This window comes from Variovorax sp. Soil_C_12, assembly GCF_057657375.1.
On record NZ_JBDGIO010000006.1, the window covers coordinates 380,790 to 434,904 of the forward strand.

Consider the following 54,115-nt stretch of genomic DNA (forward strand, 5'->3'; position numbering starts at 1 on the left):
GCGTGATCTTGGCGGCGAGTGCGAGCGTGCCCATGATCAGACTCCCCAGTGCGGGATGTGATGCGACCCGAGCGACACCGCCACGTTCTTCGGCTCGCAAAAGACCTCGTAGCTCCAGGTGCCGCCCTCGCGGCCCGTGCCGGAGGCCTTGGTGCCGCCGAAGGGCTGGCGCAGGTCGCGCACGTTCTGGCTGTTGACGAAGCACATGCCGGCCTCGACCGCGGCGGCCACGCGGTGCGCGCGGCCGATGTTCTCGGTCCAGACGTAGCTGGAGAGGCCGTACTGGATGTCGTTGGCCAGGCGGATCGCGTCGGCCTCGTCCTTGAAGGGAATCAGGCAGGCGACGGGACCGAAGATCTCGTCCTGCGCGATCTTCATGCGGTTGTCGACGTCGGCGAAGACCGTGGGCGCGACGTAGTTGCCGCGGCGCACGCGCTCCGGCAGCTGCGGCACCTCGAGCCCGCCGCACAGCAGGGTCGCGCCTTCCTTCGGACCCAGCTCGATGTAGCTGCGCACCTTGGCCAGGTGGGCCTGCGAGATCATCGGCCCGACGATGGTCTTCTCGTCCAGCGGGTCGCCGACCACGATGCGCTTCGCGCGCTCGGCGAACTTCGCCGCGAAGTCGGCGTAGATCGACTGCTGCACCAGGATGCGCGAGCCCGCGGTGCAGCGCTCGCCGTTGTTGCTGAAGATCATGAATATGGCTGCATCGAGCGCACGGTCCAGGTCCGCGTCCTCGAAGATCACGAAGGGGCTCTTGCCGCCCAGCTCCATGCTGAACTTCTTCAGGCCCGCGCTCTTGACGATGCGGTTGCCGGTGGCGGTGGAGCCCGTAAAGGAGATCGCGCGCACGTCCGGATGCGCCACCAGCGGCTCGCCGGCCTCCTTGCCGTAGCCGTGCACCAGGTTCAGCACGCCGGGCGGAATGCCGGCCTCCAGCGCCAGCTCGCCCAGGCGCGCGGCGGTCAGCGGCGACAGCTCGCTCATCTTGAGCACCGCCGTGTTGCCGAAGGCCAGGCAGGGCGCGACCTTCCAGGTGGCGGTCATGAAGGGCACGTTCCACGGCGAGATCAGCGCGCACACGCCGACCGGGTGGAACAGCGTGTAGTTCAGGTGCGTCTCGGTCGGGTAGGTGTGGCCGTCCACCCGCGTGCACATCTCGGCGAAGTAATAGAAGTTGTCGGCCGCGCGCGGCACCAGCTGCTTGCCGGTCTGGGCGATGACCTGGCCGCAGTCATTGGTCTCGGTCTGCGCCAGCCCGGGCACGTGGGCCGCGATCAGGTCGCCGAGCTTGCGGATCAGCTTCGCGCGCTGGGGCGCGGGCAGGCCCGCCCACTTCGGAAAGGCGGCCTTGGCGGCGGCGACCGCTGCGTTGACTTCCGCCTCGCCGCCGGAGGCGACTTCGGCCAGCACGTCCTGCGTGGCGGGGTTGACGGTCTCGAAATAGTCGGCGCCGGCGACCGGCTTGCCGTCGATGAGGTGATCGATCTTCATGGGGCTTTCAATCAATCCAGTTTGATGTCGCGCGCCTTGATGAGGGCGTGCCACTTCTTGCGTTCCGCTTCGGTGTAGCGGGTCATCTCGGCGGCGTCGGCGGGCGTGGGGTCCCAGCCGGCATCCTGCAGCTTCTGCCGCACGCCGGGGTCGTTCATGGTCTTCATCAGATCCGCGCCGAGGCGGGCCTGCACGTCCTTGGGCGTGGCGGCTGGCGCCACCAGGCCCTGCCAGGCATAGGCCTCGACGGCGGGGAAGCCCAGTTCCTTCGCGGTCGTCACGTTGGGCAGCTGCGGCATGCGCTCGCCGGACATCGCGATCAGCGGGATGGCCTTGCCGGCCTTCACGGCGCTCACGCCGCTGGGAAGGTCGAGCACCATCAGCGGCACCTGGCCGCCCATCAGGTCCTGCAGGGCGGGCGCGCCGCCCTTGTAGGGCACGTGCAGCACCGACACGCCCGCCTCGCGCTGGAACAGCTCCAGCGCCAGGTGGTGCGGGCTGCCGAGGCCGGGCGTGGCCACGCTGTACTTGCCGGGCGAGCGCTTGAGCTCGGCCAGCAGCGCCTTCGCGTCGGTGAAGCCGGCATTGGGAGCGGCCGTGATGATGAGCGAGGAGCGGCCCATCATGCCGACGAGGGCGAAGTCCTTCTCGGCGTCGTAGGGCAGCTTCTTGTAGAGCGCCGGGTTGTAGACCAGCACGCCGTTATCGGCCGAGAAGACGGTGTAGCCGTCGCCCGGCGATCGGGCCACGTGCTCGGAGGCGATGATGGCCGCCGCGCCGGGACGGTTGTCGATGACCACGGGCTGGCCCAGCTGCTGCGAGAGCTGCGCGCCCGCCGTGCGCGCGAGGAAGTCGGTGCCGCCGCCGGCCGGATACCCGACCACCCAGCGCACCTGCTTGTTCGGGTAGGGCTGCGCGGGCGCATCGAAAGCGAAGAGCGAAGCGGCCAGCGCGAGCAGCGCCGCAGCGAAGCGGGAAATCCGGGTCATGCCTTGTCTCCTGGTTGGGTTGTCGCTGGCAGGCGCTGCGCGTTCACGCCCTCTCAGGCCGCAGCGATGGTGTTGGTCAGCGCGCCGATGCCTTCGATCTCCGTCACCACCACGTCGCCGGGACGGCAGTCGACGACGCCGTCGGGCGTGCCGGTGAGGATCAGGTCGCCAGGCGCGAGCGTCATGAAGCCTGAGAAGTACTCGATGAGGAAAGGCACGTCGAAGATCATGTCCTTCGTGTTGCCCGACTGCGTGACCTTCCCGTTGACGGTGGTCTGCAGTGCGAGCGCCATCGGGTCGGGCACGTCCTGCGCGTCCACCAGCCAGGGCCCGATGGGCGTGCAGCTGTCGCGGTTCTTCACCCGCAGGTTGGGGCGGTACCAGTTCTCGAGGTAGTCGCGGATCGCGTAGTCGTTGGCCACCGTGTAGCCGGCGATGAAGTCGTAGGCGTCGCCCCGCCGCACGTTGCGTGCCGTCTTGCCGACCACGACCACCAGCTCGCATTCGTAGTGCATGAAGGACACGCCGTCCGGGCGCCGCGTCTTCTGGCGATGGCCGATGAGCGTGCTCTGGCCCTTGACAAAGACCAGCGGCTCCTCGGGCGCCTTGAATTCCAGCTCCTTCGCGTGATCGGCGTAGTTGAGGCCGAGCGCAAGGATGGTGCGCGGGCGCGGCGTGGGCGCCAGCGGCGGCAGCCAGAGGGCGTCGTCGAAGGCAATGCTGCGGCCGTCGGCCAGCAGCAGCCGGCCGTCGCGCTCGGTCGCCGCCTGCTCCACGCCTTCGAAGGCGATGTGTGCGTGCTTCATGCGGCCTCTCCCACCAGCGTGTTGGCCAGCGTCTCGAAGCCCGGCGCGCTGATCTCGATGCGGTCGCCGGGCCGCGCCAGCGGGCGGCCGGCATCGCAGCCCAGCATCAGCACGTCGCCGTGCGCCAGCGTCATGAACTCGCTCACGTCGGCCAGCAGCTGCGAGGCGTTGCGCACCAGTTGCGAGAAGTCGATCGACTGGCGCTGCGCGCCGTTGATGCGCAGCTCGAGCTTGAACTCGGCCGGGTCGGCCACCTCCTGCGCGTCGCGCATCGCGGGGCCGATGCCGAGGAAGCCGTCCACGCACTTGAACTTGACCGGCGGGCGGAAGAAGCTCGCGTGCGGGATCGAGAGGTCGTTCATCGGCACGAAGCCTTCGACGTCGCCGTCGGCACCGATCACCATCGCGATGGTGGCGCCGACCTCGACCTCGTGTACGCGTCCGGGCACCACGATCGCGCTGCCGTGCGGGCTCCAGGTGTTGGCCGTCTTCACGTACAGCACCGGCGCTTTTGGCGGTGCCTTGTAGGGGGGCTGCGTCATCTGCGGCGCCAGCGCCTCGACTTCCGCGCGGAAGTTGAGCAGCACGCCGTAGACGGTGCCGGTAGGGAGGAAGCTCATGGTTGTTCCAGTTCGATCACTTCGTCGAGCAGCACATAGAGCTGCGACAGCTTCTGCTTGCCCAGCGACTTCTCCATCCAGGCGTAGTGCGCCTCGATGCTTTGCGAGAGCTGCTGGACCATGCGCGTGCCCTTGGCCGTGGCCTCGACCACGGTGCGGCGCTGGTCGGCGGGATCGCGCGCGCGGCGGATCAGGCCGTCGCGTTCCATGCGTGCGAGCACGCCGGTCAGGCTGGGGCCGAGGATGAAGGCCTCGCGCGCGACGCGGCCGGTCTCGACCATGCCGTGCTCGCCCAGCACCCGCAGCACGCGCCATTGCTGGTCGCTCAACCCATGCTCGCGCAGGCTGGGCCGGGTGTGCGCCATGACGGCTTCGCGCGCCTGCAGCAGCAGGCGGGGCAGGTTGCGGTGGACGAAGGGGGTGCTCATGAAGGCCTCGATTATTTAACATGTTAAATTTTTTGCAAGACCTCTCCGAGGCTGCTTTTGCCGGGTTTTCCCGTAGCCCGGATGCGGACCGGCGATGGCCCCTCCCTACACTCGGGCGATGGCCAAGGAAAAAACACTCTTCGTCTGCTCCGAATGCGGCGGCACCAGCCCCAAGTGGCTGGGCCGCTGCCCCAACTGCGGCGCCTGGAACACGCTGATCGAGCAGGTGGCGGCCACGGCGGCCGGCGGCGGCAACAACCGCTTCGGCGCACCCTACGCCTCGCTCGCCGGCTCGGCCGAGCTGGCCACGCTGTCCGAGATCGAGGCCACCGACATCGAGCGCACGCCCACCGGGCTCGACGAACTCGACCGCGTGCTGGGCGGCGGCATCGTCGACGGCGGGGTCACGCTGATCGGCGGGGACCCCGGCATCGGCAAGTCCACGCTCCTGCTGCAGGCGGCCGATGCGCTGCAGCGCGCGGGGCAGAACGCGCTCTACGTCACCGGCGAGGAAAGCGGCGCCCAGGTGGCGCTGCGCTCGCGGCGCCTCGGCCTCGAGCTGTCGCAGGTGCAGGTGCTGGCCGAGATCCAGCTGGAGAAGATCCTGGCCACGCTGGACGCCACGCGCCCGGCGATCGCGGTGATCGATTCGATCCAGACCGTGTATTCGGACCAGCTGACCTCGGCCCCCGGCTCGGTGGCGCAGGTGCGCGAATGCGCGGCGCACCTCACGCGCTTCGCCAAGGCCAGCGGCACGGCGGTGGTGCTCGTGGGCCACGTGACCAAGGAAGGCGCGTTGGCCGGCCCGCGCGTGCTGGAGCACATGGTCGACACGGTGCTGTACTTCGAGGGCGACACCCATTCCAGCTTCCGCCTGGTGCGCGCCATCAAGAACCGCTTCGGCGCGGTCAACGAGATCGGCGTCTTCGCGATGACCGAGCGCGGCCTCAAGGGCGTGGCCAACCCCAGCGCGATCTTCCTCAGCCAGCATGCCGAGCCTGTGCCCGGCAGCGTGGTGCTGGTCACGCTGGAGGGCACGCGGCCGATGCTGGTCGAGATCCAGGCCCTGGTCGACAACGGCGGGCCCAGCCCGCGGCGTCTGTCGGTGGGCCTGGACCGCGACCGGCTGGCGATGCTGCTGGCGGTGCTGCACCGCCATGCGGGCGTGGCCTGCATGGACCAGGACGTGTTCGTCAACGCGGTGGGCGGCGTGCGCATCACCGAACCGGCGGCCGACCTGGCGGTGATGCTGGCCATCACCTCCAGCCTGCGCGGCAAGCCGCTGCCCAAGGGCTTCATCGCCTTCGGCGAGGTCGGGCTGGCCGGCGAGGTGCGGCCGGCGCCGCGCGGGCAGGAGCGGCTGCGCGAGGCCGCCAAGCTGGGCTTCAGCGTGGCGGTGGTGCCCAAGGCCAACGCGCCGCGCAAGGGCGCGAAGGAGATCGAGGGGCTGACCATCCATCCGGTGGAGCGCGTCGAGGAAGCGATGAACGTCGTGCGCGGCCTCGATTGAGCCGTTGCCCTCCCGGCCGATGCGCGAACGGGTGAAGTAGCCCCGCTTCGACGGAGGCGACAATCGGCTCATGAATTTCGGCAAAGTTTTCGTGCCTCTCGCAGGCCTGCTGCTGCTCGGCCTGGCCTATCGAGCCTACGGCTGGGCCGGCATCGCCTTCGCCGGCGGCGCCATCGTCATGTTCCTGCTGATGCACTTCAACCGCACCATGCAGGTCCTGAAGCGCGCGGCCGACCGGCCCATCGGCACGGTGGCGAGCGCGGTGATGCTCAATGCCAAGTTGAAGCCCAAGGTGACCCTGCTGCACGTGATCGCGATGACGCGCGCGCTCGGCGAGCAGCGCTCGCCCAAGGACGCGCAGCCCGAGGTCTTTCGCTGGACTGACGGCGGCGGCTCATGGGTCGATGCCACCTTCGTCAATGGCAAGCTGACGGAATGGACGCTGGTGCGGCCGCAGGCGCCCGACGAGGACGCAGCGCAAGCGGCCGATGCGCCGAGCGCCGATGCGGTAAAGCCGGGCGCGGCCGACGCGCTGCGCCCGCCCGTCTAGAAGGGCGCCGACTCGTCGGCCAGCTCTTCGCTGGCGGGCGCCGTGGCCTTCGGTGCTGCTTCGACCGGCGCTGCCCCCAGCTTCATCTCACCCCCGAGCGCCTCGATCAGCTCCGGCACCAGTTGCCCGAGCTCGCCGGTCGCGATTGCGGCGTCGGCGTCGAAGTTGTCTTCCTTCGCCGAACCCGGCGCGTCGTCGAGCGTGCCCTCGAGGAACACGATCTTGCGCAGCTGCATGCCCTCGGTCAGCTCGAAGGACACGCGGTCGTCCCAGGTCATCGCCAGGCGCGTGGGGCGCTTGCCGTCGGCGATGTGCTGCCGCACCTCCTCGATGTCCAGTGGATGCTTGGCATAGCGCACCACGGCTTTCGACTCGTCGGTGGCCTTGAGCTCGCATTCGCGGTCGATGGTGAAGCCCGCCGGCGGCTCCTGCGTCGACAGCCAGTCCGACATGGCGGCGGCCGGCTCCACCTGGGTGTTGATCTGCGCCACCGCGAAGCCTTCCAGCGCCTTCACCAGGCTGGTCACGACCTCGTCAGCGCGCGCCGCGTTGCTGGCGTTCACCACCAGCCGCCGCGCGGCCGGGTCGATCCAGACGGCGATGCGCACATGGCGCGTGAAGGCCAGCGGCAGCAGCTCCTGCGTGATGTCTTCCTTGAGCTCTTTCTTTTCCTTCTTGCCCGGCTTGCGGCCGGTGGTGGCCTCGATCTGTGCGGCCCGCTCCTCGACCTTGCGGCGCACCACCGAGCCGGGCAGGGTCTTGCTCTCGATCATGTATTCGAGCAGCCACTGGCCGCCGACGGATTCGACCAGCGGCCCATGGTCCTCGCCGCGGGGCTCGGCCCAGCCGGCGGCCTTCTCCTGCGAAGGGCTGCAGGGCACGAAGCGAAAGGCATCCAGGCGCTGCTCGACGTCGGTGAGCGTTTGCGACCAAGTGGATTCGATGCGATAGACGATGACGTTCTTGAAGACGGACACGGAAACCCTTTTCCTGGCTGTTTGGCAAAGCCGAGCATTGTCGGCGGGACGAGCCCGGCCCGCGCCGTAAAATCGCAAGCTTTTGCGACTTCCCTCCCCCAAAAGGACAAAGACATGAGCGCGCTGCCCCCCGCACTGGACGACCGTGACGGAAAGATCTGGATGGACGGTGATCTCGTGGACTGGCGCGAAGCCAAGATCCACGTGCTGAGCCACACGCTGCACTACGGCTGCGGCGCTTTCGAGGGGGTCCGGGCCTACAAGACGGTCGACGGCACCGCGATCTTCCGCCTGGCCGAGCACACCGAGCGCCTGTTCAACAGCGCCAAGATCCTGCGCATGAAGATCCCGTTTTCGCCCGAGCAACTCAACGAGGCGCAGAAGCAGGTGGTGCGCACCAACAACCTGGAGAGCTGCTACCTGCGCCCGCTGGTGTGGATCGGCTCCGAGAAGCTGGGCGTGAGCCCCAAGGGCAACCGCATTCACGCGATGGTCGCGGCCTGGGCCTGGGGCGCCTATCTCGGCGACGAGGGCATGAAGCGCGGCATCCGTGTCAAGACGTCGAGCTACACGCGCCACCACGTCAACATCACCATGACGCAGGCCAAGGCGGTGAGCAACTACAGCAACTCGATCCTCGCCAACATGGAGGCGCTGGACGACGGCTACGACGAGGCGCTGCTGCTCGACGCATCGGGTTTCGTGAGCGAAGGCGCGGGCGAGAACATCTTCGTGGTCAAGGGCGGCGTGGTGTACACGCCCGACCTGTCGGCCGGCGCGTTGAACGGCATCACGCGCAACACCATCCTGCACATCTGCAAGGACCTCGGCATCGAGGTGGTGCAGAAGCGCATCACGCGCGACGAGGTTTATATCGCCGAGGAAGCCTTCTTCACCGGCACCGCGGCCGAGGTCACGCCGATCCGCGAGCTCGACCGCATCGAGATCGGCCAGGGCTCGCGCGGCCCCGTCACCGAGAAGATCCAGAGCGCCTTCTTCGACATTGTGAACGGCCGCAATCCCAAGTACGCCCACTGGCTCACCAAGGTCTGAGTTAAAAAATGAGTGCCAACGCCGTGATCGAACTGTCGGGCCAGGACCTGAACCACCAGGGCGGGGTGTTCTGCCCCAATCCCAAGGCCGACATGAAGCTGTGGAGCGCGCATCCCAAGGTCTACCTGGACGTGGCGCGCACCGGCGAGGCCAAGTGCCCCTACTGCGGCACGGTCTACCGGCTCAAGGCCGGCGAGGCTGTGGCGCATCGCCACTGAGGGCGGGCTCTGCCCGGCGGCGCGGCAGCAGCCCGCGCCATGAATCCCCCGGCTCCTGCGCCAGCCGCAGGTAGATCGTCGACATCCACAGCAGGCTGAGCCCGATCTGCGCATCCCGCAGTGCCGAGTTCGCATTCGTCGCGATCAGCGCGATGAGCTGCGCGACGAAGGCATAGCGGCCGTACAGGTCATCGCGCCGCCAGGCCACCCAGACCCCCGTCAGCATGATCGCCAACAGAGTCAGCGCGCCCGGAATGCCGGCCTGGGAGCCCATCCACAGGAAGTCGTTGTGCGGCATGTTGTAGTCGGCCAGCAGCTTGGGCCCGCGCAGATGCCACTGCTCGGTCCAGCCGCCGATGCCCCAGCCGGTGAAGGGCCGGTCGAGAATCATGCGGCCGGTGTCGCGGTACATGTAGTAGCGCACCACCCAGCTGCCTTCCGAGACGGCGCCGGCCTGCGCCTGCTCGAGCTCCTGCACGCCGAGCTCGAACTTCTGCTGCACCGCCGGCGAGTTCCACAGGCCGACGGCCACGATTGCGCCGCCGGCGATCAGCGCCAGCGCCAGCACCTTGAGCCGCCCGCGCCATTGATGGACGCAGGCCGCGGGGATGACCAGCAGCAGCGCCAGCAGCGAGGTGCGCGAGGGCAGGCTGAAAGTGATGATCACGATCACGGCCAGCGTCAGCGCAAAGGCCGGCAGTGCGCGCAGCGGCCGGTGCTCCGACAGCGCCTGCAGGCCGAACACGGCCGCGGTCGCGCCCAGGATGGTGAAGAGCAGCGCGTTGCTGATGGACTTGTTGCCGATCAGGAAGATCACGCCGCGCCAGACCTCCAACACCGGGAAATACATCTTCAGGGCCACCGCCACCCAGAACATCGCGATCAGGACGATGTTGAAGAGCGCCATCAGCAGGAAGCCGCGCAGTGCCCAGATCGCTTCATCGCGCGTGAGGGCCAGGGCCATGAGCACCGTGGCCGCGATGCGCAGCCCGTGTGCCAGGTTCGAGGGGGTCTGCGGATACTGCGGCTCGAGCGCCAGCACCACCAGCGTCCACACCACGTAGGCCACGACCGGCCACCACATCGGATTGCCGCGCAGCCGCTGCACGCGCTCGCGCCAGCCGCCGGCCGCGAGCAGGGCAGCGAGCATCAGCAAGGCCGCGAGGTAGGGAACGCCGACCGGCATGAACACCGTCAGCCCCCAGAACATGGCTGCGAGGCGGACGAGTTGCGATCTCTGCATGGGGGCGGATTCTAGGGGCGCTGCTCCAGCGCTTCCTGACTCGGCCGGTCGGGCGCCGCTGCCGGGTCTAGCGACGCGCGATGCGCTCCCGCTGATGAGCAGCGGCTATTTCGCTCTGCTGCTCGGTCTCTGCTGCGCGTTCTTCGCGGTTACCACCGCACCCGCAGCCCCGCCGAGGCGTTGAGCTGCGACTTCACGCGGGTGTCTCCACCCGAGGCCCACAGCTTGCCTACTTCACCGTAGAGGCTGGTCGATTCGCTCAGTCCCAGCGTGAAGCCCGCGGCCAGCTCGGTGGAGGTGCTGCCGGTGCTGCTGGCGATGGCCGTGCTGGCCGCCGGGTTGACAAAGCGGGTGGTGTCATTGCCGCCCGAGGCGCGGTACAGGTTCACTCGCGCATAGGGCTGCAGCCGGCCTGCACTCGTGGCGATGTCGCCCTTCACGCGCACGCCCACGCGGGCGAGCCAGTTGCCGTCGCGCTCCTGGTGCACGCGCGCGCCGGTGATGTTGACGTCGTCGAGGTCCAGGCGCTGGTGCACCAGCTGTGCCTGCGGCTGGATCTGCCAGCCCTCGCCGAGCGCGAAGGACTGGCCGATCTCCAGCGAGGCGCTCAGGCTGCTGCCCTTGCCCTTGGTGCGCAGGTTGGCCTGGGGCTTGACCTCGTAGCGGTGGCGCCCGGCCTGCAGCACGGCATCGGCGTAGAAGCCGCTGTCGCTGCTGTAGGTGGCGGACGTCGCCCCGGTGGCCCTCGCAGTACGGCTGCTGCCCTTGCCTCGCGCGCGGGCGTTCTCGGGGGCGGCCACCCAGGCGCTCAGCGCGGGGTTCCAAAGACTGCGGTGCATTCTGTTCATGGCGGCTCGTACCCAGGGGCGGCGACCGTCAGATGCTAGAAATGCTCGGTGGCGCAGTCAGGCAAATGCGATAAAAAGCGAGAATCCTCGTCGAGCCGAGGCCGCCTTTTTTGGGCCCTGTCCGCAGGCAAAGTCCGCTGAATCAGCCGCAGCGCACCCGTATCGGGTAGACGGCAACGCCCCGATTTCAGTGCTTCGTTGAATCAGTTCGGCAGCGCGATCACGAAGCTGGCGCCGCCGCCCGGCCGATCCTCGCAGCGCACGCTGCCGCCGTGCCGCTCGGTGATCGATTTCACCAGCGCGAGCCCGAGGCCCACGCCGCCGTTGCGCTCGCTCGCGCCCGGCAGGCGGTAGAAGGGCTCGAAGATGCGATCGCGCAGCGCGGCCGGGACGCCCGGGCCTCGGTCATTGACGCGGATCTCCGCCGCGCCGTGCCGGTTGCCGAGCTCCACGCTGATCTCGCCCGCGCCGTAGCGGCGCGCGTTCTCGAGCAGGTTGCGGATCGCGCGGCGCAGGAGACGCGGCACGCCGCGCACGGTCAAGGCCTCGCTGCAGGCGTTCTCCGCCACGTCCAGTTCGGCATCGACGCGCGCGCATTCCTCGGCCGCCAGGCCGGTGAGGTCCACCGTCTCGATGGTGCCCATGTCGGCTTCCTTGGCGTCCAGCCGGCTGGCCAGCAGGATCTCGTCGATCAGCTGGTCGAGCTCGGCGATGTTGCGGGCGATCTCGTCGCGCGCGGTCGGACTCGGCCGCTCGCTCATCAGCTCCAGGCCCATGCGGATGCGCGCGAGCGGCGAGCGCAGCTCGTGCGAGGCGTTGGCCAGCAGCGACTTGTGCGAGCGCACCAGTTCCTCGATGCGGGCCGCGGCGGCATTGAAGCGGTGGGAGAGGTCGGCCACCTCGTCCTGCCCTTCCTCCATCACGCGCGCCGACAGGTCGCCTTCGCCCCAGCGCTGCACGCCGCGCTGCAGCGCCTCCAGCCGCTTGGTGAGCCGCCGCACGATCGGGTAGACGCCCAGCGCCACCGCCATGCCGACCAGCGCCACCATCCAGCCCAGGCCGAAGGGCGTGCGCCAGGCCGCGAGGCCGCTGCTGCCCATCGGCCGGGCCCGCGGGGCGACGCGCAGCGACATCGAGCGGCCGTCCTCGAGCGTCACGTCGAACTCCAGCCCCTGGCCGGGCACGCGCACCGCGCTGCCGCTGCCGATGGCACGGTCGTTCTTGATGTCGAGCACGACCACCTCGCGCGGCACGGCCGACAGCCGCTCGCGTTCGTTCTCGGCAGCCTCTCGCACGATCCAGTTGGCGCACAGGGTGAGGATGACGACGCCGCCCACCACCGCCAGCCAGATGCGGACGTAGAGATGGCGGCGGTACAGGTTGAGCAGCATGGCGCCCACCTAGTCTTGCTGCTTGGCGAAGACGTAGCCCACGCCGCGCACGGTCAGGATGCGCTTGGGGTTCTTGGCATCGACCTCGATCGCCGCGCGGATGCGGCCCATGTGCACGTCGATCGAGCGGTCGAAGGCCTCCAGCTCGCGGCCGCGCACGGCTTCCATGATCTGGTCGCGCGTCAGCACCCGGCCGGCGCGCTCGGCCATCGCGACCAGCAGGTCGAACTGGTAGGAGGTGAGGTCCGCCAGTTCGCCGCCGACGGTCACGCTGCGCGCGTTGCGGTCGATTTCGAGCGTGCCGAAGCGCATCACCGCGGCGGGCGCCGCCTCGCTGCCGCCTTCGCTGCGCCGCCGCAGCACGGCACGGATGCGCGCCAGCAGCTCGCGTGGCTCGAAGGGCTTGGGCAGGTAGTCGTCGGCGCCGATCTCCAGGCCGATGATGCGGTCCATCGGGTCGCCCTTGGCGGTGAGCATCAGCACCGACACCTTGGCCAGCGCGTGGTTGGGCAGGGCGCGGATGCGGCGGCAGATCTCGAGGCCGTCGGTGTCCGGCAGCATCAGGTCGAGGATCACCAGGTCGGGCGAGCGCTGCTGCAGCATCTCGAGCCCGCTGGCGCCGTCGAGGGCGTGGTGGAAGCCGAAGCCGGACTGCGTGAGGTACTCGCCCACCATCTGGGCCAGGCGGGCATCGTCTTCGATCATCAGGAGTTGGGGTGTGCTCATCAGGGTCCTCGGCCGGCGCTCCCGCCGCTTTGTTCGGCCCGGCAGGAAGCCGGGGGATGCTGAAGCCTAGCGTCGCCGCAGGGCGACAAGCAGGCTTGAAGGGTCCGTAAAGTTGGCGTAAACCTCGCAGCCGGGCGTATCCATGGGAGCGTCACGCCGGGTCGAACAGCATGGGCGTCATGGCCATGACGGGCGGCGCGGCACCGCTGCGTTCGGCCAGGACGGCGCACAGGGCCCTGCTGTCCAGGCCCGGGTGCTCGCCATGGGCGCGTTGCAGGATCTCGGCGGCGAGCACCTGCAAACGCTCGGCCGAGGCCCGCATCCGCGCCTGGAAGGCGGCGTCGTCCAGCCGGTCGCCCAGGCTCCGGTTGAGCTCGGCGAACCACGGCAGCGCGGCCTGGTCCAGCATCACCGCCGGGTTGCGCCTGGCGCTTTGCTTCGACCAGGCGCGCAGGAAGTCCTGCATCGCGAAGTTCAGGCGCTGGCAGTGCTGCAGCTCCTCGCGCAGGCTGCCCAGCAGCGCCAGGTCGGTCAGCCGCTGCTGGAAGAAGATCTGCGAGAGCACGCCCCAGTAGTAGGTGTAGTCCCAGATCACCTTCACCGGCAGCACCTCCGGGTCGCCGAAGAGGGCGTACTGGTCGGTGTAGAGCGCGAGCGTGCTCTCGTAGAAGGAGTGGTAGATCTGGTCGTAGAGCCGGGCGCGCGCCTCCACCGAACGGCCGGCGCGGTCGTGCGCGACCAGGTCGGCGATGTAGCTGTTGCTCATCGCGATGAAGTCGCTGCCCGGCGAATAGAAGGGGTCGAGGAAGAGCCCCGCCTCGCCGGTCAGCGCCCAGCGCTGTCCCGAGAACACCTGCTTGCACCCGTAGGAGAAGTCGCGGAAGAAGGCGAAGTCCTGCAGCAGGTGGCGCTTGCCGTCGAGCTCGTCGAAGAGGCGCGGCTGCCAGGTGCGAAACCACTCCATCGCCTTGTCGAAGCTGTCCATGGTCTCCAGCGGATGCTGCCGCGGGTCGGCCACGATGCCGACCGAATGCGAGCCCGAGGCCAGCGGGATCAGCCAGACCCAGTAGCCGGTGCCGACCAGGTGGTTGGTCGACAGCCAGCGTGCCTGCGGCTCGCAGCGCTCGCGCCACTCGGCGCTGTCGGACCAGTGGTCGATGGTGATGCGATGGCCGATGCGGAACCAGACCGCGTTGCAGAGATGCGCGTTGGGCTGTGCGAGCCCCAGCTTGCGCTTGAGCAGGCCGGCGCGGCCGCAGGCGTCGACCACCCAGCGGGCATGGACGGCGTGTGTCTCGCCCTCCCGGGTCCATTCGAGCCGGTGCGGTGCATGGGCGTGTTCGGCCAGGTCGATGCGGCGCACCAGCGCCCCGTCGATGAAGCGCACGCCGGCGCGGGTGGCCTCCTCGGCCAGGAAGTTCTCGAAGATGCCGCGGTCGATCTGGTAGCTGGGCACCGAGAGGTAGCGGCTGGCGCCGATCTCGGTCACCTGGTCGATGTCGCGCCGGCCCTCGCTGAAGAAGAAGCGAAAGCCGAACTTGCGCAGCTGGGCGCCCTGCATGTGCGCCTTCAGGCCCAGCACCGTGTCGAAGTAGTGCGCGCCGATCTCCACCGAGGATTCACCGACCTTGTGCGCGGCATGCGGCACCGGATGGGCGCGGCGCTCCAGCACCAGCACGTCGATGTCATCGAAGCGCCGCTTGAGCTGCAGCGCGAGCGTGAGCCCCCCGAGCCCTCCGCCCATGATGACGACATCGTGGTGGGAGAGCTTCGTGTTCATGGCCTGATCAGCCTTGCGGCTCCAGCCGCAGCCGCAGCGCCAGGCGGGTGCCCAGCGGCAGGTCCAGCGATTCCGGTTCGGCGCGCGCCAGCGCTTCGTAGAAGGGCAGCGCATCGGCCATCGCGTTGGCCTTCAGCGCCGAAGCCGCCTCCGACAGCGGACGCTGCGGCGCCGGCTCGCCGGCCACCAGCGACCACTCGATGGCCGCCACCGTGCGCTCACTGCGCGCGGGCGCGACCACCAGGGCCACGGCCAGCAGTTCGCGGCTCTTGATCACCGAGCCCAGGGCGCCGACCGATGGGATGTCGAAGCCGGCCAGCAGCACCGCCTGCCGGTCGGCCGCGCATTGCGCCGCCGCTTCCAGCAGGCCGGCCGCGAAGCTGTGCTCGTAGGCCGCCAGCGAATTGCTCGCGGCCGTGCAGCCGGTGCCGATGGTCCAGTAGCCGACCGCGGCGTTATGCACCGAGTTGTGGAACTTGATCGGCGACAGCAGCTTGGGGTCGCTCGCGAGCGTGGCGGACATGTAGTCGTTGATGCCCAGGTCGCCGTGCGCCGAGGCGAACACGCAGGGCAGGTCCTTCGCCGCGCGGCCCGAGGCCTCGACCGCGGCGGCCGCGACCTCCAGCGCGAGCGCGACCGTGTCGGGGGCGCGCCGCCGCTCGGCCGGTGCCAGCATCTGGGGCGAGGGCCGCTTGGCCGGCGGGTCGGCCGGCGCCGCCTCGCCGCGGAACACCGCGCGGGCGCTGTGCCAGCCGGGCAGGGTGGCGGCCCAGAAGGCAGGACCTTCGATAAAAAGGGTAGGCATCCTGGCGCTCATGCCGCCGCCCCCTTGCCGAACACCAGCGCGCAGTTGTTGCCGCCGAAGCCGAAGGAATTGGACAGCGCGTAGCGCACTTCGCCGTGCGCGGGCTGCAGCCGGATTTGCGGGCCGCAGCCTGGGTCGGGCACGGTGGTGTTGACGGTGCCCGGCATCAGCCCGCGCTCGATGGCCAGCAGGCTGATGACCGCCTCCACGATGCCGGCCGCGCCGAGCGTGTGGCCGGTGAAGCCCTTGGTCGAGCTGGCATGGGTGCCCGGCGGGAAGCGGCGCGCCACCAGCGCGCCCTCGACCTCGTCGTTCTTGGCGCTGGCCGTGCCGTGCATGTTGATGTAGTCGATGGCCTCGGCCGCCAGGCCGGCGCGCGCCAGCGCGTCGTCGAGCGCCCGCTCGGCGCCCAGGCCTTCCGGGTGGGGCGTGGACATGTGGTGGGCATCGCTCGCCTCGCCGTAGCCCAGCAGCTCGAGCCGGCCCGGGCCGCGCTCCAGCAGCGCGAAGCCCGCGGCCTCGCCGAGGCTGATGCCGTTGCGCTCGGCATCGAAGGGGCGGCAGGGCTCCGGCGAGACCAGCTCGAGCGAGTTGAAGCCGAACAGCACGCTGCCGCACAGCGTGTCGACCCCGCCCACCACGGCCGCGTCGACCAGGCCCAGGCGGATCAGCCGCTCGGCCGAGGCGAAGACCTTGGCGCTGGAAGAGCAGGCGGTGGAGATGGTTTCGGACGGCCCTTCGAGGCCCAGCGCCTCCTGCACGAACATCGCGAGCGAATGCGGCGTGTGGACGCGCGGGCGGCGTTGATCCTCGGGGAAACTGCCGTCGGCGTCGAGCTGCGTGTAGGCCAGCTCGGTCTCGCCGATGCTCGAGGTGGAGGTGCCCAGGATCAAGGCGATGCGTGCCGGCCCGTAGCGCTTGCGCGCCGCGGCCACCGCCTCGATGAAGCCGTCGGCCTGCAGCCCGAGCCAGGCCAGGCGGTTGTTGCGGCAGTCCCAGGACGCCAGGTCTTCGGGCAGGCTGATTTCTTCGAGGCCGTCGACGCGGCCGATCCAGGTGGGAAGCGGTGTGGCGCCGAAGTCGTTGGCGCGCAGGCTGCTCTTCGATTGCTCGAGCGCGCTGAGCAGGGGTTCCTTGCCGACACCGACGGCCGAGGTTGCGGTGAAGGCGCTGATCTGGAGGGGAGGGATGCGGGAGGGCGGCACGGTAAGGCGGTGATGCAGGACGTGAAAAACGTCACAGCCTACCAGCTACTTCGCCGATCGCGGAGGCGTGAATGTCCTACGGCGCCGTCAGGACAAGGTGTCCAGGTGCGCCTGGGCCGCCTCGGCGAGCCGGCGGTCGAAAGTGGCGAGCGGCGCCCTGAGCTCGGCGGCCAGCCAGAGGTAAGCGGCGTCGTTGGCGCTAAGCCCGTAGCGTGTCGCCAACTCGTACTGCGCGGCCAGGTCGACGGGATGAAGGTCGATGTCGGAAGCGGCGTAGTCGCGCAGCGCCTGCGCGAACGCCTCGGCCGGCCCCTCCTTTCGCCCCTTCTTGAGGGCGACGCTCACGATCTCGTGGTCGAGCAGGTGGGGGGCGTGCAGGCTGCGGCCGACCAGCCGTGCCAGGGCTTCGTCGCGCGCTGGCTCGTCGAAGAGGACGGCGCTCAGCGCGCTGCAATCCACCACGATCGGCGGGCGCACGTTGAAAGCCGCCGGCGGCTCGGCAACGTAGAAGGCAGGCGCCGGAGCGCTCACAAGGCAACCTCCGCGCTACGCGCTGCGGTGCTATTCGCCTTGGGAGCGGCCCGGCGGCTCATCGGGCGTCGCGCTCGGCGCGAATGATGTCCACCGCGTCGGGGCCGCCGCGGATGGGTTCAGGGAAGCGCGCCCGGTGTTCGGCTGCGATCTGCTCAATGGGCTTGCTGCCGCGCCGAAAGATCGGGCGACCGCCCCAGCCGACGCCGACGACGGCGGGCCGCGGTGCGGGCGCCGGGACCGGCTCCGACTCGTAGGCGGCCTGCTCGATGATGGCCATCAACTCGCCCTGCAGGGAGCGGTGGTTGCGCGCCGCGCGTTGTCGCAGCCGCTCCGCCACGCTGTCAGGCACATCCTTGACCGAAAGGTTTGCCACAGGTGCCTCCAAAATGGAGCCATTATGGCGCCACTTCGGAGGCGACGCCAGCCCGCCGCGCAGGAACCTTCCTCGCCGCCAGCGCCACCAGCAGCAGCACCGGCACGCCCAGCGCCGCCGTGCCGGTGAAGAACGCGTGGTAGCCGTAGGCGTCCACGAAGGCGCCGGAATAGCCCGCGATGAACTTGGGCAGCAGCAGCATCAGCGAGCTGAACAGCGCGTACTGCGTGGCGGAGTAGCTGACGTTGGTCAGGCTCGACAGGTAGGCGATGAAGGCAGCCGAGGCGATGCCTCCCGCCAGGTTGTCGGCCGAGACCACCAGCACCAGCGCCGTCAGGTCGTGCCCGCGCGAGGCCAGCCCGGCGAACAGCAGGTTGCTGGCCGCGCTCAGCACCGCACCCAGCATCAGCACCCGCATCACGCCCAGCCGCATCGAGAGCACGCCGCCCACGAAGGCGCCCGCCAGCGTCATCACCACGCCGTAGATCTTGCTGACGGTGGCCACCTCGTCCTTGGTGAAGCCCATGTCGACGTAGAAGGGGTTGGCCATGATGCCCATCACCACGTCGCTGATGCGGTAGACCGCGATCAGCGCCAGGATCAGCGCCGCCTGCCAGCGGTAGCGGCGGAAGAAGTCGGCGAAGGGTTCGATCAGCACGCTCTCCAGCCACTCGGCCGCGTTCTTCGCCTTCGGCAGCGCCACGCGTGCCGGCTCGGGGGAGAGCAGCACCGTGAGCACGCCCACCGCCATCGAGGCGGCCATTGCGAGGTAGGCGGTCTTCCAGGCGCCGTCCTGGTAGCCGGCGTTGCCGGCGAGCTCGGCCCAGGCCGCGATCCACAGCACGCCGGCGCCGGCCCAGATCATCGCGAGCCGGTAGCCGGTCTGGTAGGCCGCCGCGAGCGCGGCCTGCTTGCGCGTGGCCGCCGATTCGATGCGGAAGGCATCCAGCGCGATGTCCTGCGTGGCCGAGCCGAAAGCCACCAGCAGGGCGCACCACACCAGCGGCGCAAGCCCGGCGCGCGGATCGTTGAAGGCCATGCCCACCAGCCCGGCGATCACGATCAGCTGTGCCAGCAGCAGCCAGCCGCGGCGCCGGCCGAGCAGCGTGGTCAGCGGCGGCACCGGCATCCGGTCCACCAGCGGCGCCCACACCCACTTGAAGCCATAGGCGAGGCCCACCCAGCTCAGGTAGCCGATGGTGGTGCGGTCGATGCCGGCCTCGCGCAGCCGGAAGCTGAGCGTGCCCAGCACCAGCAGCAGGGGCAGTCCCGCGGAGAAGCCCAGCGCGAGCATGCGCAGGGTCGCGGGTTCGAGGTACACCTTGAGCGCATCGCGCCAGGGCAGGGCGGGGGGAGTCTGGTCAGCCGGGGGTAGGGGCATGAAGGAAGGTCTTTGAGGCTCTCTTATTATTCCCGCATGTGCCTGCACTGCCCCTCCCGCTCCGGCCCCTGGCAGGGTCGCCGTGCCTTTCTTCTTGTGGCCGCCGCGGCGGCGGCCACGCCGGCGCTGGCGCAGGTGGAGGTCGGCAAGTCCTCGGTTGCGCGCAACCTGGTGCCGGCCGAGAACGTCGAGCAGGCCGGCGTGCAGCAGTACGGCCAACTGCTGGCGCAGGCCAAGGCCAAGGGCGCGCTGGCCGGCGACGGCAACCCGCAGCTGCAGCGCCTGCGCACGATCGCGGCGCGCGTCATTCCCTTCGCGGCCCAGTGGAACGAGCGCGCCGCGCGCTGGAAGTGGGAGATCAACCTGATCGGCAGCAAGCAGATCAACGCCTTCTGCATGCCGGGCGGCAAGATCGCCTTCTTCACCGGCATCCTCGACCAGCTCAAGCTCACGGACGACGAGGTCGCGATGGTCATGGGCCACGAGATGGCGCATGCGCTGCGCGAGCATGCGCGTGCGCGACTGGCCAAGAGCGCCGGCACCGGCGCGGCGCTGTCGATCGGCGCCCAGCTGCTGGGCCTGGGCCAGGCCGGCGATCTCGCCGCGCGCGCCGGCACGCAGCTGCTCACGCTCAAGTTCAGCCGCACCGACGAGACCGACGCCGACCTGGTCGGGCTCGAGCTCGCCGCGCGCGCCGGCTACGACCCGCAGGCCGCGGTGTCGCTGTGGAAGAAGATGGGCCAGGCCTCGAAGAACCAAGGCGGGTTGAGCTTCCTGTCGACGCACCCGAGCGGGCCCGACCGCATCGCCAAGCTCGAGGCCAACGTGCCCAAGGTCGAAGGGCTCTATCGCGCCGCCAAGCGGAGCTAGATCGAGCCCCCGGCTCCCCACTTCGCCTTTGCAGGATCGGGCAAGAAGCGCCCCCGAATCGGCTACCGCCTGCAGCCACCTCGTTCCTAGACTTCGTTCCTGTCCTCGCCGCACTTGCGCCGGGGGCCTTCTTCAAGGAGCGCAGCATGTCGGGAATCCAGGAACAAGTCGTCGCCATCACCGGCGCCAGCAGCGAGGTCGGTGAAGCCGCCGCCAGGCTGCTGGCCGGGCGCGGTGCCAAGGTGATGCTGGGCGCGCTCGGGATCGGCCGGCTGTACGCGCTCGCCCACGAGATCGTCGATGCCGGCGGCTCGGCACACTACCAGGCGCTCGACGTCACGCAGCCCAAGAGCATGCAATGCTTCATCGACGAAGCCACCGAAGTCTTCGGCCGCGTCGATGTGATCGTCCATGCGGCCTCGTTCGCCCCGGCCATCCATTCGCGTGAGTCGAAGTGCGACTGCCGGCACATCGCCATCTCGTCCGACGCCAGCCCGGGCGCCATCGTCCTCGCAATCGAAGGGCACTGACCGTCCCTCCGAGGGACCCGCTCCGCTGGCACGCAGCTTGCATCTCGTCTTGTACACAAGACAGGATGCTTGATGATGGTGCATGAAACAGCCTCGCCGCGCGGCAAGGCCCCGGCGCTGGACGGTGGAGCGGCTGCCGCGCAGGCCTGGATCGCGCGCATCGATCCGCCGCTGGCAGGCGCCGCGCACGGCCCGCTTGCCGGTCTGCGCTTCGCCGCCAAGGACAACATCGATGTCGCCGGTGTACCCACCACCGCCGCCTGCCCGGCCTTTGCGCGCACGCCGGCCGCCCATGCCCATGTGGTGCAGCGGCTGCTCGATGCCGGTGCAAGCCTCGTCGGCAAGACCAACCTCGACCAGTTCGCCTGCGGCCTCAACGGCACGCGCTCGCCCTACGGCGCCGTGCCCAACAGCTTCGATGCGCGCTATGTGAGCGGTGGCTCGAGCTCCGGCTCGGCCTATGCGGTCGCCACCGGCGAGGTGGACTTCGCGCTGGGCACCGACACCGCGGGTTCGGGCCGCGTGCCGGCCGGGCTCAACAACATCGTCGGCCTCAAGCCCTCGCGCGGCTTGATCAGCGCGCGCGGCGTGGTGCCGGCGGCGCAGAGCGTGGACTGCGTGTCGATCTTCGCGCCGACCGTGGGCCTGGCGGTGCGCGTGCTGCAGGCGGGGATGGGCTTCGATGCCGAAGACCCGTACGCACGCCGCCTCGCACTCGCCACGCGGCCGCTGCCGGCGCGCTTCCGCTTCGGCGTGCCGCGTGCGCCGCGCTTCTTCGGCGACGCGCTGTCGGCCGCCGCCTTCGAGCGTTCCCTCGGGCAGATGCGGGCCCTGGGCGGCACGCCCGTCGCCATCGACTACGCGCCGCTCGCCGAGGCCGCGGCGCTGCTCTACGACAGCGCGCTGGTGGCCGAGCGCTATGCCGCCGTGCGCAGCTTCTTCGATGGCAACGAGGAGGCCGTCATCGAGCCGGTGCGCGGCATCCTCGCCGCGGGCCGGCGCTACAGCGCGGCCGACTTCGTCGATGCCCGCACGAAGCTCCATGCGCTGGGCCAGCGCGCGGCCGCAATGTGGGAGGACATCGACCTGCTGCTGGTGCCCACCGCCCCGGCGCACTACGCCATCGAGGCGATGCGCGCGGCGCCGGTCGCGCTCAACCGCAACCTCGGCGAGTACACCAACTTCGTCAACCTCCTCGACTACGCGGCGCTCGCGGTGCCTGCCGACCTGCGCGAGGACGGGTTGCCCTTCGGCATCACGCTGATCGGGCCCTGCGGCAGCGATCTGCAACTGGCCGAGCTGGGCCAGCGCTTCCATCACGCCACCGGCCTGACCCAGGGCGCCACCGGCTGGCCGCTGCCGGCGCCCGAGGTGCTGCCGCTCGCGCCGTCGGAGCCGCTGGTGAAGCTCGCGGTCGTCGGCGCGCATCTCTCGGGCATGCCCTTGAACGGCCAGCTCGTCGAGCGCGGCGCCACGCTGGTGGCGCAGACCGCCACCGCGCCGCAGTACCGGCTCTATGCGCTGCCCGGCACGGTGCCGCCCAAGCCCGGGCTGGTGCGCGTGGCGCCGGCGCAGGGCGCGGCGATCGCGGTCGAGGTCTGGCAGATGCCGCTCGCGCTCTACGGCAGCTTCGTCTCGCTGATCCCTGCGCCGCTGGGCATCGGCACGCTCGCGCTGGCCGACGGCAGCAGCGTGCAGGGCTTTCTCTGCGAAGCGCTGGCGCTGGAGGGCGCCGAGGACATCACGCACCTGGGCGGCTGGCGCCGCTACATCGAATCCCGCCAGGCATGACGCGCAGTTCCTTCATGGGCGCACGCGGACCGATGGCGCGGCAAGGCCGGCTCCGCCGTGTTCCTGGCATGGTCCTCGCGTGGGCGGCGTGTTGAGACGAAAGGACCGCCGCCATGACACCCAAGCAGATCGAGGCCTATGTCGACGCCACCGCGGCCGCGCTGGACTTGCGCCTGCGGCAGGACCACCGCGCAGGCGTGCTGCGCTACTTCGCACTGGCGGCGGAGTTCGCTGCCATCGTGGAGGCCGTGCCGCTCGATCCACACGATGAGACCGCGGTGCATTTCTCGCCCGTGGCGGTGACGGAGCCGCGCGAATGACGCCGGCCGAGCTGCTGCTGAAGGATGCCGGGGCCATGGCGCAGGCGGTGCGCTCCGGCGTGGTGAGCGCGGTCGCATTGGTGCAGGCCAGCCTGGAGCGCATCGCCGCCACCGACGTGCGCGTCAACGCCTTCACCGACGTGGTCCGCGAGCGCGCCCTGCGGCGCGCCCGCCAGGTCGATGCTTCGCTGGCCTCCGAGCACGGCGTGCGCACGCGCGAGCTGCCGCTCCTGGGCGTGCCCTTCGCGGTCAAGAACCTGTTCGACATCGCCGGCCTGCCGACGCTGGCCGGCTCGAAGATCGAGCGTGAACGCGAGCCGGCGCGCGGCGACGCCACGCTGGTGCGCCGCCTCGAGAGCGCCGGCGCGGTGCTGGTCGGCGCGCTCAACATGGACGAGTACGCCTACGGCTTCACAACCGAGAACAGCCATGTCGGCGCCACCCACAACCCGCACGACCTGGAGCGCATCGCGGGCGGCTCCTCGGGCGGTTCGGGCGCCGCGGTGGCGGCCGGCCAGGTGGCGCTGGCGCTGGGCTCCGACACCAACGGCTCGATCCGCGTACCGGCCTCGCTCAATGGCGTGTTCGGCCTCAAGCCCACCTTCGGCCGGCTGCCGCGCACCGGCAGCTACCCCTTCGTCTCCAGCCTCGACCACCTCGGCCCCTTCGCGCGCACGGCGCGTGACCTGGCCCTGGCCTACGACGCAATGCAGGGCCCGGAGCGCCTGGCGCCGCGCGATCCCGGCTGCGCGCAACGGCCCGTCGAGCCGGTCCTCACCTCGCTGTCGCGCGGCGTACAGGGCCTGCGCATCGGCGTGCTGGGCGGCTGGTTCCGGGAACGGGCGCTGCCGGAGGCGCTGGCCGCCGTCGATGCCGTGGCGGCGGCGCTGGGCGCTGTCCGTACGGTCGAGCTGCCGATGGTGGAGGCCGGGCGCGCCGCCGCCTTCCTGATCACCAATGCCGAGGGCGCGGCACTCCATCTGCACGATCTGCGCGCGCGAGCGCAGGACTTCGAGCCGCTGTCGCGCGACCGCTTCCTGGCCGGCGCGCTGCTGCCGGCGGCCTGGGTGGCGCGCGCCCAGCGCGTGCGCCGGCTCTACGCCCAGCAGGCGGCGCGCGTGTTCGAACGCTTCGACATCCTGCTGGCCGCGGCCACGCCCTGCGCGGCAACGCCGATCGGCGCGGAGTGGATCGAGCTCAACGGCCAGCGCCTGCCGTTGCGCGCCAACATGGGCGTGCTGACCCAGCCCGTCTCGTGCATCGGCCTGCCGGTCTGTGCGGTGCCGGTGTGGGGTGCGCATGCGAGCCTGCCGATCGGCGTGCAGGTCATCGGCGCGCCCTGGCGCGAGGACCTGGTGCTGCGCGTGGCCGCGGCGCTCGAATCGGCCGGCGTGGCGCAAGCCCCGGTGGCCAGGCTGGGATGAGCGAGTCCATGACGACACCCGAGATCAACCTGCCCGATGTGCTGGCCGAAGTCGCGGCCGCCTTCGCGCGCTACGAGGATGCGCTGGTCCACAACAAGGTCGAAGTCCTCGACGAACTGTTCTGGAACAGCCCGCTGACGCTGCGCTACGGCGCCACCGAGAACCTCTACGGCTACCAGGCCATCCAGGCCTTTCGCGCATCGCGCCCTGCGCAGGGCCTGGCGCGCGAGCTGCTGTGCACCGTGATCACCAGCTACGGCCGCGACTTCGCCACCGCCAACTGCGAGTTCCGCCGCGAAGGCGGCACGAAGACCGGGCGCCAGAGCCAGACCTGGATGCGCACCGATCAGGGCTGGCGCGTGGTCGCCGCCCACGTGAGCCTGCTCGCCTGAAACGCCTCTCTGACCGATCCCCAGCCACCCCTCACTACTTGGAGCACACCATGAGCCAGTTCAATCGCCGCGATTCCCTCAAGTCCCTCGCCGCGCTCGCGTCGGCCACCACCCTGGGCGGCTGGAGCGCGCTGGCGCAGGCGCAGAAGCCGCTGACCGTGGGCGTGATCTACGTCGGTCCGCGCGACGACTACGGCTACAACCAGGCGCACGCGCAGGCCGCGGCCGAGCTCAAGAAGCTGCCGGGCATCAAGCTGGTGGAAGAAGAGAACGTGCCGGAGACCGCGGCCGTGCAGAAGACCATGACCGGCATGATCGCGCAGGACGGCGCCAAGCTGCTCTTCCCCACCTCCTTCGGCTACTTCGACCCGCACATCCTCACGGTCGCGCCCAAGAACCCCGACGTGCGCTTCTCCCACTGCGGCGGCCTGTGGGCCGAGGGCAAGCATCCGAAGAACGTGGGCAGCTTCTTCGGCTACATCGACGAGTGCCAGTACCTCAACGGCGTGATCGCCGGCCACATGACCAAGAGCAACAAGATCGCCTTCGTCGCGGCCAAGCCCATCCCGCAGGTGCTGCGCAACATCAACGCCTTCACCATGGGCGCGCGCTCGGTCAAGCCCAACATCACCTGCAGCGTGATCTTCACCGGCGACTGGTCGATGGCCGTGAAGGAGGCCGAGGCCACCAACAGCCTGGCCGACCAGGGCTGCGACGTGTTCACCATGCACGTGGACGGGCCCAAGGTGGTGGTCGAGACCGCCTCCAAGCGCGGCAAGATGGTCTGCGGCTACCACGCGAGCCAGGCCAAGCTGGCGCCCAATGCCTACCTGACGGGTGCCGAGTGGAACTGGCTCACGGCCTACAAGACGGCGGTCGAGGCGGCGCAGAGCGGCAAGCCGCATCCCAACTTCCTGCGCGGCGGCCTGAAGGAGGGCTACGTGAAGATGTCCGCCTACGGATCGATGGTGAGCGACGCGGCGAAGAAGAACGCCGACGACATCAAGGCCAAGATGCTGGCCGGCAGCTTCGACATCTTCCAGGGCGGGCTGAAGGACAACAAGGGCGTCGTCGTCATCCCGGCCGGCAAGGCACTGAAACAGACCGACCTCGAGCTCGAGAAGATGAACTACCTCGTCGAGGGCGTGGTCGGCTCGATCGGCTGATCTTCCAGTTCGACGCAAGCCGACCATGCACAGCGCATTGAAAGAAGCGGCCCTGCCGGTGTTCGCCATCGCGGCGGCGCTGCTGCTGTTCGGCGTCTTCGTCTGGTTCGCCGGCGCCAGCCCGCTGGAGGTCTGGGTGATCCTCTTCAAGGGCGCCTTCGGCGACTGGTTCTCCTGGCAGAACACCTTGCAGCGCGCCGCGCCGCTGATGCTCACCGCGCTGTGCGTCGCGATCCCCGCGCGCGCCGGGCTCGTCATCATCGGCGGCGAGGGCGCGGTGGTGCTCGGCGGCCTGGCCTGCGCGGCCCTGCCTTATGTGCTGCCGCTGCCGGCCAACGTCTTCGGTTCGCTCGCGCTGTGCATCGCCGGTGCCTTGGCCGGCGCGCTGTGGATCGCCCTGGCCGGCTGGCTGCGGCAGTACCGCGGCATCAACGAGACCATCAGCAGCCTGCTGCTGGCCTATGTCGCGATCGGCCTCTTCAAGCACCTGGTCGAGGGCGCGCTGCGCGACCCGGCCAGCCTCAACAAGCCGGCCACGCGCTCGCTCGCCGAAGGTCTGGCGATCGGCGGCATCGGCGGCTCGGACGTGCATTGGGGCCTGGTGATCGGCATCGTGGCCTGCCTGGCCTCGGGGCTGTGGCTGCGCGCCACCGCCTCCGGCTTCGCGGTGCGCGTGGTGGGCGGCAACCCGCGCACCGCGCAACTGGTGGGGCTGCCTGCCAGCCGGCTGATCCTCGCGGCCTGCGGCCTCGGCGGCGCCTGCGCGGGCGTGGCGGGCGCGGTGGAGGTGGCGGCGGTCCATACCAACGCCAATGCCTCGCTGATCGCGGGCTACGGCTATGCGGGCATCCTGGTGTCCTTCATCGCGCGCCACAACCCGGTGGCCGTCATCCCCGTGGCCATCCTGTTCGGCGGCTTCGGCGCCGCCGGCAGCCTGCTGCAGCGGCGCCTGGGCCTGCCCGATGCCTCGGTGCTGGTGCTGCAGGGCCTGGCCTTCGTGCTGATCCTGGCGAGCGAGGGCCTGCGCATGGTCGACTGGAAGACCTTGATCCGCAACCGCATGCCGCAAGCCGCCGAGCCGCCGTTGCGCAAGGAGCCCGTATGACAGCGGACCAGTGGATCGCCCTCGTGGCCGGCATCGTCGGCGGCGCGCTGCGCGTCGGCGCGCCCTTCCTCTTCGTGAGCCTCGGCGAATGCCTGACCGAGAAGTCGGGCCGCATCAACCTCGGCCTCGAAGGCGTGCTGGTGCTCTCGGCGATGGCCTCCTTCGGGGGAGCCTGGCTCACGGGCTCGGCCTGGCTGGGCGTGCTGATCGGCGCGACCGCCGGTGCGCTGCTGGCGCTGCTGCACGGCCTGCTGTGCTCGCTCGATCGCGTGAATGACGTCGCGACCGGCATCGCGCTGATGCTGTTCGGCACCGGGCTCGCCTTCTACCTGGGCAAGCCGCTGATCCAGCCGCAGGCGCCGCAGCTGCCGGCCATCCCGCTGGGCAACTGGAGCGAGAACCCGGTGGTGCGCTCGGCGTTGCAGGTCAATGCGCTGGTGCCGCTGGGCATCGTGCTCGCGCTCGTGTTGTGGTGGGCCTTCGCGCGCACGCGTATCGGCCTGCTGGTGCGCATGGCGGGCGACTCGGCCAATGCGACGCGCGCGCTGGGCTATTCGGTGGCGGGACTGCGCATCGGTGCCACCACCGCGGGCGGCTTCATTGCGGGGCTGGGCGGCGCCTCGCTCACGCTCTTCTATCCGGGCAGCTGGAACGAGGGCATTTCGAGCGGCCAGGGGCTGATCGCGGTGGCGCTCGTGATCTTCGCGCGCTGGAGCCCGCTGCGCTGCATCGGCGCGGCGCTGCTCTTCGGCGGCGCCGGTGCGATCGGGCCGGCGCTGCAGTCCATCGGCGTGGGCTGGGGCTACCACCTGTTCAACACGGTGCCCTACGTGCTCACGCTGGTCATCCTGGTGCTGACCTGCAAGCCGGGCAGCGTGGCCGCCGGCAGCCCCGGCGAGCTTTCATCGACCCGCTGAAAGGAGACGACGGATGAGCGGTCTGGGTGGTTTGAACAAGTCGGCCGACGGGGTGGTCCTCGGGCTGGTGCAGCTGCAGTTGCCGGTTGTGAAGACCTCCGACGACCTGGCGGCGCAGACGCGGCGCATCTGCGAGCTGGTGGCCAAGGCGCGGCGAAACCAGGGCACGATGGACCTGGTCGTGTTCCCGGAATATTCGCTGCACGGCCTGTCGATGGACACCGCGCCCGAGCTCATGTGCACGCTGGACGGCCCGGAAGTGGCGGCTTTCAAGCAGGCCTGCATCGACAACGCGATCTGGGGCTGCTTCTCGATCATGGAGGCCAACCCCGAGGGCAATCCGTACAACAGCGGGCTGATCATCGACGACCAGGGCGCGATCAAGCTCTACTACCGCAAGATGCATCCCTGGGTGCCGGTCGAGCCCTGGGAGCCCGGCAACATCGGCGTGCCGGTCTGCGAGGGCCCCAACGGCAGCAAGCTCGCGCTGATCATCTGCCACGACGGCATGCTCCCCGAGATGGCGCGCGAGGCCGCCTACAAGGGCGCGGAGATCATCATCCGCACGGCGGGCTACACCGCGCCGATCCGCCACGCCTGGCGCATCACCAACCAGGCCAATGCCTTCTGCAACCTGGCCTTCACCGCGAGCGTGTGCATGTGCGGCAGCGACGGCACCTTCGACTCCATGGGCGAGGGCATGTTCTGCAACTTCGACGGTACGGTGCTGGTCGAGGGCGGCGGCCGGCCCGACGAGATCGTCACCGCCGAGCTGCGGCCCGACCTGGTGCGCGAGGCGCGCATCGGCTGGGGCGTGGAGAACAACATCTACCAGCTCTACCACCGCGGCTACGTGGCGGTGAAGGGCGGCGCGCAGGATTGCCCTTACACCTACATGCGGGACATGGCGGCCGGCCGCTACCGGCTGCCGTGGAGCGAGCAGGTGAAGGTGAAGGACGGCAGCGGCTTCGGCTTCGAGCCGCCGGTGCGCGTCTACAAGGGACAGGAGAACAAGGCATGAGCGCCGCCCGGCCGCCCGAAGGTGCCACTATGAATGCATCGGTCATCGAGCGCTTCGTCTCTGCCGACCCCTACCGCTGGCCCTACAACGGCGCGCTGAGGCCCGACAACACGGCCCTGATCGTGATCGACATGCAGACCGACTTCTGCGGCAAGGGCGGCTATGTCGACGTGATGGGCTACGACCTGTCGCTGGTGCAGGCGCCGATCGAGCCGATCGCGCGGACGATGGCGCGCATGCGCGCGCTGGGCTTCCACGTCATCCACACGCGCGAAGGCCACCGGCCGGACCTGGCCGACCTGCCGGCCAACAAGCGCTGGCGCTCCCGCCAGATCGGCGCCGGCGGCGTGGGCATCGGCGACGACGGTCCGTGCGGGCGCATCCTGGTGCGCGGCGAGCCGGGCTGGGAGATCATTCCCGCGCTGGCGCCGCTGCCCGGCGAGGTGGTGATCGACAAGCCCGGCAAGGGCTCCTTCTACGCGACCGATCTCGAGCTGGTGCTGCGCACGCGCGGCATCGAGAACCTGATCCTCGCCGGCATCACCACCGACGTCTGCGTGCATACGACCATGCGCGATGCCAACGACCGTGGCTTCGAATGCCTGCTGCTGTCGGACTGCACCGCTGCCACGGACCACGGCAACCATCTCGCGGCGCTGAAGATGATCACCATGCAGGGCGGCGTGTTCGGCGCGCACGCCGGCTCGGCCGCGCTGCTCGATGCGCTGGCCGCGATGTAGCAGGGAGCCTTGCTCATGCTCGACGCCATCCAGCAGCAGCCTCCCATCGGCGCCTTGCCCGCCGCCAGCGGCGCGCTCGCGCTCGACACCTACCGCCTGACCAAGCGCTTCGGCGACTTCACCGCCATGGACAGCGTGAGCATGTGCGTCGAGCCCGGCAGCGTGCATGCGCTGCTCGGCGAGAACGGCGCCGGCAAGAGCACGCTCGTCAAGTGCGTGGCGGGTTACCAGCGCGCGGAGGAGGGCAGCATCCTGATCGACGGGCGCGAGCAGGAGATCGCCAATCCGGTGGTGGCGCGCGCCCTGGGCATCGGCATGGTCTACCAGCACTTCACGCTGGCGCCGGGCATGACGGTGGCCGAGAACCTGCTGCTGGCCGGCGGCCGGACGCCGGCCGTGATCGACTGGAAGCGCAAGCGCGCCGAGCTCGAGGAATTCCTGGCGACCACGCCCTTCCGGCTGAACCTGGACCTGCGCCCTTCGGAGCTGGCCGCCGGCGAGAAGCAGAAGCTGGAATTGCTCAAGCAGCTCTACCTGAAGCCGCGCCTCCTGATCCTCGACGAGCCGACCTCGGTGCTGACGCCGCAGGAGGCCGACGAGGTGCTGGGCCATGTGCGCGCCTTCGCGCAAAGCGGGCTGTGCACGGTGCTCATCATCACGCACAAGTTCCGCGAGGTGATGGCCTACGCCGACAGCGTGACCGTGCTGCGCCGGGGCAAGGCGGTGCATCACTGCCGCGTCGACCAGACCGACCCGGCGCGCCTGGCGGCCGCGATGATGGGCGAAGGCGAGGCGCCGCCGCCCGAGGGCGACACCGCCGCCGCTTCGGCGGCAGCAGGCGCTGCGCAACCAGCCACGCGTGCCGACGCCCCCGTGGCCTTGCAGGTCGATGCCCTGCGCGCGCAGGGCGACCGCGGCACGCTGGCCGTGCATGACCTGAGCCTCGCGGTGCGCGCGGGCGAGATCCTCGGCGTGGCCGGCGTCTCCGGTAACGGTCAGCGCGAGCTGGTCGAGGCGCTGGTCGGGCAGCGTGCCCGGCTGGCGGGCGAGGTGAAGGTGATGGGCGAGCCCTATGCCGCGCGCCGCGCGGAGAACCGCCGCCTGAAAGTGCGCAGCTTGCCCGAGGAGCCGCTGCGCAATGCCTGCGTGGGCGATCTCAGCGTTGCCGAGAACATGGCGCTGCGCGACTTCGACCAGCCGCCGCTGGCGCGCGCCGGCGTGCTGAACTTCGCGGCCTGGCGCAGCCGCGCCCGCGAGTGGATCGCCGAGTACGGCGTGAAGACGCAGGGGGAGGGCGCGCCGATCCGCAGCCTCTCGGGGGGCAATGTGCAGCGTGCCGTGCTGGCGCGCGAGCTGGCTGGAGAAATCAACGTGCTGATCGCCGCCAACCCGGTGTTCGGGCTGGACTTCGCGGCCGTGGCCGAGATCCATGGCCGCATCCGGCAGGTGCGTGCGCGCGGCGGCGCGGTGCTGCTGATCAGCGAGGACCTGGACGAACTGCTGGAGATGGCGGACCGGATCGTGGTGATGAGCGAGGGGCGGATCGTGTTCGAGACGGCGGCGGCTTCGGCGGAGCGGCATGTGCTGGGGGCGCATATGGGGGGAGGCCACCACGCATGAATGCGCTTTTTTCGGGAACCAGCATGCAGATCCTCGCCAACCCTTTCGTCTTCGAGTGCGACCTGGCCCGCACGGCCCTCGTCATCATCGACATGCAACGCGACTTCATCGAACCCGGCGGCTTCGGCGAGACCCTGGGCAACGATGTCTCGCTGCTCCAGGCCATCGTCCCCGCGACGCAGCGGGTGCTCCACGCGTGGCGAGAAAAAGGCGGCCTCGTGGTTCACACGAGAGAAGCCCACCGCCCCGACCTCGCCGACTGCCCGCCATCCAAACGCAACCGTGGCAACCCGAGCCTGCGCATCGGCGACCCCGGCCCCATGGGCCGCATCCTGGTCGCCGGCGAGCCCGGCAACCAGATCATCGATGCGCTCGCGCCCATCGACGGCGAGATCGTGATCGACAAGCCCGGCAAGGGCGCCTTCTATGCGACCGGCCTGCAGTCCCTGCTGCAGCAGCGCGCCATCCGCAGCCTGGTCTTCATGGGCGTCACCACCGAGGTCTGCGTGCAGACCAGCATGCGCGAGGCCAACGACCGCGGCTACGACAGCCTGCTGCTGGAAGACTGCACCGAGAGCTACTTTCCCGCCTTCAAGGCCGCAGCGCTGGAGATGATCCGCGCCCAGGGCGGGATCGTCGGCTGGACCGCGCCGAGCCGGAAGCTGCTCGCCGCGCTGGGCGACTAACATTCCTGCCGTGCCCACCTCCGTCAAGACCCGCTCCGCTCCCGCCCGACCCGCGTCCGAGGACGCAGCGTTCCGCACCCGCGCCGACGAGGTCTACGCTCAGCTCAAGCGCGACGTTGCCGAGTTCAGCCTGGTGCCGGGCGACCGCTTCACCGAAAGCGAGATCAGCGAACGCCTGGGCGTCTCGCGCACGCCGGTGCGCCAGGCGCTGTTCCGGCTGCAGCAGGAGGGCTACGTCGAGGTGCTGTTCCGCAGCGGCTGGCGCGTGCTGCCCTTCGACTTCGACCAGTTCGAGCAGCTCTACGACCTGCGCATGGTGCTGGAGACCACCGCCGTGCATCGGATCTGCGAGAGCGACCATCGCGTCGACCGCAGCCTGCTCGACAGCCTGGCCGGCATCTGGCTGGTGCCCGCGGCGCAGCGCAGTTCAGACACCGTGCAGGTCGCGCAATGGGACGAGGAATTCCACTGCGCCCTGGTCGCTGCCGCCGGCAATGCCGAGATGGCGCGCGTGCACCGCGACGTGACCGACCGCATTCGCATCATCCGCCGGCTCGACTTCACCCAGCAGCCGCGCATCGACGCCACCTACGAGGAGCACGCCAAGATCCTCAAGGCCATTCGCGCCAACCGCGGCGAGCAGGCCGCGATGCTTCTGCGCGCGCACATCGAGACCAGCCAGGCCGAGGTGCGCAAGATCACGCTGCATCAGGTCCATATGGCGCGGCTGGCCATGCGCAAGTGAAGGACGCAGAGGCCTAATCTGCGGTGATGCCGCCGCGCTGAACCACACCCGCCCAGCGCTGCGCATCCTTGGCCATCAGCTCCTTGAACTCGCCGGGCCCCGAGCTCGCGGGCACCATGCCCTGCGACTCGAAGGCGGTCGCGACCTCGGGCTGCTTCAGCACTGCAGCGATCTCCTTGTTGAGCCGCGCCACCACGGCGCTGGGCGTGCCCTTGGGGGCCAGCACGCCGTACCACATGTCGACATTGCCGCCCTTGATGCCGGCCTCGGCCAGCGTGGGCACGTCGGGCAGCTGCGCCAGGCGCTTGTCGCTGCCGGTCGCGATGGCCTTCAGCTTTCCGGCCTGGATGTGCTGCAGCGCCACGTGCACCGGCAGGAACATGTAGTCGATGCGCCCGCCCAGCAGGTCGGTCACCGCCCCGGCCGTGCCTTTGTAGGGCACGTGCAGCATCTCGGTGCCGGTGCTCTGCAGCAGCATCGCCATCGACAGGTGATGCGGCGTGCCGACGCCCGGCGTGGCATAGGTGAACTTGCCGGGGCTGGCCTTGGCCGCGGCCACCACCTGCGCCACCGACGTGGTCTTCTGCACGTTCGGATTGGTCACCAGCAGCAGGGTGCCCCAGGAGGTCAGCGAGACCGGCGTGAAGTCGTTCAGCGGGTCGTAGGCCAGCGACTTGTAGAGGCTCTTGTTCATCACGAGCGTGTTGACCTGCACCAGCAGCGTGTAGCCGTCGGGCTTGGCGCGCGCCACCTTCTCGCTGCCGATGTTGCCGCTCGCGCCGGCCACGTTGTCGACCACCACCGGCTGGCCCAGCACGGCCGGCAGCCGGGCCGAGAGCTGGCGTGCGATCAGGTCGATGCCGGTGCCGGGCGTGTAGGGCACCACCAGCGTGATCGGCTGGTCGGGCCAGGCCTGGGCGGCCGCGGCGCCGGCGGCCAGCAGCAGGGTGGCGAGGATCTTCTTGAAGGGACGCATGGCTTGTCTCCGTAGGCTTTGTGATTTCAAAGATAGGAAGGCCGCGCCTTCAGGGCGGCCGGGTCGTAGCCCGCGACGCGCTTGTAGTTGTCGGAGATGGCTTGCAGCTCCGCGGTGCTGACGACGTCCTCCAGCCGCTCGAAGCGCTTGCCGCCGGAGCGCTGGAACACCTCGCGCAGGATGGTGTCCGGCGGGTTGCTGCGGTTGGTCAGCACCACGTTGGTGGTGGCCTGCACGCGCACGCGGTCGTAGTCCTCCAGCGCCTCGGTGCCCACGCCGAGCCGGCGCAGCGCGCCGGCCAGGTAGCGCGCGTCGATGATGGCCTGGCCCGCGCCGTTCGAGCCGCGCGGCACCATCGGGTGCGCAGCGTCGCCCAGCAGCGTGAGGCGGCCATGGGTCCATCGGGGCAGCGGGTCCTGGTCGACCATCGGGTATTCGAGGATCGCGTCGGAGGAACGGATCAGCGCCGGCACGTCCAGCCAGTCGAAGTGCCAGTCCTCGAAGGCGGGCAGGAAGTCCTCGAGCCGGCCGGGGCGGCTCCAGTCCTGCAGCGCGGGCTGCGGCGCATGGATCTCGGCCACCCAGTTGACAAGCTGGTTGCCTTCGGCGTCGACGTTGTTGCGGATGGGGTAGATCACCATCTTGCCCTGGTCCAGCCAGCCCGCGCGCACCATGCTCGCGCCCGAGAGGAAGGGCTTGTGCTTCGCGGTGCCGCGCCACATGTTGACGCCCGAGTAGCGCGGCGCGCCCTCGTTCGGATAGAACTGCTTGCGCAGCACCGAATGGATGCCGTCGCACCCCACCGCCAGCGCGGCGCGCACGGGGGGCAGCGCCGAGCCGTCGGGCGCGGTGAAGCGCGCCGTCACGCCCGTGTCGTCCTGCTTGACGCCGGCGCAGCGGTGCCCGCAGACCACGCTGTCCGCGCCCAGCCGTTCGCGCACTGCATTCAGCAGCACGGTGTGCAGGTCGCCGCGATGGATCGAGTACTGCGGCCAGTCGTAGCCCGCGGCGGTGCCCGCCGCCTCGCGGAACACCAGCTGGCCGTGGGCGTTGAAGAAGACTGCCTCCTGCGTGCGCACGCCCACCGCGTCGAGCGCGGGCAGCAGGCCCAGCTCGCCGAGCTCGCGCGCCGCATGCGGCAGCAGGTTGATGCCCACGCCCAGCGGCTTCAGCTCGGGCACGGCTTCGTAGATGCGGCAGGAAATGCCGGCCTGGTGCAGGCTCAGCGCCAGGGTCAGGCCGCCGATGCCGGCGCCCAGCACGATCACTTGGGTCGATGTCTCGCTCATGTCTGTCGGTCTCTTCACAGGGGAAAACCGAATTAGACCGGGCTGTCGGCCATATGGGAAATTTAGATGTCGTATGGATTTATCATGATTGCGTATGAATCTGTCCATGCGCCAGATGCGCGCCTTCCTGCACGTGGCGCGCATCGGCAACTTCACGCGCGCGGCTGAGCAGGCCCACATGACGCAGGCCGGCCTCAGCACCTTGGTGCGCGAGATGGAACGCCAGCTGGGCGCCCGCCTGTTCGATCGCACCACGCGCATGGTCGGCCTCACCACCGCGGGCCGGCGCCTGCTGCCGGTGGTGGAGCGTGTGCTGGGCGAGCTCGACGAGGTGACCGGCCGGCTGGGCGCCGAGGGCGACGCGGCGCGCCAGACGCTGCGCATCGCGGCCACGCCGCTGGTGTCCTCGAACCTGCTGCCGCAGGTCTTCGGCGGTTTTCGCGAAAGCCATCCGCGGATCAAGCTCAAGCTCTTCGATGCCGACCTGCGCGACGTGGAGGCGATGGTGGTGGAGGGCGAGGCCGACATGGGGCTGGGCTTCTTCTTCAAGGCCGCGGCGGGGCTGGAACGCATGCCGGTGGGCCATTTCCAGCTGATGCGCGTGGCACCGTCCGACGCCGGTGAAGCGCCACCCCTCGGCAGCGTCCCCTGGTCTTCGCTGCGCGGCGCGCAGCTGCTGGGCCTGCCACCTGGCAACCCGATCCAGAAGCTGATCGACGGGCACCTGGCGGCCGTCGGGGCGGCCGATCCGGACCGCCCGGCCTTCAACTTCTTCGGCACCCTGATCTCGATGGTGGAGGCCGGCTTCGGCAGCGCCGTGATGCCGACCTTCGCGCTCGCGGCCTGCCGGCGCCACCGCGTGCGCACCGACCTGCTGGCCAAGCCGAAGGTGGGGCTGGACTTCTACCGCATCACCCGGCGTGGCGTGCAGGAGACCGAGGCGATGCAGGCCTTTTGCAAGACCCTCGTCAAGGCGCTGCCGGCGCTGTCGCGATAGCGCGGCTCAGTCAGAGCGTGAAGTCGTAGTCCACCGTGATCGGCGCGTGGTCGCTGAACTTGATGGTCTTGAAGATCTGCTCGTTACGCGCAAGCTTCGCGATGCCCGGCGTGGCCAGGTGGTAGTCCAGCCGCCAGCCCACGTTCTTCGCGTAGGCCTGGCCGCGGTTGCTCCACCAGGTGTAGGCCTCGTCGGTGGTGTCGGGCTTGAGCATGCGGTAGACGTCCACCAGGCCCGCGCCCTCGGCGCCCTCGTCGAGCAGCCTGGTCATCCAGGCGCGCTCCTCGGGCAGGAAGCCGCTGTTCTTCTGGTTGCCGCGCCAGTTCTTGAGGTCGATCTCCTTGTGCGCGATGTTGATGTCGCCGCACAGCACGAATTCGCGCTCGCGCTTGAGCGCGATCAGATGCGGGAAGAAGCCCTTCAGGAAGCGGAACTTCGCCGCCTGCCGCTCCTCGCCCGAGGAGCCGCTCGGGAAATAGCAGCTGATCACCGAGAACTTGCGCTTCGGGCTGTCGAAGCGCAGTTCGAGGTAGCGGCCCTCGGCGTCGAATTCCCTGTCGCCCCAGCCCACCACGACGTCGCTGGGCTCGTGCTTGGTATAGGTGGCAGTGCCCGCGTAGCCCTTCTTCTCCGCAAAATGGAAGTGGCCCTTGAGGCCGGCCATGGCCTCGAAGCGGCCCTCGATGTCGCTGGCCTGGACGCGGATTTCCTGCATGCAAATACAATCCGGCGCCAGTTCGGCCACCCAGTCGGCGACGCCCTTGGTCGCAGCCGAGCGCAGGCCATTGAGGTTGAGGCTGGTGAGTTTGAACACGAGGACGTTCCCGATGGCTGATGAGATGGCGAAAACAGAAGAGGGCGCGCTGGCCCAGGAATTCGTGCAGTTCGCGCTCGAATCCGGGGTGCTGCGCTTTGGCCAGTTCAAGACCAAGGCCGGCCGCATGAGCCCGTACTTCTTCAATGCGGGGCTGTTCGACGACGGCGCCAAGCTCGCGCGGCTGGCGGCATTCTATGCAGACCGGCTGATCGCCAGCGGCCTCGAATTCGACATGATCTTCGGCCCGGCCTACAAGGGCATTCCGCTGGGCGCCACGGTGGCGGCCGAGCTGGCCCGGCGCGGCCGCAACGTGCCCTTTGCCTACAACCGCAAGGAAGCCAAGGACCATGGCGAGGGCGGCACGCTGGTCGGTGCGCCGCTGTCGGGCCGGGTGCTGATCGTCGACGACGTGATGTCCGCCGGCACCGCAGTGCGCGAGTCGATCGCTGCCATCCGCAGCGCCGGCGCCACGCCGCATGCCGTGGCCATCGCGCTGGACCGCCAGGAAAAGGCGACGGAGAACGGCATCGATGTGGACCACAGCGCCGTGCAATATGTCAGACAACAGCTGGGAATGCAGGTGGTGGCGATTGCCACGCTTGACGACTTGTTACAGTATCTGTCGGGGCGCGCGGACGACGAGCTGAGCGCCCATCGGCAGGGAGTGCTGGACTATCGGGCGCGCTACGGCGCGGGTTGATCAACCATCGGAAGGATCGACGTTGGCGCGCATGCAGTACACACGCATCGGATCGCTGTGGCTCCTGCTGCTGGCTGCAGCCGGCGCGACCCATGCCCAGCAGCCCGCCGGCGGTCCCGGCATCTACACCTGCACCGACGCGCGCGGCCGCACCATCACGGCCGACCGGCCGATCGCCGACTGCGTCGACCGCGAGCAGCGCGAGCTCAGCCCCAGTGGCAGCGTGCGGCGCAAGCTCGAACCCACCTATACGGCGCGTGAGCAGGCCGAGCGCGAGGATCGCGAGCGCCAGGCGCAGCTGCAGGCCGCCCGCCTGCTCGAGGAACGCCGGCGCGAACGCGCGCTGCTGATCCGCTACCCCAACGCGGCCGCGCACGACCGCGAGCGTGCCGAGGCGCTGGTGCAGATCGATGCGGTGATCAACGCCGCCCGCAAGCGGCTGAGCGAGCTGACCGAGGAGCGCCGCAAGATCGACGACGAGCTCGAGTTCTACGCCAAGGACGTGAGCAAGGCCCCCGATTCCCTGCGCCGCAAGTTCGACGACAACAGCAAGAGCATGACGGTGCAAAACCGCTTCATTGCCGACCAGGACGACGAGAAGAAGCGCGTGAACGCGCGCTTCGACGAGGAGCGCGCCCGGCTGCGGCCGCTGTGGGCCGGCAACGCGCCGGCCACGTCCACGCGCTGACCGCTAGCCCAGCTTCGCCTTCAGCAGCGCATTGACCTGCGCCGGGTTGGCCTTGCCCTGGCTGGCCTTCATGACCTGGCCGACCAGCGCGTTGAAGGCCTTTTCCTTGCCGGCGCGGTATTCGTCGATGTTCTTCTGGTTGGCGGCCAGCACGGTGTCGACGATCTTCTCGAGCGCGCCGGTGTCGCTCATCTGCTTGAGGCCCCTGGCGTCGATGATCGCGTCGACGTCACGGCCTTCGCCGGTCCACAGCGCGTCGAAGACCTGGCGCGCGGCGTTGTTCGACACGGTGCCGTCGCCGATGCGCCCGATCAGGGCGGCGAGCTGGGCGGCCGTGACCGGCGCCTGGGCGATGTCGATGTCCTGCAGGTTCAGCCGGCGCGCGATCTCGCCGGTGATCCAGTTGCTCGCGAGCTTGGGCGCGGCGCCCGCGCGCACGGCCTCGTCGAAGTAGCGGGCCAGCGCCGGGCTCTGGGTGAGCTGCGTGGCGTCGTAGTCCGACAGGCCATGCTCGCGCCCATAGCGCTCGGCCATGGCCCGCGGCAGCTCGGGCATCTCGCTGCGCACGCGCTCGATCCACTCCGGCGCGATCGCCAGCGGCGGCAGGTCGGGGTCGGGGAAGTAGCGATAGTCGGCCGCATCTTCCTTGGTGCGCATGGCGCGGGTCTCGCCGGTCTCGGGATCGAACAGCACGGTGGCCTGCTGGATCGCCCGGCCGTCTTCCAGCTCGCCGATCTGCCAGCGGATCTCGTAGTCGATCGCCTGCTGCATGAACTTGAAGCTGTTGAGGTTCTTGATCTCGCGCCGCGTGCCCAGCTTGTCGCCGGGCCGGCGCACCGAGACGTTGGCGTCGCAGCGGAAGCTGCCTTCCTGCATGTTGCCGTCGCAGATGCCGATCCAGGTCACGATCTTGTGCAGCTCGCGCGCATAGGCCACGGCCTCGGCGGTGGAGCGCATGTCGGGCTCGGTCACGATCTCCAGGAGTGGCGTGCCGGCGCGGTTCAGGTCGATGCCCGACTGGCCGACGAAGTCCTCGTGCAGCGACTTGCCGGCGTCTTCCTCCAGGTGCGCGCGCACCAGGCGCACGGTCTTCTTCTCGTCGCCGAGGAAGAAGCTCACCGAGCCGCCCTGCACGACCGGGATCTCGTACTGGCTGATCTGGTAGCCCTTGGGCAGGTCGGGGTAGAAGTAGTTCTTGCGCGCGAACACGCTGCGCGGCGCGATGTGCGAGCCGAGCGCCAGCCCGAGCCGGATGGCGCGCTCGACCGCGCCCTTGTTCATCACCGGCAGCGTGCCGGGCAGGGCCAGGTCGACGGCGCTGGCCTGGGTGTTGGGCTCGGCGCCGAAGGCGGTGGAGGCGCGGCTGAAGATCTTGCTCACGGTCGAGAGCTGGGCGTGGGTCTCGAAGCCGATGATGACTTCGTAGCCTTGCACCAGCGGGCCGGTCGGGCGGCCTTCCTGCATCTGTTCGAAGGTGTTCATCTCAAAAGCCCTCCGGCGTGCGCTGGTGCCAGTCGGTCGCCTGCTGGAAACGGTGCGCGGCGTTCAGCAGCTTCGCCTCGCCGAAGTAGTTGCCGATCAGCTGCAGGCCCACCGGCATGCCGCCGTCGAAGCCCGCCGGCACGCTCATGCCGGGCAGGCCGGCCAGCGAGGCGGGGAGGGTGAAGATGTCGGCCAGGTAGTGTGCCACCGGGTCGCCGCCATGCTCGCCCAGCTTCCAGGCCACCGTGGGTGCGGCCGGGCCGGCGATCAGGTCGCACTGCGCGAAGGCCTGCTGGAAGTCGTCGGCGATCATGCGGCGCACCTTCTGCGCCTGCAGGTAGTAGGCGTCGTAGTAGCCGTGCGACAGCACGTAGGTGCCGATCATGATGCGGCGCTTGACCTCGTCGCCGAAGCCTTCCTCGCGCGTCTTGGCGTACATGTCGGCCAGATCGCGGTAGTTCTTCGCGCGATGGCCGAACTTGACGCCGTCGAAGCGGCTCAGGTTCGAGCTGGCCTCGGCCGCGGCGATGATGTAGTACACGGGAATCGAGAGCTCGGTGCGCGGCAGCGTGACCTCCACGCGCCTGGCGCCCAGCTTCTCGTACTCGGCCAGCGCGGCCTCGACGGCGGCGCGCACGCCCGGCGCCACGCCATCGCCCAAAAACTCGCGCGGCACGCCGATGCGCAGGCCTTCGAGCGAGTCGCCAAGGGTGCGGCTGAAGTCCTCGGCCGGCTTGTCGAGCGAGGTCGAATCGCGCTCCGGGTCGGGCCCGCAAAGGGCCGACAGCATCAGGGCGCAGTCCTCGGCCGAGCGGGCGAAGGGGCCGGCCTGGTCCAGGCTGGAGGCGAAGGCCACCATGCCATAGCGCGAGGCGCGGCCGTAGGTGGGCTTGATGCCGGTCACGCCGCAGAAGGAGGCCGGCTGGCGGATCGAGCCGCCGGTGTCGGTGCCGGTGGCCGCCGGCACCAGGCGCGCGGCCACCGCGACGGCGCTGCCGCCGGAAGAGCCGCCGGGGATGCGCGCGCGGTCCCAGGGGTTGCGCACCGGCACGGCATGGTCGAAGCCCACGGCAGGCACGGCCACGTTCTCGTTGGACGAGCCCATCGCGAATTCGTCGCAGCTGAGCTTGCCGAGGGTGACGGCGCCGGCCTCGGCCAGCTTGCGCACCACGGTCGCGTCGAAAGGCGAGCGGTAGCCGGCCAGGATGCGCGAACCGGCGGTGGTCGGCAGGTCGGCCGTCGCGAAGATGTCCTTGTGCGCGATCGGCACGCCGGCCAGGGCGGGGGCGTTGCCTGCTGCCAATTGCGCATCGGCGGCGCGGGCCTGGGACAGGGCGAGTGCCTCGTCCAGCGCCACGAAGGCGCCGAGGTCCTGGTGTTGACGGATACGGGCCAATTGGTGCTGGGCGGCTTCCACTGCCGAGACCTTGCGCTCGCGCAGGGCACGGGCCAGTTCGGCCACGCCCATCTGGTGGAGTTCGCCGCTCATTCGATCACCTTCGGCACCAGGAACAGCCCGTTCTCGACCGCAGGCGCGCTGCGCTGGTTGAGCTCGCGCCGGTTCGGCTCGCTGGCCACGTCGTCGGCCAGGCGCAGCGTCACGTCCTGGATGGCCGCCACCGGGTGGGACAGCGGCTCGACGCCGCTGGTGTCGACCGCGCGCATGCGCTCGACCAGCTCGAAGAAGCCGTTGATTTGGCCGAGCATGCGTTCGCTCTCGTCGGGCGCGAGTTCCAGCCGAGCGAGCGAGGCGATGCGCGCGATATCTGAAGAAGTGAGGGACATCGGAATCAGCGATGGAAAAGCAGGGCCCCGCGCGTGGCCGAATTGGCGGAAATTGCACCTCGGCAGGGTGCGCCGAAGGCGGGATGCGGAGGGGATTCGGGTATTATCCCGCCTTTGCCGCAACCCCCGCGAACACGCCGGCATTTGCTGCAAAAACGTCCATCCATCCCGTCTAAAAACGACCCACAAGAGGGCGACGACATGCCGACGCGCATGCCGTGCTCCAGAGGATTCCAGAATGTTCGGAGCTTTCCGTCGGTACTTTTCGACCGACCTCGCGATCGACCTCGGCACCGCCAACACCCTGATCTTTGCCCGCAACAAGGGCATCGTGCTCGACGAGCCCTCGGTCGTCGCCATCCGCCACGAGGGCGGGCCGCACGGCAAGAAGGTGATCCAGGCGGTGGGCCGCGAAGCCAAGGCCATGCTCGGCAAGGTGCCCGGCAACATCGAGGCCATCCGCCCGATGAAGGACGGCGTGATCGCCGACTTCGTGATCACCGAGCAGATGATCAAGCAGTTCATCAAGATGGTGCATCCGCGCTCGCTGCTCACGCCCAGCCCGCGCATCATCATCTGCGTGCCCTGCGGCTCGACCCAGGTCGAGCGCCGCGCCATCAAGGATGCGGCCGAGGCGGCCGGCGCCACCTCCGTCTACCTGATCGAGGAACCCATGGCCGCCGCCATCGGCGCCGGACTGCCGGTGTCGGAAGCCAGCGGCTCGATGGTGGTCGACATCGGCGGCGGCACCACGGAGGTGGGCGTGATCTCGCTGGGCGGCATGGTCTACAAGGGCAGCGTGCGGGTCGGCGGCGACCGCTTCGACGAGGCCATCATCAATTACATCCGCCGCAACTACGGCATGCTGATCGGCGAGCCGACGGCCGAAGTCATCAAGAAGAGCATCGGCTCGGCCTACCCCGGCTCCGAGGTCAAGGAGATGGAGGTCAAGGGCCGCAACCTCAGCGAAGGCGTGCCGCGCAGCTTCACGATCAGCAGCAACGAGGTGCTGGAGGCGCTGACCGATCCGCTCAACAACATCGTCTCGGCCGTCAAGAACGCGCTGGAGCAGACCCCGCCCGAGCTGGGCGCCGACATCGCCGAGCGCGGCATGATGCTGACCGGCGGCGGCGCCCTGCTGCGCGACCTCGACCGCCTGCTGGCCGAAGAGACCGGCCTGCCGGTGCTGGTGGCGGAAGACCCCTTGACCTGCGTGGTGCGCGGCTGCGGCATCGCCCTCGAGCGCATGGACCGCCTGGGCAGCATCTTCACCAGCGAATAAATGTTGCTCGCCCCCAGGTCGCGCGCACTTCGTGTCGCGCTCCCACCGGGGGCGGCGCCTGCGGTCCGGCAAAGCCGGTCCCGCGGCACCCCCCGAACAGTCCGGCTCGTGGCATAAAGCAGCATGCCGCTCGGCACCCTTGACCGCACTGCGCCGCCCCTGTTCAACCAGGGACCCTCGGCACTCAGCAAGCTGATCTTCTTCAGCGCGCTGGCGCTGTTCCTGATGGTGGCCGACGCGCGCTTCAACATCGTGCAGCCGCTGCGCGCCGGCATCGGGGCGGTGCTCTATCCGGTCCAGTGGCTGGCGCTGAAGCCGGTGCAGCTGGCCCTGGGCGGGGGCCGCTACCTGGAAGACCTGCAGACGGCGCAGGCCAAGGAGGCCGACGCGCGCAAGGCGCTGGCGCTGCAGTCCGAGCGGGCCAGCCAGGCCGACACCCTGGCGCAGGAGAATGCGCGGCTGCGCTCGCTGCTTGAGCTGCGCCAGGTCACGCAGACGCCGGGCCGCGCGGCCGAGGTGCTCTACGACGCGGCCGACCCCTACACCCGCAAGCTGGTGATCGACCAGGGCCTGGCCAACGGCATCGCGCCGGGCTCTCCTGTGATCGACGAGCACGGCGTGGTGGGGCAGGTCACGCAGGTCCAGCCCTTCACCAGCGAGATCACGCTGGTGATCGACCGCGACCTGTCGATCCCGGTGCAGAACGTGCGCACCGGCGCGCGCAGCGTGGCCTTCGGCGATGCCAGCGCCCATGGCGGCGGGCTGGAGCTGCGTTTCACGGCCGCCAACGCCGATGTGCAGGAGGGCGACCTGCTCACCACCAGCGGGGTCGACGGCGTCTACCCGCCGGGGCTGCCGGTGGCGAAGATCGACCGCATCGACCGCCGCGCCGACTCCGCCTTCGCCCGCATCCACTGCCTGCCCATGGCCCATGTGACGGCCGCGCGCTACGTGCTGGTGCTGGCGCCCACCGCCAATCAGATGCCCAAGCCGGCGCCGCCCGCGGCAGCGGACGCCGGCGCGGCGGCGAAGAAGAAGGCCGACAAGTCCGGCGCGAAGGGCGATAAGGCCGGAAAGGGCGACAAGGCCGACAAGCCCGCCAAGGCAGAGAAGAAGGAGGGCCGCACCCCATGATCATGCGTCCCGGCCACCAGCAGCTGCTGCTGCCGGTCAACCCCTTGTTCCTCTGGGCCAGCCTGATCGTGGCGCTGCTGATCAACATGGTGCCGCTGGGCCGCGCCGCCTGGCTGCCCGACCTGCTGGCGCTGGCGATCGTCTTCTGGAGCGTGCACCAGCCGGCGCGCATCGGCATCGGCGCGGCCTTCATGTTCGGCCTGCTGATGGACGTGCACCAGACCGCGCTGCTGGGCCAGCATGCGCTGTCCTACACCACGCTGGGCTTCTTCGCGATCATGGTCCACCGGCGGCTGCTCTGGTATCCGCTGCTCTCGCAGGCGCTGCAGGTGCTGCCGCTGTTCGCGATCTCGCACCTGATCGAGGTGGCGATCCGCATGATCGGCGGCGGCATCTTCCCCGGATGGGGCTTCCTGGTCGCGCCGGTGGTCGAGGCGGCCCTCTGGCCTTTCGTGACCCTGCTGCTGCTGGCGCCGCAACGGCGCGCCCCCGAACCCGATGCCAACCGGCCCTTGTAACAGCCCCGGCTGCCGCCTTGTCCCGCGCCCGCAGGCAGCGTAGGCTTCGCGCGCCATGACCGAACTCCGCAACGTCGCCGCCGATCTCGCACGCTTCAAGCGCCGCGTGCTCGTGATCGGCCTGGTGGTGCTGGTCGCCTTCGGGCTGCTGTGCGCGCGGCTCTTCTTCCTGCAGGTGGTGCGGCACGAGGACCTGGCGGAGCAGGCCGAGAGCAACCGCACGGCAGTGGTGCCGGTGGTGCCCAACCGCGGCCTGATCCTCGACCGCAACGGCATCGTGCTGGCCTCCAACTACTCGGCCTACACGCTGGAGATCACGCCCTCCAAGGTCGGCAGCCTGGAGGACACCATCGACAGCCTGGGCGAGGTGGTGGAGGTCTCGCAGCGCGACCGCCGCCGCTTCAAGCGCCTGCGCGAGGACTCGCGCAGCTTCGACTCGATCCCGATCCGCACCCGCCTGAGCGACGAGGAGGTCGCCCGCTTCGCCGCCCAGCGCTACCGCTTCCCCGGCGTCGAGATCAAGGCGCGGCTGTTTCGCAACTACCCCCACGGCGAGCTCGCCGCCCACGTGCTCGGCTACATCGGCCGCATCAACCAGCGCGAGAAGACCGCGATGGAGGATTGGAGCGAGGAGGACCAGGCCAACTACAAGGGCACCGACTACATCGGCAAGCTGGGCATCGAGCAGAGCTACGAGAAGACGCTGCACGGCCACACCGGCGTCGAGCAGATGGAAACCTCGGCCGGCGGCCGGGCGGTGCGCCGGCTGGGCAGCCACCCGGCGACGCCGGGCAACACCGTCAAGCTCTCGCTCGACATCAAGCTGCAGAAGCTGATCGAGGACATGTTCGGCGAGCGCCGGGGCGCCCTGGTGGCCATCGACCCCAACTCCGGCGAGATCCTGGCCTTCGTCTCCAAGCCCACCTTCGACCCGAACCTGTTCGTCGAGGGCATCGACGGCGAGAGCTGGGCGGCGCTCAACGAATCCATCGACAAGCCGCTCCTGAACCGCGCGCTGCGCGGCACCTACCCGCCGGGCTCCACCTACAAGCCCTTCATGGCCCTCGCCGCGCTGCAGCTCAACAAGCGCGCGCCCAGCGTGGTGGTCAACGATCCCGGCTTCTACACCTTCGGCGGCCACACCTTCCGCAGCCACGAGGGCGGCCTGGGTGGCGTGGACATGCACCGCGCGATCCAGATGTCGAGCAACACCTACTTCTACTCGCTCGCCGTCGACATGGGCGTGGACGCCATCCACGACTTCATGAAGCCGCTGGGCTTCGGCCAGATCACCGGCATCGACGTCCAGGGCGAGGTGCGCGGCCTGCTGCCCAGCACGACCTGGAAGCGCGAGGCCTACAAGCGCCCCGAAATGAAGAAGTGGTACCCGGGCGAGACCGTGTCGCTCGGCATCGGCCAGGGCTACAACAACTTCACCATGCTGCAGCTGGCGGTGGCCGAAGCGACGCTGGCCAACGGCGGCACCAAGTACCGGCCGCACCTGGTCAAGGCCGTCAAGGACACGGTCACCGGAGAGGTCACCGAGCTCGTGCAGCCGCCGGGCGAGAGCCTCGGCTACCAGCCCAAGCATGTCGACCTGGTGCGCAACGCCCTGGTGGCGGTGAACAAGGGCGGCACCGGCACGCGCGTGTTCGCGGGCGCGCCCTACACCTCGGCCGGCAAGACCGGCACCGCCCAGGCCGTGGCGTGGGGCCAGAACACCAAGTACAACGCCAAGGCGCTGGAGGAGCACCAGCGCGACCACTCGCTGTTCGCCGCCTTCGCGCCGGCCGAGGCGCCGAAGATCGCGATCGCCGTCATCGTCGAGAACGCCGGCTTCGGCGCGGCGGCGGCGGCGCCCATCGTGCGCCGGGCGTTCGACTACTGGCTGGCCGACCAGTACCCCAACGAGCAGGACCTGGCGGCGGTGCAGGTCGGCAAGGCCGTCGCGCCGCTGGGCAAGCCGCGCGTGGCCAGCGAGATGCCCTGGCCCATCGTGAGCGGCGCCGCAACGGCGCCTTGAACAGACACTGCGGGTTAACCCTGTATTGTCGAGGGGGATTCATCCCTCGTGTAGGCTCGCGGCCTTTGTAAACAATCGTTACTAACGATATCGATCGCATACGAGGTCGGAGAGGGCTTATGGACATCGGGAACCAAGGCGGGCGCCGCTTCGCGCGTTGGCGCGCCGCCTGTGCGGCTGTATTTTTGTCGGCGAGCGCCTCGTGGGGAGCGGCTGCCGAGCCCATCGTCATCGGGCAGGTCGCGCCTTTCACCGGCCCGCAGGCGGTCACCGGACGGGCCATCCATGCCGGCGCGAAGCTGTACTTCGACGCCATCAATGCCAAGGGCGGGGTGCGCGGCCGGCCGGTCAAGCTCGTGACGCGCGACGATGCGCAGAAGGCGGAAGAGACCGTGCGCCTGACTCGGGAGATCATCGCCGCCGAATCGCCGGTGGCCCTGATGGGAACGGTAGGCACCACCAACCTCGAGGCCATCGCCAAGGACGGCGTGCTGGCGCAGAAGGGGGTCGCGATGATCGGCGCCGTCTCGGGCGCGAGCACCGTGGCGCAGGCGCCCGGCATCTACGTGGTGAAGGCGAGCTATCACGACGAGGTCGAGCGGCTGTTCGGTCAACTCGCCACCGTCGGCGTGCAGCGCGTGGGCCTGGTCTACCAGGACGATGGCCTGGGCCGGGACGTGCTGGCCGGGGCCGAGGCGGCCGCCAAGGCCCATGGCATGCAATTGGTCGTGCGCGCCGGCTACCCCCGCAACACGGTGGCGGTCGAGAAGGCCGTGGCCGAGATCGCCAAGGCCAAGGTGCAGGTCGTCTTCCTCGGCGCGACCACGGCGGCGGGCATCGAGTTCGTCAAGCAGTACACGGCCGCGGGCGGTGCCGGCAGCATGCTTTACGGCCTGTCGATCATCGACACCGACGCGCTGCTCAAGGCGCTCGGGCCCGAACGGGCGCGCGGCTACGCCTTCTCGGTCGTCCTGCCGCAGCAGGGGGACCGCGCCGTGGTGCGCGAGTACCTGCAACTGCGCCAGGCATCCAAGGACCCGGATCTTTCGGCGCGCTCGATGGAGGGCTTTATCGCCGCCAAGGCGCTGGTCAAGGTGATGGAGGGCGCCAACACCCTCAGCGCGGCCGGCGTCGGCGCCGCGCTGGCCTCTGCGAAGGCCGTGGACGTCGGCGGTTACCTGCTCGACTTCAGTACACGGGGGCAGACCGCCTCGCGCTACGTGGACTTCGCGATGTTCGGCACCGGGGGCAAGCTGGTTCAGTGACGGGTTGGGCGCGGCCGCGCCCCATATGGGGGCGCTTTGGGAGCCGCAAAAAGAAAAGGCGCCGACCAGCGGCGCCTTGATAAAAAAACAACATCTCGTGCGGATGCCTTGTCTATAGCCTGTTCTAGTTCTTCGGCAAGTGTCTCCTCGGTTCCCCCGCGCTGCGGGCAGGCCCGTTTGCGAGTGGCTGGACTTTAGGCGGACGCACCGTGCCAGTGCATCGGGGATTACCCGCCATCTGAAACAAGCAGAAACAAGACGGCGCTACGAACCGGCGGCGGCCTCGCGAATCCAGCCGGCCGCCTTCTCCGCGATCATCAGGGTGGGGCTGTTGGTGTTGCCGCTGGTGATGACGGGCATGGCGCCGGCATCGACGACGCGCAGCCCGGCGATGCCGCGCACCCGCAGGCGCGAATCCAGCACGGCCATCGGATCGCCGTCGGCGCCCATCCGGGTGGTGCCGACCGGGTGGAAGATGGTGGTGGCGATGTCGCCGGCCAGCCGCGCCAGCTCTTCGTCGCTCTGGTATTGGAGGCCGGGCCTCCATTCCTCGGGCCGGTACTTCGCCAGCGCGGGCTGGGCCGTGATATGGCGCGTGACGCGCAGCGAGTCGGCCGCCACCTTGCGGTCCGCCTCGGTGCTCAGGTAGCAGGGCGCGATCGCCGGCGCATCCGAGAAGCGGTGGCTCTTGATCTGCACCGTGCCGCGGCTGGTCGGGTTCAGGTTGCACACGCTCGCGGTGAAGGCCGGAAAGCTGTGCAGCGGCTCGCCGAAGGCGTCGAGCGAGAGCGGCTGCACGTGGTACTGGAGGTTGGGCCATTCGTGCTCGGGCGAGCTGCGGGTGAAGGCGCCGAGCTGCGAGGGGGCCATGCTCATCGGGCCGCTGCGCTTGAGCAGGTATTCGAGGCCGATCCTGGCCTTGCCGTAATAAGACGAAGCCAGCATGTTGAGCGTGGGCGCGTCCTTGATCTTGTAGACGGCGCGGATCTGCAGGTGGTCCTGCAGGTTGGCGCCGACGCCGGGCGCGTCGAGCGCCACCTCGATGCCGTGCCGGCGCAGCAGCTCCGCCGGCCCGATGCCCGAGAGCTGCAGGACCTGCGGCGAACCGATGCTGCCTGCACACACGATCACTTCGCGCGTTGCGTGGGCCACGACCATCTCGTGGCCGTCCCATACCTGCACGCCGCTGCAGTGCTTTCGGCCGTCGGGCCCGGTGTCGAGCAGCAGGCGCGAGACCTGCGCGCCGGTCCACAGCTCGAAGTTGGGGCGGCCGTAGCAGGTGGGTCGCAGGAAGGCCTTGGCGGTGTTCCAGCGCCAGCCGTTCTTCTGGTTGACCTGGAAGTAGCCCACGCCCTCGTTGCTGCCGCGGTTGAAGTCCGTCGAATGCGGGATGCCGGCCTGCTGCGCCGCCTGGGCGAAGGCATCCAGCACGTCCCAGCGCACGCGCTGACGCTCGACCCGCCACTCGCCGCCGGCGCCGTGCAGTTCGTCGGCGCCGAGATAGAAGTCCTCGTGCTGCTTGAAGGCCGGCAGCACCTGGTCCCACCGCCAGGTGTCGTCGCCGGTGAGCGCGGCCCACTGGTCGTAGTCGCGCGACTGGCCACGCATGTAGATCATGCCGTTGATGGAGGAGGAGCCGCCCAGCGTCTTGCCGCGCGGGTAGCGCAGGCTGCGGCCGTTGAGGCCGGCGTCGGGCTCCGTCGTGTAGAGCCAGTCGGTGCGCGGGTTGCCGATGCAGTAGAGATAGCCCACCGGGATGTGGATCCAGTGGTAGTCGTCCTTGCGGCCGGCCTCGATCAGCAGCACGCGCCGGTTCTTGTCGGCGCTCAGGCGGTTGGCCATCAGCGCGCCGGCGGTGCCGGCGCCGACGATGACGTAGTCGAAGGTGGTGTCGCTCATGCCTGTGTGTCTGTATCGCTCGTTGTCGTTCGGCGTGCCCACCGCGGGTTCCGGCTGCAAGCCGAATCGGACATTGTGGCAAAGGCCCGCCTGCTGCGCGACCGCCCGCGCCAGCGCGCGGCAAACGACTTTCGGGCTGTCAAGCGCCGCGGTTACGATGTGGCGATCTCCGTTCTGCCGAACCGCCCGCCCTCCATGTCGACCGTCCCGCCGCCGCCCGCTTACGCGCAAGACGCGCATAGCAGGCGTCCCCGCGTCGATCAACGCGAGGAGGCCGGCGGCCGCTGGGCGGTCGCCAGCGGCTGCTGGACCGCGATGGCCATGTCCTCCCGGACCAGCTGGGATGCGCTCGAAAAGAGCCTCGCGGGCACACCGGCGCAGGATGGCCGGGCCTGGGACCTGCGCCCGATCGACCAACTCGACCACATCGGTGCCCAGCTGCTGTGGAACCACTGGCAGCACGAATGGCCGGCGCGGCTCGAGATGGAGTCGCAGCACAAGGCCGTGCTCGACCAAGTGGCGCAATACACCTGCCGCGCGCCGGCCGAGCCGGCCAAGACGCTGGCCGAGCGCCTGCGCGACTTCGCACACATCGGCCCACGCATCATGTTCGTGGCGCGCGACTTCCTGCGCCTGATCGGCCAACTCACGCTGGACATCGGCAAGCTGCTGAGCGCGCCGCATCGCGCACCGTGGCGCGATTTCTCGGGGCACCTTTATCACTTCGGCGCCACCGCGCTGCCGATCACCGCGCTGGTGGGGCTGCTGATCGGCGTGGTGCTGGCCTACCTGACCTCGCAGCAGCTGCGTCAGTACGGAGGCGAGGCCTTCATCGTCAACATCCTCGGCCTGTCGCTGATCCGCGAGCTGGGCCCGGTGCTGGCGGCCGTGCTGATCGCCGGCCGCTCGGGCTCGGCCATCACCGCACAGATCGGCGTGATGCGCGTGACCGAGGAGCTCGACGCGATGCGCGTGATGGGCATCCCGCACGGCTTCCGCCTGGTGATGCCGCGGGTGCTGGCGCTGGCCATCGCGATGCCGCTGATCAGCATGTGGACCTCGATGGCTGCGCTCCTCGGCGGCATGATCGCGGCCGATCTCACGCTCGACATCGGGCCGGCCTATTTCATGACGGCGCTGCCGCGCGCGGTGCCGCTGACCAACCTATGGCTGGCGATGGGCAAGTCGGCCGTGTTCGGCGTGATGATCGCGCTGATCGCCTGTTACTTCGGCATGAAGGTCAAGCCCAACACCGAGAGCCTGGGGCGCGGCACCACCTCGTCGGTGGTGGCCTCGATCACCGTGGTGATCCTGGTCGATGCGCTGTTCGCGGTGCTGTTCAGGGGCGTGGGGTTCAGGGCATGAATGGAAGCACCGGCAACGGCAACGGCGAAGCGGTCGTCGAGATCCGCAAGCTCTGGACCGTGTTCGAGTCGCCCGACGGCGACCAGGTGGTGCACCGCGACCTCGACCTCACGATCCACCGCGGCGAGGTGCTGTCGCTGGTGGGCGGCTCGGGCACCGGCAAGACCGTGCTGCTGCGCCAGATCCTGGGCCTCGAGCATCCCGACAAGGGCCAGGTCTCCGTGCTCGGCCACCCGCCCGGGCGCATGAGCGCCACCGGCGCGGCCCAGGTCGGCATGCTGTTCCAGCACGGCGCGCTGTTTTCGGCCTTCAGCGTGCTCGACAACATCGCCTTCCCGCTGCGCGAGCTCAAGCTGTTGCCGGAGGACCTGATCCGCGACGCCGCGCTGGTCAAGCTGCAGATGGTCGGCCTCGAGCCGCAGCAAGCCACCAAGAGCCCGGCGGACCTGTCGGGCGGCATGATCAAGCGCGTGGCGCTGGCGCGCGCGCTGATCATGGACCCGCCCCTGCTCCTGCTCGACGAGCCCACCGCGGGGCTGGACCCCGAGAGCGCCGACGGCTTCTGCGACCTGCTGCGCGGCCTGCACCGCGAACTCGGGCTCACGGTGGTGATGGTCACGCACGACCTCGACACGTTGTTCGACCTGAGCACCCGCATCGCGGTGCTGGCCGATCAGCGCGTGATCGTCGCCGGCACCGCGCGCGACGTGATCGCCTATCCGCATCCCTTCATCCACGAGTACTTCCTCGGCGGCCGCGGCCAGCGCGCCATGGAGGCCCTGCACGAAGGCGCGCCCTCGGCGCTCGTTGCGGGGCGCCCCGGCGCGCGCCCGGTCCCATCCACTGAAAGGTAGCTGCCATGGAAAACAAGGCCCATGCCATCGCCGCCGGCGCCTTCGTGCTCGGCCTGGCCGCTGCGCTGATCGCGTTGGTGGTCTGGCTCACGCGCGACAACACGGTGCGCAACGTCTACGAACTGTCCACGCGCGACGCCGTCAGCGGCCTGCAGCCGCAGGCCATGGTGCGCTACCGCGGCATCTCCGTCGGCAAGGTGTCCCTGATCGACTTCGACCCCAAGGTCAAGGGCAATGTGCGGGTGCGCATCACGGTCGACCAGCGGGTGCCGCTCACCACCTCGAGCTACGCCACCCTGGCCTACCAGGGCGTGACCGGCCTGGCCTTCATCGCGCTGGACGACAAGGGCGAATCGCAGACGCCGCTGTCGCCCAACAACGACGACCCGCCGCGCATCCCGCTCAAGCCCTCGGTGCTGGCCCAGTTGCAGGAACGCGGCGAGGCCATCATCGGCCAGATCGAGGAAGTGACGAAGCGCGCCAACAACCTGCTGGGCGACCCCAACCAGAAGCGCATCGCCGACGCGCTGGAGAGCATCTCGCAGGCCACGGCCAGCGCCAACGAGCTCACGCGCTCGCTCGACAACACGGTCAAGAACGGGCTCAACCCGGCGCTGGCGGCGCTGCCGCCGCTGATCGAGCGAACCAAGGACACGATGGGCACGGTGAAGGCAGCCGCCAGCGACGTTTCGCGGGTGGCCAACAATGCCAACACCACGGTGACCCGCCTGAACGCCAAGGACGGCCCGGTCGAGCGCCTGAGCGACGGCACCCGCGCGCTGGCGCAGGCGGTCGATTCCTTCAACGCCGCCACCCTGCCGCGCGTGAACCGCGTCGCCGACGACACCTCGCGGGCGGTGCGCCGCCTGGGCCGCACGGCAGACAACATCAACGACAACCCGCAATCGCTGCTCTTCGGCAACGGTGGCGTGGTGGCGGGGCCGGGCGAGCCCGGCTTTTCCGCGCCGGCCGCGCGCCCTTGATCGTGACGAACATGAAGAACAACGCACACCCGCATTCGCGCACGCCCGCCCGGCGCCTTCCGATCCTTGCCGTGCTTGCCGCAGGCGCCGCGCTGCTCGCAGCGGGCTGCGGCGCGCTGCCCGACAAGCCCGCTCGCGCGACGCTCTACGACTTCGGGCCCCATCTCGCGGCAGCCGCGCCGGCATCGGCAAACCCTGCGGCACTGCCGCCGATCGCGCTCGCCGAAATCGACGCCAGCACGCGGCTCGAGGGCACGCAGCTGCTCTATCGCCTGGGCTACGCCGACTCCAACGAGCTGCGCCCCTATGGCCAGGCGCGCTGGAGCCTGGCGCCGGCCCAGCTGCTGCACCAGCGGCTGCGCGATGCGCTGGCCATGCGCCGCACCGTGCTCGGCCCGGAGGAGAGCGCCACCATCGCGCGCACCGAGGGCCGGGTGCCCGACACCCTGCGGGTCTCGCTCGAGGAGTTCAGCCAGTACTTCGAGTCGCCGGCCTCGAGCGTGGGCCTGGTGCGGCTGCGCGCCACGCTGATCCGCGGCGGCAGCGGCGGCGACCGCGTGCTGGCGCAGCGCAGTTTCGCGCTGCAGCGGCCGGCGCCGAGCGCCGACGCGGCCGGCGGCGTCAAGGGCTTGGCAGCAGCGAGCGATGCGGCGGTGGCCGAGCTCGTGGCCTGGGTGGACCAGCCGCGCTGACACATCCCAGGCCGGCCATGTACCGCATCGGCCTGATCTCCGACACGCACGGGCTGCTGCGGCCCGAGGCGCTGGCCTTCCTGCAGGGCTGCGATCACATCGTGCACGGCGGCGACATCGGCGATCCGCAGATCCTCGTGCAGCTGGCCGGGCTGGCGCCGCTGACGGCAGTGCGCGGCAACAACGACGTGGGCGCCTGGGCCGACGCCGTGCCCGCCGCGGCGCGGGTGGAGCTCGCGGGTCTGCGCCTCCACGTGATCCATGACCTCGCCGAGCTGAAGATCGATCCGGCGGCCGAAGGCGTGCGCGTCGTGGTGTGCGGCCATTCGCACCGGCCCAAGGCCGAGGAGCGCGCGGGCGTCTGGTACGTCAATCCCGGCAGCGCCGGACCGCCACGCTTCCGGCTGCCGATCTCGGCGGCCGAGTTGCGCGTGGACGACGGCGCCGTCACGCCGCAGCTCGTCGAGCTGGTGAAGCGCTGACCGCGGTCAGTGCGTGCGGGCCAGCGCCGGGAACAGGGTGGAAAGGCCGTCGGCCATCACCTCCACCGACAGCGCCGCGAGGATCAGGCCCATAAGCCGGGTCATCACGTTGATGCCGGTCTTGCCGAGCACACGCGCGATCGGGTCGGCCAGCGAGAAGATGATGCCGGTCACCAGCCCGACTACCACGCCGTAACCCACCAGGATTGCGAGCTCCCAGACATGCTGCGTCTTGTCGGCATAGATCACCATCGTCGACATGGTGGCCGGCCCGGTCAGAAGCGGGATGGTCAGCGGCACCACCGCGATCGAGGCGCCCAGCGAGGCCTTGATTTCCGCGGCGCGGATCTCCTCCTCGTTGCTCTTCGATTCCGCCGGCTGCGCGTTGAGCATGTTGAGCGAGCTGATCAGCAGCAGCATGCCGCCGCCCACTTGGAAGCTGGCGATCGAGATGCCGAAGAAGGCGAGCAGCTGCAGCCCGAGCAGCGCGCTGATGGCGATGACCACGAAGGCGCTGAAGGCCGAAACCCATGCCGTGCGCTTGCGCTGCGCCTCGGTGTAGCCCTGCGTGTAGTGGATGAAGAAGGGCACGATCGCCAGCGGGTTCACGATGGCCAGCAGCGTGA

56 protein-coding genes (2 of these 56 only partly in view) are annotated in these 54,115 nt (G+C 69.6%); 31 read left to right on the forward strand and 25 right to left on the reverse strand.

The window, feature by feature from the left end; all coding sequences use genetic code 11:
* The 6 genes in view from hpaD to hpaR are tightly spaced (at most 53 nt apart) and all read right to left on the reverse strand, a layout consistent with a single transcriptional unit that may run on beyond the window.
* Positions 1-34, reverse strand: partial view of a 3,4-dihydroxyphenylacetate 2,3-dioxygenase gene (gene hpaD / locus AC3A6X_RS18935; protein WP_487843635.1) — the start only. 842 nt of this gene lie to the left of the window's left edge; only the first 34 of its 876 coding nucleotides appear in the window; its start codon is at positions 32-34; its stop codon lies beyond the left edge, outside the window.
* 2 nt (positions 35-36) lie between these two features.
* Entirely contained in the window at positions 37-1,494 is a 1,458-nt protein-coding gene (gene hpaE, locus AC3A6X_RS18940; protein ID WP_487843636.1) for a 5-carboxymethyl-2-hydroxymuconate semialdehyde dehydrogenase, read from the reverse strand.
* An 11-nt stretch (positions 1,495-1,505) separates the two neighbouring features.
* Complete coding sequence (locus AC3A6X_RS18945) at positions 1,506-2,483, reverse strand: Bug family tripartite tricarboxylate transporter substrate binding protein (protein ID WP_487843637.1); 978 nt, start codon at positions 2,481-2,483, stop codon at positions 1,506-1,508.
* 53 nt (positions 2,484-2,536) lie between these two features.
* On the reverse strand, positions 2,537-3,289 hold the full coding sequence (locus AC3A6X_RS18950) for a fumarylacetoacetate hydrolase family protein (protein ID WP_487843638.1): 753 nt from the start codon (positions 3,287-3,289) through the stop codon (positions 2,537-2,539).
* Entirely contained in the window at positions 3,286-3,909 is a 624-nt protein-coding gene (locus AC3A6X_RS18955) for a fumarylacetoacetate hydrolase family protein (protein WP_487843639.1), read from the reverse strand. The genes AC3A6X_RS18950 and AC3A6X_RS18955 overlap by 4 nt, the downstream gene beginning before the upstream one ends.
* Complete coding sequence (gene hpaR / locus AC3A6X_RS18960) at positions 3,906-4,337, reverse strand: homoprotocatechuate degradation operon regulator HpaR (RefSeq protein WP_487843640.1); 432 nt, start codon at positions 4,335-4,337, stop codon at positions 3,906-3,908. The genes AC3A6X_RS18955 and hpaR overlap by 4 nt, the downstream gene beginning before the upstream one ends.
* Before the next feature lie 118 nt (positions 4,338-4,455).
* Between hpaR and radA the strand changes: the two genes are divergently transcribed.
* Positions 4,456-5,847 carry a DNA repair protein RadA gene (gene radA / locus AC3A6X_RS18965; protein WP_487843704.1) on the forward strand — a complete coding sequence of 464 codons (1,392 nt, stop codon included), beginning with the start codon at positions 4,456-4,458 and terminating at the stop codon, positions 5,845-5,847.
* 70 nt (positions 5,848-5,917) lie between these two features.
* Positions 5,918-6,397, forward strand: a complete 480-nt coding sequence (locus AC3A6X_RS18970) for a glycerate kinase (RefSeq protein ID WP_487843641.1) — start codon at positions 5,918-5,920, stop codon at positions 6,395-6,397.
* Here the strand turns inward: AC3A6X_RS18970 and AC3A6X_RS18975 are convergent.
* Complete coding sequence (locus AC3A6X_RS18975; RefSeq protein ID WP_487843642.1) at positions 6,394-7,374, reverse strand: recombination-associated protein RdgC; 981 nt, start codon at positions 7,372-7,374, stop codon at positions 6,394-6,396. The two genes, AC3A6X_RS18970 and AC3A6X_RS18975, sit on opposite strands and share 4 nt — an antisense overlap.
* Before the next feature lie 114 nt (positions 7,375-7,488).
* Between AC3A6X_RS18975 and AC3A6X_RS18980 the strand changes: the two genes are divergently transcribed.
* Positions 7,489-8,427, forward strand: a complete 939-nt coding sequence (locus tag AC3A6X_RS18980) for a branched-chain amino acid transaminase (protein WP_487843643.1) — start codon at positions 7,489-7,491, stop codon at positions 8,425-8,427.
* An 8-nt stretch (positions 8,428-8,435) separates the two neighbouring features.
* Positions 8,436-8,645, forward strand: coding sequence for a zinc-finger domain-containing protein (locus tag AC3A6X_RS18985; protein WP_106559468.1), 210 nt, complete (start codon positions 8,436-8,438; stop codon positions 8,643-8,645).
* On the opposite strand, the gene AC3A6X_RS18990 is transcribed toward AC3A6X_RS18985, so the two are convergent.
* The 10 genes from AC3A6X_RS18990 to AC3A6X_RS19035 form a co-directional block, all read right to left on the reverse strand.
* Positions 8,611-9,888, reverse strand: coding sequence for an O-antigen ligase family protein (locus tag AC3A6X_RS18990; protein ID WP_487843644.1), 1,278 nt, complete (start codon positions 9,886-9,888; stop codon positions 8,611-8,613). The genes AC3A6X_RS18985 and AC3A6X_RS18990 overlap by 35 nt on opposite strands.
* 149 nt (positions 9,889-10,037) lie before the next feature.
* Positions 10,038-10,736 carry an autotransporter domain-containing protein gene (locus AC3A6X_RS18995; RefSeq protein WP_487843645.1) on the reverse strand — a complete coding sequence of 233 codons (699 nt, stop codon included), beginning with the start codon at positions 10,734-10,736 and terminating at the stop codon, positions 10,038-10,040.
* Between the two features lie 203 nt (positions 10,737-10,939).
* Positions 10,940-12,127, reverse strand: coding sequence for a sensor histidine kinase (locus AC3A6X_RS19000; RefSeq protein WP_487843646.1), 1,188 nt, complete (start codon positions 12,125-12,127; stop codon positions 10,940-10,942).
* 9 nt (positions 12,128-12,136) lie between these two features.
* Positions 12,137-12,853, reverse strand: a complete 717-nt coding sequence (locus AC3A6X_RS19005; protein WP_309960697.1) for a response regulator — start codon at positions 12,851-12,853, stop codon at positions 12,137-12,139.
* Positions 12,854-13,004: 151 nt separating this feature from the next.
* Positions 13,005-14,633 carry an NAD(P)/FAD-dependent oxidoreductase gene (locus tag AC3A6X_RS19010; protein WP_487843647.1) on the reverse strand — a complete coding sequence of 543 codons (1,629 nt, stop codon included), beginning with the start codon at positions 14,631-14,633 and terminating at the stop codon, positions 13,005-13,007.
* Positions 14,634-14,640: 7 nt separating this feature from the next.
* Positions 14,641-15,438 carry a beta-ketoacyl synthase chain length factor gene (locus AC3A6X_RS19015; RefSeq protein ID WP_487843648.1) on the reverse strand — a complete coding sequence of 266 codons (798 nt, stop codon included), beginning with the start codon at positions 15,436-15,438 and terminating at the stop codon, positions 14,641-14,643.
* 8 nt (positions 15,439-15,446) lie between these two features.
* Positions 15,447-16,643 carry a beta-ketoacyl-[acyl-carrier-protein] synthase family protein gene (locus tag AC3A6X_RS19020; RefSeq protein WP_487843649.1) on the reverse strand — a complete coding sequence of 399 codons (1,197 nt, stop codon included), beginning with the start codon at positions 16,641-16,643 and terminating at the stop codon, positions 15,447-15,449.
* An 87-nt stretch (positions 16,644-16,730) separates the two neighbouring features.
* A complete protein-coding gene (locus AC3A6X_RS19025; RefSeq protein WP_487843650.1) occupies positions 16,731-17,174 on the reverse strand; it encodes a type II toxin-antitoxin system VapC family toxin in 444 nt (147 codons plus the stop codon).
* Between the two features lie 58 nt (positions 17,175-17,232).
* Entirely contained in the window at positions 17,233-17,550 is a 318-nt protein-coding gene (locus tag AC3A6X_RS19030) for a FitA-like ribbon-helix-helix domain-containing protein (RefSeq protein ID WP_487843651.1), read from the reverse strand.
* 22 nt (positions 17,551-17,572) lie between these two features.
* Positions 17,573-18,931 carry an AmpG family muropeptide MFS transporter gene (locus AC3A6X_RS19035; protein ID WP_487843652.1) on the reverse strand — a complete coding sequence of 453 codons (1,359 nt, stop codon included), beginning with the start codon at positions 18,929-18,931 and terminating at the stop codon, positions 17,573-17,575.
* Between the two features lie 36 nt (positions 18,932-18,967).
* Here AC3A6X_RS19035 and AC3A6X_RS19040 point away from each other — a divergent pair, with 36 nt between their 5' ends.
* The 14 genes from AC3A6X_RS19040 (at position 18,968) to AC3A6X_RS19105 (ending at position 32,258) form a co-directional block, all read left to right on the forward strand.
* Entirely contained in the window at positions 18,968-19,801 is an 834-nt protein-coding gene (locus tag AC3A6X_RS19040) for a M48 family metallopeptidase (protein ID WP_487843705.1), read from the forward strand.
* Positions 19,802-19,947: 146 nt separating this feature from the next.
* Positions 19,948-20,331, forward strand: coding sequence for an SDR family oxidoreductase (locus tag AC3A6X_RS19045; RefSeq protein WP_487843653.1), 384 nt, complete (start codon positions 19,948-19,950; stop codon positions 20,329-20,331).
* A 72-nt stretch (positions 20,332-20,403) separates the two neighbouring features.
* Positions 20,404-22,122 carry an allophanate hydrolase gene (atzF, locus tag AC3A6X_RS19050; RefSeq protein ID WP_487843654.1) on the forward strand — a complete coding sequence of 573 codons (1,719 nt, stop codon included), beginning with the start codon at positions 20,404-20,406 and terminating at the stop codon, positions 22,120-22,122.
* 113 nt (positions 22,123-22,235) lie between these two features.
* Complete coding sequence (locus tag AC3A6X_RS19055; protein ID WP_487843655.1) at positions 22,236-22,442, forward strand: DUF4089 domain-containing protein; 207 nt, start codon at positions 22,236-22,238, stop codon at positions 22,440-22,442.
* Positions 22,439-23,866 (forward strand): AtzE family amidohydrolase, encoded by a 1,428-nt coding sequence (locus AC3A6X_RS19060; protein WP_487843656.1) that lies wholly within the window; start codon positions 22,439-22,441, stop codon positions 23,864-23,866. Before AC3A6X_RS19055 ends, AC3A6X_RS19060 begins: the two co-directional genes overlap by 4 nt.
* A gap of 8 nt (positions 23,867-23,874) precedes the next feature.
* Complete coding sequence (gene hpxZ / locus AC3A6X_RS19065) at positions 23,875-24,258, forward strand: oxalurate catabolism protein HpxZ (protein WP_487843657.1); 384 nt, start codon at positions 23,875-23,877, stop codon at positions 24,256-24,258.
* A 50-nt stretch (positions 24,259-24,308) separates the two neighbouring features.
* A complete protein-coding gene (locus AC3A6X_RS19070; RefSeq protein WP_487843658.1) occupies positions 24,309-25,424 on the forward strand; it encodes a BMP family ABC transporter substrate-binding protein in 1,116 nt (371 codons plus the stop codon).
* Between the two features lie 25 nt (positions 25,425-25,449).
* Positions 25,450-26,529 (forward strand): ABC transporter permease, encoded by a 1,080-nt coding sequence (locus AC3A6X_RS19075; protein ID WP_487843659.1) that lies wholly within the window; start codon positions 25,450-25,452, stop codon positions 26,527-26,529.
* On the forward strand, positions 26,526-27,446 hold the full coding sequence (locus AC3A6X_RS19080) for an ABC transporter permease (protein WP_106559486.1): 921 nt from the start codon (positions 26,526-26,528) through the stop codon (positions 27,444-27,446). Before AC3A6X_RS19075 ends, AC3A6X_RS19080 begins: the two co-directional genes overlap by 4 nt.
* A 13-nt stretch (positions 27,447-27,459) precedes the next feature.
* Positions 27,460-28,467, forward strand: coding sequence for a formamidase (locus AC3A6X_RS19085; RefSeq protein WP_487843660.1), 1,008 nt, complete (start codon positions 27,460-27,462; stop codon positions 28,465-28,467).
* A 29-nt stretch (positions 28,468-28,496) separates the two neighbouring features.
* Positions 28,497-29,207 carry a biuret amidohydrolase gene (gene biuH, locus AC3A6X_RS19090; RefSeq protein ID WP_487843706.1) on the forward strand — a complete coding sequence of 237 codons (711 nt, stop codon included), beginning with the start codon at positions 28,497-28,499 and terminating at the stop codon, positions 29,205-29,207.
* A 15-nt stretch (positions 29,208-29,222) separates the two neighbouring features.
* Positions 29,223-30,827: an ABC transporter ATP-binding protein gene (locus AC3A6X_RS19095; RefSeq protein ID WP_487843661.1), complete on the forward strand. Its 1,605-nt coding sequence runs from the start codon at positions 29,223-29,225 to the stop codon at positions 30,825-30,827.
* A 23-nt stretch (positions 30,828-30,850) separates the two neighbouring features.
* Positions 30,851-31,513: a cysteine hydrolase family protein gene (locus tag AC3A6X_RS19100; protein ID WP_487843707.1), complete on the forward strand. Its 663-nt coding sequence runs from the start codon at positions 30,851-30,853 to the stop codon at positions 31,511-31,513.
* A gap of 10 nt (positions 31,514-31,523) precedes the next feature.
* Entirely contained in the window at positions 31,524-32,258 is a 735-nt protein-coding gene (locus AC3A6X_RS19105; protein ID WP_487843662.1) for a GntR family transcriptional regulator, read from the forward strand.
* A gap of 13 nt (positions 32,259-32,271) precedes the next feature.
* Here the strand turns inward: AC3A6X_RS19105 and AC3A6X_RS19110 are convergent, their stop codons facing one another.
* Positions 32,272-33,234 carry a tripartite tricarboxylate transporter substrate binding protein gene (locus AC3A6X_RS19110; protein WP_487843663.1) on the reverse strand — a complete coding sequence of 321 codons (963 nt, stop codon included), beginning with the start codon at positions 33,232-33,234 and terminating at the stop codon, positions 32,272-32,274.
* Positions 33,235-33,260: 26 nt separating this feature from the next.
* The gene (locus AC3A6X_RS19115) at positions 33,261-34,523 is read right to left on the reverse strand and encodes a flavin-dependent oxidoreductase (protein ID WP_487843664.1); all 1,263 of its coding nucleotides are present in this window, start codon (positions 34,521-34,523) and stop codon (positions 33,261-33,263) included.
* A gap of 94 nt (positions 34,524-34,617) precedes the next feature.
* Here AC3A6X_RS19115 and AC3A6X_RS19120 point away from each other — a divergent pair, with 94 nt between their 5' ends.
* On the forward strand, positions 34,618-35,520 hold the full coding sequence (locus AC3A6X_RS19120) for a LysR family transcriptional regulator (RefSeq protein WP_487843665.1): 903 nt from the start codon (positions 34,618-34,620) through the stop codon (positions 35,518-35,520).
* A gap of 10 nt (positions 35,521-35,530) precedes the next feature.
* Here AC3A6X_RS19120 and AC3A6X_RS19125 read toward each other — a convergent pair whose 3' ends face one another.
* Complete coding sequence (locus AC3A6X_RS19125) at positions 35,531-36,334, reverse strand: exodeoxyribonuclease III (protein ID WP_487843666.1); 804 nt, start codon at positions 36,332-36,334, stop codon at positions 35,531-35,533.
* Between the two features lie 25 nt (positions 36,335-36,359).
* Here AC3A6X_RS19125 and pyrE point away from each other — a divergent pair, with 25 nt between their 5' ends.
* Positions 36,360-37,037, forward strand: a complete 678-nt coding sequence (pyrE, locus tag AC3A6X_RS19130) for an orotate phosphoribosyltransferase (RefSeq protein WP_487843667.1) — start codon at positions 36,360-36,362, stop codon at positions 37,035-37,037.
* 31 nt (positions 37,038-37,068) lie between these two features.
* Complete coding sequence (locus AC3A6X_RS19135; protein ID WP_487843668.1) at positions 37,069-37,725, forward strand: DUF4124 domain-containing protein; 657 nt, start codon at positions 37,069-37,071, stop codon at positions 37,723-37,725.
* A gap of 3 nt (positions 37,726-37,728) precedes the next feature.
* Here the strand turns inward: AC3A6X_RS19135 and gatB are convergent, their stop codons facing one another.
* Genes gatB through gatC form a run of 3 tightly spaced genes read right to left on the reverse strand, consistent with a single transcriptional unit; the run spans position 37,729 to position 40,992 of the window.
* Positions 37,729-39,207, reverse strand: coding sequence for an Asp-tRNA(Asn)/Glu-tRNA(Gln) amidotransferase subunit GatB (gene gatB / locus AC3A6X_RS19140; RefSeq protein ID WP_487843669.1), 1,479 nt, complete (start codon positions 39,205-39,207; stop codon positions 37,729-37,731).
* A gap of 1 nt (position 39,208) precedes the next feature.
* A complete protein-coding gene (gene gatA, locus AC3A6X_RS19145) occupies positions 39,209-40,696 on the reverse strand; it encodes an Asp-tRNA(Asn)/Glu-tRNA(Gln) amidotransferase subunit GatA (protein ID WP_487843670.1) in 1,488 nt (495 codons plus the stop codon).
* Positions 40,693-40,992, reverse strand: a complete 300-nt coding sequence (gatC, locus tag AC3A6X_RS19150) for an Asp-tRNA(Asn)/Glu-tRNA(Gln) amidotransferase subunit GatC (protein ID WP_487843671.1) — start codon at positions 40,990-40,992, stop codon at positions 40,693-40,695. The genes gatA and gatC overlap by 4 nt, the downstream gene beginning before the upstream one ends.
* Before the next feature lie 238 nt (positions 40,993-41,230).
* Between gatC and AC3A6X_RS19155 the strand changes: the two genes are divergently transcribed.
* From AC3A6X_RS19155 to AC3A6X_RS19175, 5 genes are all read left to right on the forward strand, one after another.
* Positions 41,231-42,274 carry a rod shape-determining protein gene (locus AC3A6X_RS19155; protein WP_106560937.1) on the forward strand — a complete coding sequence of 348 codons (1,044 nt, stop codon included), beginning with the start codon at positions 41,231-41,233 and terminating at the stop codon, positions 42,272-42,274.
* 123 nt (positions 42,275-42,397) lie between these two features.
* Positions 42,398-43,408 carry a rod shape-determining protein MreC gene (mreC, locus tag AC3A6X_RS19160; protein ID WP_309960775.1) on the forward strand — a complete coding sequence of 337 codons (1,011 nt, stop codon included), beginning with the start codon at positions 42,398-42,400 and terminating at the stop codon, positions 43,406-43,408.
* The gene (gene mreD / locus AC3A6X_RS19165; protein WP_309960777.1) at positions 43,405-43,926 is read left to right on the forward strand and encodes a rod shape-determining protein MreD; all 522 of its coding nucleotides are present in this window, start codon (positions 43,405-43,407) and stop codon (positions 43,924-43,926) included. The genes mreC and mreD overlap by 4 nt, the downstream gene beginning before the upstream one ends.
* A 55-nt stretch (positions 43,927-43,981) precedes the next feature.
* The gene (gene mrdA, locus AC3A6X_RS19170) at positions 43,982-45,949 is read left to right on the forward strand and encodes a penicillin-binding protein 2 (RefSeq protein ID WP_487843672.1); all 1,968 of its coding nucleotides are present in this window, start codon (positions 43,982-43,984) and stop codon (positions 45,947-45,949) included.
* Between the two features lie 119 nt (positions 45,950-46,068).
* Positions 46,069-47,214, forward strand: a complete 1,146-nt coding sequence (locus tag AC3A6X_RS19175; protein WP_487843673.1) for an ABC transporter substrate-binding protein — start codon at positions 46,069-46,071, stop codon at positions 47,212-47,214.
* A gap of 264 nt (positions 47,215-47,478) precedes the next feature.
* Here the strand turns inward: AC3A6X_RS19175 and AC3A6X_RS19180 are convergent, their stop codons facing one another.
* On the reverse strand, positions 47,479-49,113 hold the full coding sequence (locus AC3A6X_RS19180; protein ID WP_487843674.1) for a GMC family oxidoreductase: 1,635 nt from the start codon (positions 49,111-49,113) through the stop codon (positions 47,479-47,481).
* Positions 49,114-49,308: 195 nt separating this feature from the next.
* Here AC3A6X_RS19180 and AC3A6X_RS19185 point away from each other — a divergent pair, with 195 nt between their 5' ends.
* Genes AC3A6X_RS19185 through AC3A6X_RS19205 form a run of 5 tightly spaced genes read left to right on the forward strand, consistent with a single transcriptional unit; the run spans position 49,309 to position 53,489 of the window.
* Positions 49,309-50,478, forward strand: a complete 1,170-nt coding sequence (locus AC3A6X_RS19185; protein ID WP_309960788.1) for an MlaE family ABC transporter permease — start codon at positions 49,309-49,311, stop codon at positions 50,476-50,478.
* Positions 50,475-51,332 (forward strand): ABC transporter ATP-binding protein, encoded by an 858-nt coding sequence (locus AC3A6X_RS19190; RefSeq protein ID WP_487843675.1) that lies wholly within the window; start codon positions 50,475-50,477, stop codon positions 51,330-51,332. The genes AC3A6X_RS19185 and AC3A6X_RS19190 overlap by 4 nt, the downstream gene beginning before the upstream one ends.
* Before the next feature lie 5 nt (positions 51,333-51,337).
* Positions 51,338-52,315, forward strand: a complete 978-nt coding sequence (locus tag AC3A6X_RS19195) for an MlaD family protein (RefSeq protein WP_487843676.1) — start codon at positions 51,338-51,340, stop codon at positions 52,313-52,315.
* An 11-nt stretch (positions 52,316-52,326) separates the two neighbouring features.
* The gene (locus AC3A6X_RS19200) at positions 52,327-53,007 is read left to right on the forward strand and encodes an ABC-type transport auxiliary lipoprotein family protein (protein ID WP_487843677.1); all 681 of its coding nucleotides are present in this window, start codon (positions 52,327-52,329) and stop codon (positions 53,005-53,007) included.
* Positions 53,008-53,024: 17 nt separating this feature from the next.
* Complete coding sequence (locus tag AC3A6X_RS19205; RefSeq protein ID WP_487843678.1) at positions 53,025-53,489, forward strand: metallophosphoesterase family protein; 465 nt, start codon at positions 53,025-53,027, stop codon at positions 53,487-53,489.
* A 6-nt stretch (positions 53,490-53,495) separates the two neighbouring features.
* Here AC3A6X_RS19205 and AC3A6X_RS19210 read toward each other — a convergent pair whose 3' ends face one another.
* Positions 53,496-54,115: the 3' portion of a MarC family protein gene (locus AC3A6X_RS19210; RefSeq protein WP_309960798.1), read on the reverse strand. The gene runs 37 nt beyond the window's last position; 620 of the gene's 657 nt are visible here — the last part of the coding sequence; the start codon falls outside the window, past its right edge; the stop codon is at positions 53,496-53,498.

What these genes read in the sequence shown, in the direction of transcription:
- AC3A6X_RS19055 (WP_487843655.1), top strand. Translation starts at nt 22,236, where the DNA reads ATGACACCCAAGCAGATCGAGGCCTATGTCGACGCCACCGCGGCCGCG.
- AC3A6X_RS19195 (WP_487843676.1), top strand. Translation starts at nt 51,338, where the DNA reads ATGGAAAACAAGGCCCATGCCATCGCCGCCGGCGCCTTCGTGCTCGGC.
- AC3A6X_RS19075 (WP_487843659.1), top strand. Translation starts at nt 25,450, where the DNA reads ATGCACAGCGCATTGAAAGAAGCGGCCCTGCCGGTGTTCGCCATCGCG.
- AC3A6X_RS19180 (WP_487843674.1), bottom strand. Translation starts at nt 49,113, where the DNA reads ATGAGCGACACCACCTTCGACTACGTCATCGTCGGCGCCGGCACCGCC.
- AC3A6X_RS18970 (WP_487843641.1), top strand. Translation starts at nt 5,918, where the DNA reads ATGAATTTCGGCAAAGTTTTCGTGCCTCTCGCAGGCCTGCTGCTGCTC.
- mrdA (WP_487843672.1), top strand. Translation starts at nt 43,982, where the DNA reads ATGACCGAACTCCGCAACGTCGCCGCCGATCTCGCACGCTTCAAGCGC.
- gatC (WP_487843671.1), bottom strand. Translation starts at nt 40,992, where the DNA reads ATGTCCCTCACTTCTTCAGATATCGCGCGCATCGCCTCGCTCGCTCGG.
- AC3A6X_RS18980 (WP_487843643.1), top strand. Translation starts at nt 7,489, where the DNA reads ATGAGCGCGCTGCCCCCCGCACTGGACGACCGTGACGGAAAGATCTGG.
- hpxZ (WP_487843657.1), top strand. Translation starts at nt 23,875, where the DNA reads ATGACGACACCCGAGATCAACCTGCCCGATGTGCTGGCCGAAGTCGCG.
- AC3A6X_RS19185 (WP_309960788.1), top strand. Translation starts at nt 49,309, where the DNA reads ATGTCGACCGTCCCGCCGCCGCCCGCTTACGCGCAAGACGCGCATAGC.
- gatB (WP_487843669.1), bottom strand. Translation starts at nt 39,207, where the DNA reads ATGAACACCTTCGAACAGATGCAGGAAGGCCGCCCGACCGGCCCGCTG.
- AC3A6X_RS19015 (WP_487843648.1), bottom strand. Translation starts at nt 15,438, where the DNA reads ATGCCTACCCTTTTTATCGAAGGTCCTGCCTTCTGGGCCGCCACCCTG.
- atzF (WP_487843654.1), top strand. Translation starts at nt 20,404, where the DNA reads ATGATGGTGCATGAAACAGCCTCGCCGCGCGGCAAGGCCCCGGCGCTG.
- AC3A6X_RS19155 (WP_106560937.1), top strand. Translation starts at nt 41,231, where the DNA reads ATGTTCGGAGCTTTCCGTCGGTACTTTTCGACCGACCTCGCGATCGAC.
- AC3A6X_RS18945 (WP_487843637.1), bottom strand. Translation starts at nt 2,483, where the DNA reads ATGACCCGGATTTCCCGCTTCGCTGCGGCGCTGCTCGCGCTGGCCGCT.
- AC3A6X_RS19190 (WP_487843675.1), top strand. Translation starts at nt 50,475, where the DNA reads ATGAATGGAAGCACCGGCAACGGCAACGGCGAAGCGGTCGTCGAGATC.
- AC3A6X_RS19120 (WP_487843665.1), top strand. Translation starts at nt 34,618, where the DNA reads ATGAATCTGTCCATGCGCCAGATGCGCGCCTTCCTGCACGTGGCGCGC.
- radA (WP_487843704.1), top strand. Translation starts at nt 4,456, where the DNA reads ATGGCCAAGGAAAAAACACTCTTCGTCTGCTCCGAATGCGGCGGCACC.
- mreC (WP_309960775.1), top strand. Translation starts at nt 42,398, where the DNA reads ATGCCGCTCGGCACCCTTGACCGCACTGCGCCGCCCCTGTTCAACCAG.
- biuH (WP_487843706.1), top strand. Translation starts at nt 28,497, where the DNA reads ATGAATGCATCGGTCATCGAGCGCTTCGTCTCTGCCGACCCCTACCGC.
- AC3A6X_RS19080 (WP_106559486.1), top strand. Translation starts at nt 26,526, where the DNA reads ATGACAGCGGACCAGTGGATCGCCCTCGTGGCCGGCATCGTCGGCGGC.
- AC3A6X_RS19175 (WP_487843673.1), top strand. Translation starts at nt 46,069, where the DNA reads ATGGACATCGGGAACCAAGGCGGGCGCCGCTTCGCGCGTTGGCGCGCC.
- AC3A6X_RS19085 (WP_487843660.1), top strand. Translation starts at nt 27,460, where the DNA reads ATGAGCGGTCTGGGTGGTTTGAACAAGTCGGCCGACGGGGTGGTCCTC.
- AC3A6X_RS18950 (WP_487843638.1), bottom strand. Translation starts at nt 3,289, where the DNA reads ATGAAGCACGCACACATCGCCTTCGAAGGCGTGGAGCAGGCGGCGACC.
- AC3A6X_RS18955 (WP_487843639.1), bottom strand. Translation starts at nt 3,909, where the DNA reads ATGAGCTTCCTCCCTACCGGCACCGTCTACGGCGTGCTGCTCAACTTC.
- mreD (WP_309960777.1), top strand. Translation starts at nt 43,405, where the DNA reads ATGATCATGCGTCCCGGCCACCAGCAGCTGCTGCTGCCGGTCAACCCC.
- AC3A6X_RS19095 (WP_487843661.1), top strand. Translation starts at nt 29,223, where the DNA reads ATGCTCGACGCCATCCAGCAGCAGCCTCCCATCGGCGCCTTGCCCGCC.
- AC3A6X_RS19070 (WP_487843658.1), top strand. Translation starts at nt 24,309, where the DNA reads ATGAGCCAGTTCAATCGCCGCGATTCCCTCAAGTCCCTCGCCGCGCTC.
- AC3A6X_RS18990 (WP_487843644.1), bottom strand. Translation starts at nt 9,888, where the DNA reads ATGCAGAGATCGCAACTCGTCCGCCTCGCAGCCATGTTCTGGGGGCTG.
- hpaR (WP_487843640.1), bottom strand. Translation starts at nt 4,337, where the DNA reads ATGAGCACCCCCTTCGTCCACCGCAACCTGCCCCGCCTGCTGCTGCAG.
- AC3A6X_RS19040 (WP_487843705.1), top strand. Translation starts at nt 18,968, where the DNA reads ATGTGCCTGCACTGCCCCTCCCGCTCCGGCCCCTGGCAGGGTCGCCGT.
- AC3A6X_RS19000 (WP_487843646.1), bottom strand. Translation starts at nt 12,127, where the DNA reads ATGCTGCTCAACCTGTACCGCCGCCATCTCTACGTCCGCATCTGGCTG.
- AC3A6X_RS19060 (WP_487843656.1), top strand. Translation starts at nt 22,439, where the DNA reads ATGACGCCGGCCGAGCTGCTGCTGAAGGATGCCGGGGCCATGGCGCAG.
- gatA (WP_487843670.1), bottom strand. Translation starts at nt 40,696, where the DNA reads ATGAGCGGCGAACTCCACCAGATGGGCGTGGCCGAACTGGCCCGTGCC.
- AC3A6X_RS18985 (WP_106559468.1), top strand. Translation starts at nt 8,436, where the DNA reads ATGAGTGCCAACGCCGTGATCGAACTGTCGGGCCAGGACCTGAACCAC.
- pyrE (WP_487843667.1), top strand. Translation starts at nt 36,360, where the DNA reads ATGGCGAAAACAGAAGAGGGCGCGCTGGCCCAGGAATTCGTGCAGTTC.
- AC3A6X_RS19110 (WP_487843663.1), bottom strand. Translation starts at nt 33,234, where the DNA reads ATGCGTCCCTTCAAGAAGATCCTCGCCACCCTGCTGCTGGCCGCCGGC.
- AC3A6X_RS19205 (WP_487843678.1), top strand. Translation starts at nt 53,025, where the DNA reads ATGTACCGCATCGGCCTGATCTCCGACACGCACGGGCTGCTGCGGCCC.
- AC3A6X_RS19135 (WP_487843668.1), top strand. Translation starts at nt 37,069, where the DNA reads ATGCAGTACACACGCATCGGATCGCTGTGGCTCCTGCTGCTGGCTGCA.
- hpaE (WP_487843636.1), bottom strand. Translation starts at nt 1,494, where the DNA reads ATGAAGATCGATCACCTCATCGACGGCAAGCCGGTCGCCGGCGCCGAC.
- AC3A6X_RS19115 (WP_487843664.1), bottom strand. Translation starts at nt 34,523, where the DNA reads ATGAGCGAGACATCGACCCAAGTGATCGTGCTGGGCGCCGGCATCGGC.
- AC3A6X_RS18995 (WP_487843645.1), bottom strand. Translation starts at nt 10,736, where the DNA reads ATGAACAGAATGCACCGCAGTCTTTGGAACCCCGCGCTGAGCGCCTGG.
- AC3A6X_RS19005 (WP_309960697.1), bottom strand. Translation starts at nt 12,853, where the DNA reads ATGAGCACACCCCAACTCCTGATGATCGAAGACGATGCCCGCCTGGCC.
- AC3A6X_RS19035 (WP_487843652.1), bottom strand. Translation starts at nt 18,931, where the DNA reads ATGCCCCTACCCCCGGCTGACCAGACTCCCCCCGCCCTGCCCTGGCGC.
- AC3A6X_RS19010 (WP_487843647.1), bottom strand. Translation starts at nt 14,633, where the DNA reads ATGAACACGAAGCTCTCCCACCACGATGTCGTCATCATGGGCGGAGGG.
- AC3A6X_RS19100 (WP_487843707.1), top strand. Translation starts at nt 30,851, where the DNA reads ATGCAGATCCTCGCCAACCCTTTCGTCTTCGAGTGCGACCTGGCCCGC.
- AC3A6X_RS19045 (WP_487843653.1), top strand. Translation starts at nt 19,948, where the DNA reads ATGTCGGGAATCCAGGAACAAGTCGTCGCCATCACCGGCGCCAGCAGC.
- AC3A6X_RS19200 (WP_487843677.1), top strand. Translation starts at nt 52,327, where the DNA reads ATGAAGAACAACGCACACCCGCATTCGCGCACGCCCGCCCGGCGCCTT.